The 54,378-nt window shown below is 71.2% G+C and carries 61 protein-coding genes and 1 tRNA gene (1 of these 62 only partly in view); 23 read left to right on the top strand and 39 right to left on the bottom strand.

What is annotated here, in order from left to right; all coding sequences use genetic code 11:
• Positions 1-113: 113 nt before the first annotated feature.
• Positions 114-1,460: a hypothetical protein gene (locus JAN01S_RS05205; protein ID WP_068314726.1), complete on the top strand. Its 1,347-nt coding sequence runs from the start codon at positions 114-116 to the stop codon at positions 1,458-1,460.
• A gap of 225 nt (positions 1,461-1,685) precedes the next feature.
• Here the strand turns inward: JAN01S_RS05205 and JAN01S_RS17755 are convergent, their stop codons facing one another.
• On the bottom strand, positions 1,686-2,198 hold the full coding sequence (locus tag JAN01S_RS17755) for a GNAT family N-acetyltransferase (protein ID WP_084360045.1): 513 nt from the start codon (positions 2,196-2,198) through the stop codon (positions 1,686-1,688).
• A gap of 57 nt (positions 2,199-2,255) precedes the next feature.
• Between JAN01S_RS17755 and JAN01S_RS05215 the strand changes: the two genes are divergently transcribed.
• Positions 2,256-2,879: a site-specific integrase gene (locus JAN01S_RS05215; RefSeq protein WP_169797168.1), complete on the top strand. Its 624-nt coding sequence runs from the start codon at positions 2,256-2,258 to the stop codon at positions 2,877-2,879.
• Between the two features lie 20 nt (positions 2,880-2,899).
• On the opposite strand, the gene JAN01S_RS05220 is transcribed toward JAN01S_RS05215, so the two are convergent.
• The 6 genes from JAN01S_RS05220 to JAN01S_RS05245 form a co-directional block, all read right to left on the bottom strand.
• Positions 2,900-2,972 (bottom strand) — tRNA-Thr (locus JAN01S_RS05220).
• 73 nt (positions 2,973-3,045) lie between these two features.
• Positions 3,046-3,771 carry a transglycosylase family protein gene (locus JAN01S_RS17655; protein WP_068314730.1) on the bottom strand — a complete coding sequence of 242 codons (726 nt, stop codon included), beginning with the start codon at positions 3,769-3,771 and terminating at the stop codon, positions 3,046-3,048.
• A 250-nt stretch (positions 3,772-4,021) separates the two neighbouring features.
• Positions 4,022-4,825, bottom strand: a complete 804-nt coding sequence (locus JAN01S_RS05230; RefSeq protein ID WP_306305648.1) for a transglycosylase family protein — start codon at positions 4,823-4,825, stop codon at positions 4,022-4,024.
• Between the two features lie 125 nt (positions 4,826-4,950).
• Positions 4,951-6,534, bottom strand: coding sequence for a threonine/serine exporter family protein (locus JAN01S_RS05235; protein WP_169797169.1), 1,584 nt, complete (start codon positions 6,532-6,534; stop codon positions 4,951-4,953).
• Positions 6,531-8,255, bottom strand: coding sequence for a serine/threonine-protein kinase (locus JAN01S_RS05240; RefSeq protein WP_068314739.1), 1,725 nt, complete (start codon positions 8,253-8,255; stop codon positions 6,531-6,533). Before JAN01S_RS05240 ends, JAN01S_RS05235 begins: the two co-directional genes overlap by 4 nt.
• Before the next feature lie 86 nt (positions 8,256-8,341).
• A complete protein-coding gene (locus JAN01S_RS05245; protein ID WP_068314741.1) occupies positions 8,342-8,770 on the bottom strand; it encodes a CBS domain-containing protein in 429 nt (142 codons plus the stop codon).
• A gap of 85 nt (positions 8,771-8,855) precedes the next feature.
• Between JAN01S_RS05245 and JAN01S_RS05250 the strand changes: the two genes are divergently transcribed.
• Genes JAN01S_RS05250 through JAN01S_RS05265 form a run of 4 tightly spaced genes read left to right on the top strand, consistent with a single transcriptional unit; the run spans position 8,856 to position 12,912 of the window.
• Entirely contained in the window at positions 8,856-10,292 is a 1,437-nt protein-coding gene (locus tag JAN01S_RS05250; RefSeq protein ID WP_068314743.1) for an alpha,alpha-trehalose-phosphate synthase (UDP-forming), read from the top strand.
• The gene (otsB, locus tag JAN01S_RS05255; RefSeq protein ID WP_068314746.1) at positions 10,289-11,047 is read left to right on the top strand and encodes a trehalose-phosphatase; all 759 of its coding nucleotides are present in this window, start codon (positions 10,289-10,291) and stop codon (positions 11,045-11,047) included. The genes JAN01S_RS05250 and otsB overlap by 4 nt, the downstream gene beginning before the upstream one ends.
• Before the next feature lie 51 nt (positions 11,048-11,098).
• Positions 11,099-12,343 carry a DUF4032 domain-containing protein gene (locus tag JAN01S_RS05260; RefSeq protein ID WP_068314747.1) on the top strand — a complete coding sequence of 415 codons (1,245 nt, stop codon included), beginning with the start codon at positions 11,099-11,101 and terminating at the stop codon, positions 12,341-12,343.
• Positions 12,343-12,912, top strand: a complete 570-nt coding sequence (locus JAN01S_RS05265) for an RDD family protein (protein ID WP_068314749.1) — start codon at positions 12,343-12,345, stop codon at positions 12,910-12,912. Before JAN01S_RS05260 ends, JAN01S_RS05265 begins: the two co-directional genes overlap by 1 nt.
• A gap of 66 nt (positions 12,913-12,978) precedes the next feature.
• Here JAN01S_RS05265 and JAN01S_RS05270 read toward each other — a convergent pair whose 3' ends face one another.
• From JAN01S_RS05270 to cysS, 3 genes are read right to left on the bottom strand one after another with little or no spacing between them, the layout of a single operon-like run.
• Positions 12,979-13,593, bottom strand: a complete 615-nt coding sequence (locus JAN01S_RS05270) for a hypothetical protein (RefSeq protein WP_068314750.1) — start codon at positions 13,591-13,593, stop codon at positions 12,979-12,981.
• Positions 13,590-14,537, bottom strand: coding sequence for a 23S rRNA (guanosine(2251)-2'-O)-methyltransferase RlmB (gene rlmB, locus JAN01S_RS05275; RefSeq protein ID WP_068314751.1), 948 nt, complete (start codon positions 14,535-14,537; stop codon positions 13,590-13,592). Before rlmB ends, JAN01S_RS05270 begins: the two co-directional genes overlap by 4 nt.
• Positions 14,537-15,970: a cysteine--tRNA ligase gene (gene cysS, locus JAN01S_RS05280; RefSeq protein WP_068314754.1), complete on the bottom strand. Its 1,434-nt coding sequence runs from the start codon at positions 15,968-15,970 to the stop codon at positions 14,537-14,539. The genes rlmB and cysS overlap by 1 nt, the downstream gene beginning before the upstream one ends.
• Before the next feature lie 41 nt (positions 15,971-16,011).
• On the opposite strand from cysS, the gene JAN01S_RS05285 reads away from it, so the two are divergent.
• Positions 16,012-16,473, top strand: a complete 462-nt coding sequence (locus JAN01S_RS05285) for a hypothetical protein (RefSeq protein WP_068314758.1) — start codon at positions 16,012-16,014, stop codon at positions 16,471-16,473.
• Positions 16,474-16,475: 2 nt separating this feature from the next.
• Here the strand turns inward: JAN01S_RS05285 and JAN01S_RS05290 are convergent, their stop codons facing one another.
• Complete coding sequence (locus JAN01S_RS05290) at positions 16,476-17,105, bottom strand: MBL fold metallo-hydrolase (RefSeq protein ID WP_068314760.1); 630 nt, start codon at positions 17,103-17,105, stop codon at positions 16,476-16,478.
• Positions 17,102-18,190 carry an S-(hydroxymethyl)mycothiol dehydrogenase gene (locus JAN01S_RS05295; RefSeq protein ID WP_068314762.1) on the bottom strand — a complete coding sequence of 363 codons (1,089 nt, stop codon included), beginning with the start codon at positions 18,188-18,190 and terminating at the stop codon, positions 17,102-17,104. Before JAN01S_RS05295 ends, JAN01S_RS05290 begins: the two co-directional genes overlap by 4 nt.
• Before the next feature lie 166 nt (positions 18,191-18,356).
• Here JAN01S_RS05295 and JAN01S_RS05300 point away from each other — a divergent pair, with 166 nt between their 5' ends.
• Genes JAN01S_RS05300 through JAN01S_RS05310 form a run of 3 tightly spaced genes read left to right on the top strand, consistent with a single transcriptional unit; the run spans position 18,357 to position 19,729 of the window.
• Complete coding sequence (locus tag JAN01S_RS05300) at positions 18,357-18,674, top strand: transcriptional regulator (protein WP_218000003.1); 318 nt, start codon at positions 18,357-18,359, stop codon at positions 18,672-18,674.
• Positions 18,675-18,707: 33 nt separating this feature from the next.
• Positions 18,708-19,031: a hypothetical protein gene (locus tag JAN01S_RS05305; protein WP_068314769.1), complete on the top strand. Its 324-nt coding sequence runs from the start codon at positions 18,708-18,710 to the stop codon at positions 19,029-19,031.
• Complete coding sequence (locus JAN01S_RS05310) at positions 19,028-19,729, top strand: type 1 glutamine amidotransferase (RefSeq protein ID WP_068314771.1); 702 nt, start codon at positions 19,028-19,030, stop codon at positions 19,727-19,729. The genes JAN01S_RS05305 and JAN01S_RS05310 overlap by 4 nt, the downstream gene beginning before the upstream one ends.
• A 27-nt stretch (positions 19,730-19,756) precedes the next feature.
• Here JAN01S_RS05310 and JAN01S_RS05315 read toward each other — a convergent pair whose 3' ends face one another.
• The 3 genes from JAN01S_RS05315 to ispF form a co-directional block, all read right to left on the bottom strand.
• The gene (locus JAN01S_RS05315) at positions 19,757-20,434 is read right to left on the bottom strand and encodes a hypothetical protein (RefSeq protein ID WP_068314773.1); all 678 of its coding nucleotides are present in this window, start codon (positions 20,432-20,434) and stop codon (positions 19,757-19,759) included.
• Positions 20,435-20,452: 18 nt separating this feature from the next.
• Entirely contained in the window at positions 20,453-21,457 is a 1,005-nt protein-coding gene (locus JAN01S_RS05320) for a WXG100 family type VII secretion target (protein ID WP_157075610.1), read from the bottom strand.
• 72 nt (positions 21,458-21,529) lie between these two features.
• A complete protein-coding gene (gene ispF, locus JAN01S_RS05325; protein WP_068314777.1) occupies positions 21,530-22,033 on the bottom strand; it encodes a 2-C-methyl-D-erythritol 2,4-cyclodiphosphate synthase in 504 nt (167 codons plus the stop codon).
• A gap of 21 nt (positions 22,034-22,054) precedes the next feature.
• On the opposite strand from ispF, the gene JAN01S_RS05330 reads away from it, so the two are divergent.
• Positions 22,055-23,140: an FAD-dependent oxidoreductase gene (locus tag JAN01S_RS05330; RefSeq protein ID WP_068314779.1), complete on the top strand. Its 1,086-nt coding sequence runs from the start codon at positions 22,055-22,057 to the stop codon at positions 23,138-23,140.
• An 84-nt stretch (positions 23,141-23,224) separates the two neighbouring features.
• Here JAN01S_RS05330 and ispD read toward each other — a convergent pair whose 3' ends face one another.
• Complete coding sequence (gene ispD / locus JAN01S_RS05335; RefSeq protein ID WP_068314781.1) at positions 23,225-23,893, bottom strand: 2-C-methyl-D-erythritol 4-phosphate cytidylyltransferase; 669 nt, start codon at positions 23,891-23,893, stop codon at positions 23,225-23,227.
• A gap of 55 nt (positions 23,894-23,948) precedes the next feature.
• Positions 23,949-24,431 (bottom strand): CarD family transcriptional regulator, encoded by a 483-nt coding sequence (locus JAN01S_RS05340; RefSeq protein ID WP_068314790.1) that lies wholly within the window; start codon positions 24,429-24,431, stop codon positions 23,949-23,951.
• Between the two features lie 156 nt (positions 24,432-24,587).
• Here JAN01S_RS05340 and JAN01S_RS05345 point away from each other — a divergent pair, with 156 nt between their 5' ends.
• Entirely contained in the window at positions 24,588-25,103 is a 516-nt protein-coding gene (locus tag JAN01S_RS05345) for a hypothetical protein (RefSeq protein WP_068314793.1), read from the top strand.
• A gap of 71 nt (positions 25,104-25,174) precedes the next feature.
• Here JAN01S_RS05345 and JAN01S_RS05350 read toward each other — a convergent pair whose 3' ends face one another.
• Positions 25,175-25,855, bottom strand: coding sequence for a winged helix-turn-helix domain-containing protein (locus JAN01S_RS05350; protein ID WP_068314796.1), 681 nt, complete (start codon positions 25,853-25,855; stop codon positions 25,175-25,177).
• Positions 25,852-27,036 carry a sensor histidine kinase gene (locus JAN01S_RS05355; protein WP_084360046.1) on the bottom strand — a complete coding sequence of 395 codons (1,185 nt, stop codon included), beginning with the start codon at positions 27,034-27,036 and terminating at the stop codon, positions 25,852-25,854. Before JAN01S_RS05355 ends, JAN01S_RS05350 begins: the two co-directional genes overlap by 4 nt.
• A 155-nt stretch (positions 27,037-27,191) precedes the next feature.
• On the opposite strand from JAN01S_RS05355, the gene phoU reads away from it, so the two are divergent.
• Complete coding sequence (gene phoU, locus JAN01S_RS05360) at positions 27,192-27,866, top strand: phosphate signaling complex protein PhoU (RefSeq protein ID WP_068314806.1); 675 nt, start codon at positions 27,192-27,194, stop codon at positions 27,864-27,866.
• Between the two features lie 81 nt (positions 27,867-27,947).
• Here the strand turns inward: phoU and JAN01S_RS05365 are convergent, their stop codons facing one another.
• The 4 genes from JAN01S_RS05365 to JAN01S_RS05380 are packed head-to-tail and all read right to left on the bottom strand — an operon-like array spanning position 27,948 to position 31,315.
• Positions 27,948-28,679, bottom strand: coding sequence for a phosphoglyceromutase (locus JAN01S_RS05365; protein WP_068314808.1), 732 nt, complete (start codon positions 28,677-28,679; stop codon positions 27,948-27,950).
• A 22-nt stretch (positions 28,680-28,701) separates the two neighbouring features.
• Positions 28,702-29,256, bottom strand: coding sequence for a type III secretion system chaperone family protein (locus JAN01S_RS05370; protein ID WP_068314811.1), 555 nt, complete (start codon positions 29,254-29,256; stop codon positions 28,702-28,704).
• Positions 29,253-30,515 carry a D-inositol-3-phosphate glycosyltransferase gene (gene mshA, locus JAN01S_RS05375; RefSeq protein WP_068314894.1) on the bottom strand — a complete coding sequence of 421 codons (1,263 nt, stop codon included), beginning with the start codon at positions 30,513-30,515 and terminating at the stop codon, positions 29,253-29,255. The genes JAN01S_RS05370 and mshA overlap by 4 nt, the downstream gene beginning before the upstream one ends.
• A 26-nt stretch (positions 30,516-30,541) precedes the next feature.
• Complete coding sequence (locus JAN01S_RS05380) at positions 30,542-31,315, bottom strand: hypothetical protein (protein WP_157075611.1); 774 nt, start codon at positions 31,313-31,315, stop codon at positions 30,542-30,544.
• 40 nt (positions 31,316-31,355) lie between these two features.
• On the opposite strand from JAN01S_RS05380, the gene JAN01S_RS05385 reads away from it, so the two are divergent.
• Positions 31,356-32,177, top strand: coding sequence for a methylase (locus JAN01S_RS05385; protein WP_068314818.1), 822 nt, complete (start codon positions 31,356-31,358; stop codon positions 32,175-32,177).
• Here JAN01S_RS05385 and JAN01S_RS05390 read toward each other — a convergent pair.
• From JAN01S_RS05390 to ygfZ, 7 genes are all read right to left on the bottom strand, one after another.
• Positions 32,165-32,530, bottom strand: coding sequence for a phosphomannose isomerase type II C-terminal cupin domain (locus JAN01S_RS05390; RefSeq protein WP_068314821.1), 366 nt, complete (start codon positions 32,528-32,530; stop codon positions 32,165-32,167). The two genes, JAN01S_RS05385 and JAN01S_RS05390, sit on opposite strands and share 13 nt — an antisense overlap.
• Positions 32,531-32,578: 48 nt before the next feature.
• Complete coding sequence (locus JAN01S_RS05395) at positions 32,579-32,872, bottom strand: DUF2516 family protein (RefSeq protein ID WP_068314824.1); 294 nt, start codon at positions 32,870-32,872, stop codon at positions 32,579-32,581.
• A 9-nt stretch (positions 32,873-32,881) separates the two neighbouring features.
• Complete coding sequence (gene dtd / locus JAN01S_RS05400; RefSeq protein WP_068314826.1) at positions 32,882-33,310, bottom strand: D-aminoacyl-tRNA deacylase; 429 nt, start codon at positions 33,308-33,310, stop codon at positions 32,882-32,884.
• The gene (locus tag JAN01S_RS05405) at positions 33,307-34,290 is read right to left on the bottom strand and encodes an asparaginase (RefSeq protein WP_068314829.1); all 984 of its coding nucleotides are present in this window, start codon (positions 34,288-34,290) and stop codon (positions 33,307-33,309) included. Before JAN01S_RS05405 ends, dtd begins: the two co-directional genes overlap by 4 nt.
• Positions 34,291-34,338: 48 nt before the next feature.
• Positions 34,339-34,965: a hypothetical protein gene (locus JAN01S_RS05410; RefSeq protein WP_068314832.1), complete on the bottom strand. Its 627-nt coding sequence runs from the start codon at positions 34,963-34,965 to the stop codon at positions 34,339-34,341.
• Entirely contained in the window at positions 34,962-35,606 is a 645-nt protein-coding gene (locus JAN01S_RS05415; protein WP_084360047.1) for a helix-turn-helix domain-containing protein, read from the bottom strand. Before JAN01S_RS05415 ends, JAN01S_RS05410 begins: the two co-directional genes overlap by 4 nt.
• A gap of 182 nt (positions 35,607-35,788) precedes the next feature.
• The gene (gene ygfZ, locus JAN01S_RS05420) at positions 35,789-36,808 is read right to left on the bottom strand and encodes a CAF17-like 4Fe-4S cluster assembly/insertion protein YgfZ (RefSeq protein ID WP_068314897.1); all 1,020 of its coding nucleotides are present in this window, start codon (positions 36,806-36,808) and stop codon (positions 35,789-35,791) included.
• 56 nt (positions 36,809-36,864) lie between these two features.
• Between ygfZ and JAN01S_RS05425 the strand changes: the two genes are divergently transcribed.
• Complete coding sequence (locus tag JAN01S_RS05425; RefSeq protein WP_068314835.1) at positions 36,865-37,869, top strand: LCP family protein; 1,005 nt, start codon at positions 36,865-36,867, stop codon at positions 37,867-37,869.
• Positions 37,870-38,013: 144 nt separating this feature from the next.
• On the opposite strand, the gene JAN01S_RS05430 is transcribed toward JAN01S_RS05425, so the two are convergent.
• Together JAN01S_RS05430 and JAN01S_RS05435 are read right to left on the bottom strand one after the other, a co-directional pair.
• The gene (locus tag JAN01S_RS05430) at positions 38,014-38,517 is read right to left on the bottom strand and encodes a heme-binding beta-barrel domain-containing protein (RefSeq protein WP_068314838.1); all 504 of its coding nucleotides are present in this window, start codon (positions 38,515-38,517) and stop codon (positions 38,014-38,016) included.
• A 26-nt stretch (positions 38,518-38,543) separates the two neighbouring features.
• Complete coding sequence (locus JAN01S_RS05435; protein ID WP_068314841.1) at positions 38,544-39,383, bottom strand: hypothetical protein; 840 nt, start codon at positions 39,381-39,383, stop codon at positions 38,544-38,546.
• Between the two features lie 41 nt (positions 39,384-39,424).
• On the opposite strand from JAN01S_RS05435, the gene JAN01S_RS05440 reads away from it, so the two are divergent.
• From JAN01S_RS05440 to pstB, 8 genes are all read left to right on the top strand, one after another.
• The gene (locus JAN01S_RS05440) at positions 39,425-40,129 is read left to right on the top strand and encodes a winged helix-turn-helix domain-containing protein (protein WP_068314847.1); all 705 of its coding nucleotides are present in this window, start codon (positions 39,425-39,427) and stop codon (positions 40,127-40,129) included.
• On the top strand, positions 40,126-41,034 hold the full coding sequence (gene mshD / locus JAN01S_RS05445; RefSeq protein ID WP_068314850.1) for a mycothiol synthase: 909 nt from the start codon (positions 40,126-40,128) through the stop codon (positions 41,032-41,034). Before JAN01S_RS05440 ends, mshD begins: the two co-directional genes overlap by 4 nt.
• A 5-nt stretch (positions 41,035-41,039) precedes the next feature.
• Entirely contained in the window at positions 41,040-43,319 is a 2,280-nt protein-coding gene (locus JAN01S_RS05450; protein ID WP_068314853.1) for an RNA degradosome polyphosphate kinase, read from the top strand.
• Between the two features lie 2 nt (positions 43,320-43,321).
• A complete protein-coding gene (locus JAN01S_RS05455) occupies positions 43,322-44,278 on the top strand; it encodes an NUDIX hydrolase (protein WP_068314856.1) in 957 nt (318 codons plus the stop codon).
• A 208-nt stretch (positions 44,279-44,486) separates the two neighbouring features.
• Positions 44,487-45,599 (top strand): phosphate ABC transporter substrate-binding protein PstS, encoded by a 1,113-nt coding sequence (gene pstS, locus JAN01S_RS05460; protein WP_244884763.1) that lies wholly within the window; start codon positions 44,487-44,489, stop codon positions 45,597-45,599.
• A 96-nt stretch (positions 45,600-45,695) separates the two neighbouring features.
• Positions 45,696-46,634, top strand: coding sequence for a phosphate ABC transporter permease subunit PstC (gene pstC / locus JAN01S_RS05465; protein WP_068314861.1), 939 nt, complete (start codon positions 45,696-45,698; stop codon positions 46,632-46,634).
• 11 nt (positions 46,635-46,645) lie between these two features.
• Positions 46,646-47,716: a phosphate ABC transporter permease PstA gene (pstA, locus tag JAN01S_RS05470; RefSeq protein ID WP_068314903.1), complete on the top strand. Its 1,071-nt coding sequence runs from the start codon at positions 46,646-46,648 to the stop codon at positions 47,714-47,716.
• A 22-nt stretch (positions 47,717-47,738) separates the two neighbouring features.
• The gene (pstB, locus tag JAN01S_RS05475; protein ID WP_068314864.1) at positions 47,739-48,518 is read left to right on the top strand and encodes a phosphate ABC transporter ATP-binding protein PstB; all 780 of its coding nucleotides are present in this window, start codon (positions 47,739-47,741) and stop codon (positions 48,516-48,518) included.
• A gap of 100 nt (positions 48,519-48,618) precedes the next feature.
• Here the strand turns inward: pstB and JAN01S_RS05480 are convergent, their stop codons facing one another.
• The 7 genes from JAN01S_RS05480 to JAN01S_RS05510 all read right to left on the bottom strand — a co-directional run.
• Complete coding sequence (locus JAN01S_RS05480) at positions 48,619-49,620, bottom strand: inorganic phosphate transporter (protein WP_280513176.1); 1,002 nt, start codon at positions 49,618-49,620, stop codon at positions 48,619-48,621.
• A 5-nt stretch (positions 49,621-49,625) separates the two neighbouring features.
• Entirely contained in the window at positions 49,626-50,252 is a 627-nt protein-coding gene (locus JAN01S_RS05485; protein WP_068314867.1) for a DUF47 domain-containing protein, read from the bottom strand.
• A gap of 233 nt (positions 50,253-50,485) precedes the next feature.
• The gene (locus JAN01S_RS05490) at positions 50,486-51,088 is read right to left on the bottom strand and encodes a hypothetical protein (protein WP_068314870.1); all 603 of its coding nucleotides are present in this window, start codon (positions 51,086-51,088) and stop codon (positions 50,486-50,488) included.
• 2 nt (positions 51,089-51,090) lie between these two features.
• Positions 51,091-51,813, bottom strand: coding sequence for an enoyl-CoA hydratase/isomerase family protein (locus JAN01S_RS05495; RefSeq protein WP_068314874.1), 723 nt, complete (start codon positions 51,811-51,813; stop codon positions 51,091-51,093).
• A 70-nt stretch (positions 51,814-51,883) separates the two neighbouring features.
• A complete protein-coding gene (locus JAN01S_RS05500; protein ID WP_068314877.1) occupies positions 51,884-52,936 on the bottom strand; it encodes an ABC transporter substrate-binding protein in 1,053 nt (350 codons plus the stop codon).
• Positions 52,933-53,733: an ABC transporter ATP-binding protein gene (locus JAN01S_RS05505; RefSeq protein WP_068314880.1), complete on the bottom strand. Its 801-nt coding sequence runs from the start codon at positions 53,731-53,733 to the stop codon at positions 52,933-52,935. Before JAN01S_RS05505 ends, JAN01S_RS05500 begins: the two co-directional genes overlap by 4 nt.
• Positions 53,730-54,378 carry the 3' portion of a FecCD family ABC transporter permease gene (locus JAN01S_RS05510; RefSeq protein WP_244884764.1) on the bottom strand. Its footprint extends 410 nt past the window's final position, so the window shows 649 of its 1,059 coding nt (coding positions 411-1,059); the start codon falls outside the window, past its right edge; it ends in the stop codon at positions 53,730-53,732. Before JAN01S_RS05510 ends, JAN01S_RS05505 begins: the two co-directional genes overlap by 4 nt.

The raw sequence follows: 54,378 nt of genomic DNA on the forward strand, positions 1-54,378 counted from the left end.
GCCGAAGGCCCGCCGGCACGCGCCGAAGGCGCGCTTGAACCAGTAGGAAATTCCTCACGGTTCGCCCCCTTGCTCGGTCTTACACCATCGTCGCGACCGTTACCATCGGCGTCATGGTGGATGAGATGGGCGATAGCCCCGAAGCCTCGGACCCTGCGCCCGACCCTCAAATGGTTTTCATGGACAAGCTCGTTTCTGAACTCTCTCGCTTGGCTTCGAGTCAAGACGAGGTGCTCAGACTGGCTCGAATCATCGACGAACGTGCAGCCGAAGTAGATGACGCAGCACAGCGCGCGCGAGAGTTTCTGCGGGTTCAACTTGACGCGGATCTTGACGACGAGGGACTGCAGCGTTTGATGGGCGTCATCATGAATGCGGTCAAGGACCCCACTGGCGAAGACGTTCTAACCGAGGAGGACCGCCGCGAAGCCTTTGCGAAAGCCGTAGAGGACGCCGTTTCTGACCTGCCAGAGGGGCAGGCTTCGGCTTATCTTGCCGCCGTGGGCCGTGCGATCTCGGGCCCGCCCTCAGGGCATTACCTCCATCGGTCCCTGATGGTCACACTCGTGGGGGAACTAGAGATGCTCGTGAACTCCACGGCACGAGCATGCTTCGAACTTAAACCTGGCGCGCTCAGCGCATCAGAGCACATGATGTCCTGGAACGAGATGTCGAAATTCAATTCTCTCGACGACGTCCGAGAGTCTCTCGTAGATCGAGTCATTGAAGATGTGATGCGCGGCTCACTCGACGATTGGATGAGCTTCTTCGCCAAACGATTCTCTATTGGAAAGGTCGCTGCTTCCGATCAATTTCCAGCCCAAGAAGTCCTTCAACGACGTCATTGCATCGTCCACAATGCCGGGAACGCATCCCGGCTTTACATAAAGAAGCTTGAACGCTTCCCTGAATGCAAAGCCATTGAGGGTGAGCGCCTATTGGTTGATTCAGTCTACCTAAGGGAAGCTGCCGATATTCTCTACGGACTAGCGTACTCGCTTGTCTGGTCCGCAGGGTTCGACCTCCTGAAGGACGAGCATGCTAGATCACACCTCGGCAGATCGTTGGCCAATGAGTGTTACTTCTTGCTCCAGAACCGAAGGTTCCACCTTGTAATAGACATTTGCAACAACGCCCCCATAAAGCGGCTGCCGGAAGAGCACTACCTGATTTTGCTTGTTAACAGATGGCTAGCATACAAGCGGACCGGTCGCTTTCAGGAGGTCGAAAAGGAGGTGCGCGACTTCAAAACCGCAACGAAGAGCAAGGAGTTCCAGTTGGCCAGACTGGCGCTCTTGGACTCCACCGAAGAGGCATGGAGTCTCGCTCAATCGATGCTGAAGAACGATGAGTTGAGCGCAGCCCACTATGCAGCCTGGCCGTTGCTCTCGGAGGTTCGAGCATACGGCGAATCCCTCGAGGAAACTTTGGAGGTTGAGGCGTCGACGGGTCTGAGCTAGACTCTAGGGATTCATCGATGGAAGGACTTCCATGAGCACGTCTGACCTCTGAACAAGACTCTTCAACAGGCCCCCGAGGCAGCACCTCGGGGGCCTGTTGGCTGCCTGAGGACCTGCGCCGAGTGCGTCAGTGGTGGCAGTCGCCCACCAGCGCCCATGAGTGCCGAGCGATGGCACTTCGAGACGGGGTGTGACGGCCACGCGACACACGTCCGTTGCCCAGACTTAGTTGGGCGCGACGAACGCCCCTGCCTCGTGCACGTCCCCTGCGGGCGTCTGGTGATGGAAGACTCCGAGGCTCTGCCAGCCGTTTCGCTTATACAGGCGGATGGCAGCAGCGTCCTTACCCATGACCTCCAGGACCAACCGCTGACCGTTCGAGCTAGCTGCGCCGTGCACAACCTCCACTAGCCGTTGGGCTACGCCAGACCCCCGCACCTTCGGAGCGACGAAGAGGCGAGCTAGCACTGCGATCCCAGCCGGGGCGGTCCTATCGCGCTCAACGAGCAGTTCTGCCGCACGATCCTCACGGGCGGGACGCATGAGCGCAGCGTGACCAACAGGCCGGCCCTCTAAGAGCGCGGTCCATTGGCCCACAGCCTCTGGCAAATCGACCCACGATCGAGGGTCGTCGACACCTTCGACCGGATAGCCGTCAGTCGCGTGAACCCGCACTAGGACGTCCGCCAGCGCGTCGAGATCGGCCGGAATTGTCGGTCGGATCTTTACCTCGCCCATTCGTCCACCTTCATCGTGTAGTCGAGGCCCGAGTAGTCGGCCCGCATGGTGAACTGCGTGACCTCGAAGGGTCGTCGGGCGGTCGAGCACGACCTGCCGGACCTGTGCGCCTTCATGCTCGCGACAGGCCTGCGAATCGGTGAGGCCGTCGCGGTCTTGTGGTCGGAGGTCGACCTGGAGGAGGGCTCGGTGGAGGTGACCTCGACTCTCATCCGGGTCACCGGGCAGGGGTTGATCCGCAAGGCCACCAAGTCCGCGGCTGGTCAACGTCGCCTCCCCCTTCCACAGTGGTGCGTGGCGATGCTGCGGCGCCGGGCTGAGGTCGGGGTGGGGCCGAATGAGCCGGTCTTCGGCACGGTCGATGGTGGCTTCCGGGAGCCGCGCACGGTGAGCCGGTGGCTCTACGAGGTGCGTCTCGACAGCGATCTGGAGTGGGTCACCTCGCACGCCTGGCGCAAGACGACGGCGAGCATCCTCGACGGGTCCGGGGTGACGGCGCGGATCATCGCCGACCAGCTCGGCCACTCGCGGGTGTCGATGACGCAGGACGTCTATCTGGGGCGTGGTGAGCGCGACCCGCGGGTGCTCGCGGCCCTCGAAGCGGTCGACCCGCGCACCGCCTCCGAGATCGAAAGTGGAGGCATAAGTGGAGGCTTCGGGGGGTCGCAGGGTGGTGAGTGACGTGTTTTCCCTGATCAGAGAGCTGGCGAAGGGACTCGAACCCTCAACCACCTGTTTACAAGACAGGTGCGCTACCAATTGCGCCACGCCAGCGGGCCCGGCGAGCGAAGACCGGGACCGCGGCATCGTAGCCCGCGGCCCCGGTCGTCACCGAGTCACCGTCGTGTCAGAGCACGTTGCGGTTGAGGTACATCTGCAGGCGGGTGGTCGTCTGCGGGCCCCAGGCGCCATCGACGTCGGCGCCGACCTTGCGCTGCAGCGCCTTGGTCGTCATCGGGCCGATGATGCCGTCGGGCGAGGCGCCGACGCGGCGCTGCAGGGCCTGCTTGTCGGCGACGTCGAGGTAGCCGTTCATCGGGCGACCGCCCCACTTCTCGATGCCGGCGTTGGTCTTCGGGCCGCGGATGCCGTCGACGACGAGCTCGCCGCCGGTCGAGGTGGTCGGGGGGCGGGTGGTGTCGCGCGAGGGACGGTCACCGGTGCCGTAGGGGTCGACGGCCAGGCCGTTGGCGACGGTCAGTCCGGCGCGCTGCGAGCAGACGGGCCACGCGCCCGGGCCCTGCACCTTGAGGACCTCCTGGGCGATCTCGATCTGCTGGGCCTTGGTGGCCCGGTCGGCGGTGTAGGCGTACTTCTGCCCGCCGAAGCCCTTCCACGTCTGGAAGGAGAACTGCAGGCCGCCGTAGTAGCCGTTGCCGGTGTTGATGCTCCAGTTGTTCGTCGACTCGCAAGCGGCGACCCGGTCCCACACGGTGTCGGCGGCGCCGGCATTGGATGCGACGACGAGCCCGCCACCGACGAGGGACGCGGCGACGACACCGCCGCCCGCGATCCGCAGGCGACGGCCGCGTCGGGAGACGGGCTGGTCGGGGAAGTCATTGGTGCTGAACATGAAGTTTCCTCGCTTCGGCGAAGCACGGGCAGGGGTCCCCCGTGCAGGTCCGAGAGCGACGCTAAGGACTCAGCAGTCACACAGACAACACTTGTCACATAAATACAGACCTGTAACTTCCACCCCCTTGACACCGTCCGTCACCGTCGCGGCGACATCCGGACAGCGCGAAGGGGGCCTCGCACCAGTGGTGCGAGGCCCCCTTCTGCCGGGGTGTCGGGCTGTCGTCAGCCCGTCATCCGGGGATGGCTCAGCGAGCGTTGAGGTAGGTCTGGAGCTTGGAGGTGGTCTCCGGGCCCCAGATGCCGTCCTCGGCCGCACCGACGAGCTGCTGGACAGCGGTCGTCGTGATCGGGCCGATGATGCCGTCCTGCGCGGTGCCGACCTTGCCCTGCAGGGCCTGGACGTCGGAGGCGCTCAGGACGCCGTCCTGGCTGACGCCGACCCACTTCTCGATGGCGGCGTTGGTCTTCGGGCCGCGGATGCCGTCAACGACGAGGGCGCCGTCAGCGGTGGAGGTGCGAGCCTCGGAGCGCGAGGACTGCTGCGGGGCCTCCTGCTGCTGCGGAGCGGACTCGGCCTTGGGGGCCGGGGCCGGGGCCGGGGCCGGGGCCGGAGCGACAGCGCCGCTGCCGTTGGCCTTGGTCAGGCCGGCCTTCTGCGAGCAGACGGGCCACGCGCCGGGACCCTGCACCTGCAGGACCTTCTGCGCGATCTCGATCTGCTGCGACTTGGTGGCCTGGTGGGCGTTGGCCGCGTACTTGCCGCCGCCGAAGCCCTGCCAGGTCTGGGAGGTGAACTGCAGGCCGCCGTAGAAGCCGTTGCCCGTGTTGATGGACCAGTTGCCACCGCTCTCGCAGGCCGCGACGCGGTCCCAGACGGAGGAGGAGGCGGCGTCGGTGGAGGCGGACGCGCTCTGGGCGGTCGCCATGGAGCCCACGGCAACGGACGCGCCGGCCACAGCAACACCGGCGATGCGGCGGCGGGCAGGCGAGGCCTTGTCGATGCGGGCGTGCTTGGGGGAGTAGAACATTGCTGTGGTGATTCCTTCCACGAGGTTCAGGGTGCTTCGTGGGTGTGAAGCTGCCAGTAGTTCTGGCGTCGTTCGCGGACGGCGGGAACGTTACCTTCCCGTGACCTAACGAGTCAAACAACCGTCAACAACAACCCCCGCGAGGGTCAGACGATGTCCCAACCCTCGTCTTCGCGACGCTCCCCCTCCTGCTCGACCGTGGCCCGGCGCCGTTGTGCCACAGGGGCATCCAGTGGCGCAGCGAGTCGGTCACCCAGGGTGTTACCGGTGGCTATGGCCATGATCACACCGAGAGCACCGAGCACGCTGAACAGACCCGTCGTCGAGTTCGACCCGTCGGCGATCGTCGGCGGACTGCTCATGTGGTACAGCCCGATGAAGATCGCCAGACCGGGGTACAGACCGAAGGACGCCGGCACCGACAGGGTGAGCGCAGGGGCGTCCATCCGCAGGGCGATGTAGCGGGCGAGGAACCCGATCGTCGCGGCCGCGACGCCCGTCGCCGTCACCCGGCCGATGCCGGCCTGGACCAGACCCACGGCGGTCGCGACACCGATGACACACAGCAGGGCCGAGGGCAGCAGCATCCGCCGGCTGCCCTGCAGGGTGATCGACCCGGCGAGCCCGATCAGACCCGACCCCCCGATGACCAGGGGCAGCGTCGCCGAGGCCCATGCGAGCTTGTCGAGGGGCGGCGGCGTCAGGCCCAGCTCGAGCAGACCCCCGGCCTGCAGCGACAGGCCCAGGCCCGCCGCGACCCCGACGATGAGGCCGAAGGTGTGCAGCATGACCGCGAAGAGCCGAGCGGTACCGGTCACGGGGAACCCCGAGAGCACGTCCTCCATCGCGGAGATCAGCGTGCGGGAGGGCAACAACGCCACGATGCCGCCGGCGACGATGAAGGCGAAGTCCGACGGTGAGATCGGGAGCCAGTCGTAGGTACCCAGGACATAGGACCCGAAGGCGATGAGCGTCGCCGTCGCGCCGCCGATCGCCCCGAGGTAGAAGTCGGGCAGGTTCAGCCGGTCGATGAGGCTCGCGAGCATGATCGTCACGCACGCCGCGACCGCCGCCACGATGACGCCCGGCAGGCTCGCGCCGAGGATCAGGGCGACACCGCCGGCGACGCCCCCCTCGGCGAGGGTGACGAACCAGCGCGACCACATCCGTGGGGTGCGGCTGATCTCGCGCAGCTGGGAGTCGGCCTGCTCGACGTCGATCTCCCCGGAGACGAGGTCGTCGACGAGGGCGTGCACCATCGCCAGTCGGGCGAAGTCGAGGCGCGGCTGGCGCACGACCCGCAGCCGCGAGATCGTCTGGCCCGAGGGCGTGCGGCACTGCAGGTGCATCGACTGCATCGTCAGGTCGACGTCGAGGTCCTCGAGTCCCGCGGCCACGCCCACGGCGATCGTCGCCGACTCGACGCCCGCGGCACTGGACCCCGAGCGCAGCATGGCCTCGGCGACGCGCAGCGCCAGGTCCATCGCGTGGGCGGCCGCCCGTTCCTCGGCGACCGCGCGGGTGACACGGGGGTCGCGGTACGGCGTGCCACGCAGCGAACCACGCAGCGGGATCGTCTCGGTGGGCTGCTCACCCCGCAGGGTGGGCCGTCGGCGCGGCTTGGGCTGCGGGTGCTGCGGGATCGCCCCGGTCGGGCTCTCGTCGCGCGCGGCCGGGCGCCGTCGGGGCCGAGGTCGCTGGGGAGGAGGCGAGGGCGGCGGCGTGGTCATCGCGTCGGCAGCTGCTCCGGGGAGGGCAGCGGGGACCCCACGCCGGGCCACCAGGACACGTCCAGGGCCCCGGCCGCCAGCGCGCCGAGCACGGCGACCGCGAAGACGACGAGGGCGGCGATGACGAGCATCCGGACCGCAGGTGCACCGGTGACGGCACGCACCATGCTGCGGCTCCCCCGACGCAGCCCCGGGCCACCCGGGCCCCACCAACCGATGAGCAGTGCGACGAGCGCACCGGCAGCCAGCGGCACGGGCGAGGCGAGGCGCACCCCGAGTCCATCGGCGGTCGACTGCGCGAGTGCGGCGGCGAGCAGGGCGGCGGCGCCCACGGCCAGCGGGAGCAGCGCGGCGACCACGGTCGCGAGTGTGGCGCCGACGAGGTGGAGCGGGGAGGAGGCCACGGCGGCCACACCGTCGCTGCGGCGTCGGCCGTGCCGGTGGCGTCGGCGCACCGTGGCCGTCATCGAGCGGTCGATCGTCCGGGCGGTGAGCGACCAGCCGAGCACGACCGCGAGCGCCACCCACGGCAACGAGGCGGCCAGGGCCACGCCGGCCACGAGGAGCGCCGCGAGCACGTCGCTGCGCCGCGGCCGCCCGATGCGCGGGTCACCCGGGCGGTCGGGTACGCCGGGCTGGGCGCTCGGCTGGGTCCCGGGCCACGGAGCACGGTCCCCCTGCACCGGGGCGGGCGGCAGCAGCTGCGCGGGCGCGGGGGCGGGGGCCGCCCCCGGGTCGGGGTCGGTCCAGTCCCCCTGGCCCCACGGGGCCGGGGGCTCGACCCGCGGCGCCGGGGCCGCCGGCGGCAGCGTCCGGGTCGCGTCGGGGCGGAAGGCGCGGGTGCGCTGCGGGAGCACGTCGGTGACCGGACGGCCGTGCGCCCAGGCCTCGAGGGCAGCGAGGACCTCGTCGGCGTCGGGGCGCTGGCGCGCGTCGGGCGCGAGCGCGGCATGCAGCAGCGGGGCGAGCTGCGGGTCGACGTCACGCAGGTCGGCGTCGCCCCGGCACACCCGGGCGAGGACCGCCTCCATGCCGCCACGGCCGAAGGGAGAGCGCCCGGTGGCCGCGAAGACGAGCGTGGCCGCCCACCCCCACCAGTCCGTGGCCGGGGTGACGTCACCCCCCTCGACCAGCTCGGGCGAGAGGTAGCCCGGAGTGCCCATGACGAGGCCGGTCATCGTCATCCGCGAGCTCTCCGCGACGTGGGCGATGCCGAAGTCGATGACGACGGGGTCGTCATCGAGCATGAGGACGTTGCCGGGCTTGAGGTCGCGGTGGATCACGCCGACCGCGTGGATGGCGCGCAGCGCCTCGGCGAGGCCCCGGCCGAGGGCCAGCAGGGCCTGGGGGCCGAGGGGACCGTCCTCGCGGACCCGCTGCTCGAGGCTCGGGCCGGGCACGTAGCGGGTGACGATGTAGGGCTGGTCGGCCTCGAGGTCGGCGTCGAAGACGGGGGCGATGCGCTGGGAGCGCACCCGGGCGAGGGTGTCGACCTCGCGGGCCAGGCGGGCGCGGGCGTCGTCGTCGTGGGCGACGTGCGCGCGCAGCACCTTGATCGCCACGGCGCGCCCGCGCTCGTCGAGGGCAAGGTGGACGATGCCCATCCCGCCCTGCCCCAGCTGCTGGAGCACCCGGTAGGGGCCGATCGTGTCGAAGTCGGCCACGCCCACGCCAGCGCGCTCGTCAGGGGTGGGGTCGTCCCCGAGGAGCTGTGTCGTCATGGCATCCAGAGTAGAAGGCTCGCCATGGGAGGTGTCGGAGCGTGCCCTGTGTGCCGCCTGTGTGGCGTCGTCGTCGCGTGCGATGACTACTGGGTGATGTAGGCCTCGAGCTGGTCGCGCTCGGCCGCCAGGTCGCGGATGCGGTGCTTGACGACGTCGCCGATGCTCACGATGGCGACGAGCTGCCCCTCCCGCACGACGGGCACGTGCCGGATCCGACGCTCGGTCATCTCGCTCTCGAGGTCGCTGATGTCATCGTGCTCACCGCACGTGTGCACCTCGCTCGTCATGATCGCGCTCACCGGCCCGTCGAGGACCGCGATGCCGTCGCTGTGGATGCGCCGCACGACGTCCCGCTCGGAGACGATGCCGTCGACGCTCCCTTCGCCGGCGGAGACCACGACGGCACCGATGCGGTGCTCTGCGAGGAGGGCGAGGAGCTCGCCGACGGTGGCCTCCGGCGTCACGGTGACGACGTCGGTGCCCTTGGTGCGCAACACGTCCGAGATCTTCATGTACCGACGGTAGTGCTCCGGGCGCGTCGGCGGAAGGCTTCGGGGGTACATAGGGTGGGACACACCGACTCCCGGAGGGACACCCGTGCCACGCCAGCGCAAGTTCGACCTCGTCATCGCCGCCAACCGCCTACCGGTCGACCGCGTGGTCACGCCTGACGGCGGCAGCGAGTGGCACCGCTCCCCCGGCGGTCTCGTCACGGCGATGGACTCGGTGATGCGCGGCCGCGACGGCGCCTGGGTCGGGTGGGCCGGCGAGACCGGCGAGGCTCCCGCCCCCTTCGAGGAGGCGGGCATGTGGCTGCACCCCGTCCCGCTGTCGGAGGAGGAGCGCACCACCTACTACGAGGGTTTCAGCAACGACACGCTGTGGCCGATCTACCACGACGTCATCGTGCCGGCCCACTTCCACCGCGAGTGGTGGCAGGACTACCAGCGGGTCAACGAGCGCTTCGCCGAGGCCGTGTGCGCGGTCGCGGCGAAGGGGGCAAAGGTCTGGATCCACGACTACCAGCTGCAGCTCGTCCCCGCCCTCGTGCGGCAGCTGCGCCCGGACCTGCGCATCGGATGGTTCAACCACATCCCCTTCCCACCGGTCGAGCTCTTCGCCCAGCTGCCGTGGCGCTCGCGGATCCTCGACGGCCTCCTCGGCGCCGACTACCTCGGCTTCCAGCGCGCGGCCGACGCGCAGAACTTCGTGCGGGCCGCCCGGCAGCTCGACGGCCGGGCCACCCGCGGTGAGTGCGTGACGACCACCGACCCCAACGGCCAGGAGCGCGTCGTGCGCGCCTCCGCCGTGCCGATCAGCATCGACTTCCGCGGACTCGAGGAGCTGGCCAAGAGCGAGTCGGTCCAGCGGCGGGTCGAGCAGATCCGCGCCTCGCTCGGGGACCCCGACATCGTCCTGCTCGGCGTCGACCGCCTCGACTACACCAAGGGCATCCGCCACCGGCTCAAGGCCTACGAGGAGCTGCTTGCCGAGGGCGCCTTCCGCCCGCCGGAGGTGACCTTCGTCCAGGTCGCGACCCCGAGCCGCGAGCGCGTCGCGGCGTACAAGCACCTGCGCACCGAGGTCGAGACGACCGTGGGCCGGATCAACGGCACCTACTCCGCGCTCGGCTCGCCGGCCGTGCACTACCTGCACCAGAGCTACCCGCGCGAGGAGATGACCGCGCTCTTCCAGGTCGCCGACGTCATGCTCGTCACCCCGCTGCGCGACGGGATGAACCTCGTCGCCAAGGAGTACGTCACCTGCCGCCACGACCTCGGCGGCGCTCTCGTGCTCAGCGAGTTCACCGGCGCCTGGCACGAGCTGCAGCAGTCCTTCGTCTGCAACCCGCACGACATCGAGGGCCTCAAGCAGACGATGCTGCGGGCCATCGGCACCGACCCCAAGGACAAGCGTCGTCTCATGCGCGCCTCGCGCCGTCGCGTCTCCGACCACGACGTGCAGCGGTGGGCCGACCGATTCCTCACCAACCTCGAGATGGCACCCGAGCGTCCCCCGACGAAGGGGGCATGAGCGTGCCCCTCCCGCAGCCGGTCACCGCCGCGCTGGAGTCGGTCGCCGCCGCGCCGCGGCTGCTCGTGGCGACCGACTTCGACGGGGTGCTCGCTCCCTTCGTCCTCGACCCGCTCGACGCGAGGCCGCAGGCGGGCACGATCGCCTCCCTCACCGAGCTGGCCGCTGCCGAGGACACGTGGACCGCCGTCGTGTCCGGGCGCGACCTGGCCACCCTCGAGCAGCTCACCGGGCTCGCCGGCTCCGCCGTCACGCGCATCGGCAGCCACGGCGCCGAGTCCAGCAGCGGCACCGTCCTGCCCGAGGGCACCGCCGCTGCCGTCGCTGCGCTGCGGGAGCGCGTCGAGCACGCCGTCGCCGACCGCGAGCCGCGGATCCGCCTGGAGCACAAGCCGACCGCCGTCGTGCTGCACACCCGGGGCCTGCCGCCCGAGGTGCTCCCGACCGCCGAGGCGATCGCGCACGAGGCGGCCGACGGCGACGGCGTCACCCTGCTCACCGGCAAGGGCGTGCACGAGCTGAGCGTGCTGCGGGCCGACAAGGGCACCGCGCTGCGCGCGCTCGCGGGCACCCTCGAGGTCGACGCGACCCTCTACCTCGGCGACGACGTCACCGACGAGCACGTCTTCACCGTGCTCGGCCCGCGCGACCTGGGGATCAAGGTCGGGCCCGGCGAGACCGCCGCCCGGCTGCGCGTCGACGACTGCACGCTCGTCCCCGAGGTGCTGGCGGCCTTGTCCTCCCTTCGCTCCTGAGACTGCGCCACACTGGAGGGATCGATCGTCCCGGCCACGGAGGGAGGCGTCATGCCGCTGGACATCTCCGCTGCCCAGCCCGACCCGGCCCTGCTCGACCTGCCGTGGTCGGTCCCGCTGGAGGAGTGGCCGGCCGACCTGCTCGCGGCCCTGCCCCGCGGCATCTCCCGGCACGTCGTGCGCTTCGCCCGGCTCTCCGGCCGGATCGTCGCGGTCAAGGAGATCAAGGCCGAGCTCGCCCGCAACGAGTACCGACTGCTGCGCCAGCTCGGCCGCCTCGACCTGCCGTGCGTGGTCCCGCTCGCCGTCGTCACGGGGCGCACCGACGCGACCGGCGCCCCGCTCGACGCGTGCCTCGTGACCCGGCACCTGCAGTTCTCCCTCCCCTACCGCGCGGTCTTCAGCCAGCACCTGCGCGAGGACACCACGGCCCGGCTCGTCGACGCCCTCGCGGTGCTCCTCGCCCGGCTGCACCTCGCCGGCTTCTTCTGGGGGGACGTCTCGCTGTCCAACACGCTCTTCCGCCGCGATGCCGGCGCCTTCTCCGCCTACCTCGTCGACGCCGAGACCGGCGAGCTGCACGACCGGCTGAGCGACGGGCAGCGCGAGCACGACCTCGACCTGGCGCGCACCAACATCGCCGGCGAGCTCATGGACCTCGCCGCGGCCGGTCTCCTGCCCGAGGGGCTGGACCCGATCGAGGTCTCCGACGAGCTCATCGAGCGCTACCGCGAGCTGTGGGAGGAGCTGACCGGCGACGAGTGGTTCGACTCGGGCGAGCGCTGGCGGGTCGACGAACGCATCCGGCGGCTCAACGCGCTGGGCTTCGACGTCGACGAGCTGGCCATCTCGACCGACCTCGACGGCACCCACCTGCGCATCGAGCCCAAGGTCGTCGATGCCGGTCACCACAGCCGTCGGCTGCTGGGTCTCACCGGCCTCGACGTGGAGGAGAACCAGGCCCGCCGCCTGCTCAACGACCTCGACTCCTACCGCGCCGCCACCGACCGGCAGGGTGACGACGAGGCCCTGGTCGCCCACGACTGGCTGACCCGCATCTACGAGCCCGCCACCATCTCGATCCCCGCCGAGCTGCGCGCCAAGCTCGAGCCGGCGGAGATCTTCCACGAGATCCTCGAGCACCGTTGGTACATGGCCGAGCGCGTCGGGCACGATGTCCCCATCGAGGACGCGATCGCGGAGTACCTGCGAGAGGTCCTGCCGAGCAAACCCGACGAGCAGTCGGTCCTGGGGACGGACACCCAGATGCTGCCCGTCGTCGACAAGGAGAGCTGATGACCGCACCCGCACCGCTGCCGCCGACGAACGGCGATCCGAACAGGCCGGGGTCGCGGGCCTGGGTGGAGCAGCGCTACGGCCGGACCGCCGCCTTCCCCGACCGGATCGTGCCCGGCATCATCGATGGCGTCCTGTCCGCCATGGCCGCCCTGGTGCCCCTGGTGCTCGGCATCATCTGCATCGTCGCCGGCATGCCCGACACCTACGACTGCGGCATCTACTCCTACGACACCTGCGAGGTCCCCGGGTCCGGGTCGGGCGGGCTCGTGGCGCTCGGTGTCCTGCTGATCCTCCTCAGCGCCGTCGCCAGCCTCGCCACCACCGCGTACAACCGCGTCTACCGCGTCACCCGGTCCGGCCAGAGCCTCGGCAAGAAGCTCACCGGCCTCAAGGTCATCGACGCCGAGACCGGCGGCCACCCGAAGCTCGGCGCCGCGGCGCTGCGTGAGCTGGTCCACCAGTTCGCCGGGATCATCAGCTGGATCTGGATGCTCGTCGACGACGACGACCGCACGCTCGCCGACATCGTCGGCAAGACCCACGTCATCCACGCCGAGGGCACCTGAGCACTCCCGGGAGACGACGAAGGGAGCCGCACCCGTCGACCGGGTGCGGCTCCCTTCGTCTGTGGATCAGGAGGGGCGCGCGGAGGACTGCTGGCGGATCCAGCGGGTCGAGTCCGGCACCCACAGGCAGGCGACGGTCACGCCGCCGACGACGACCAACCCGAGGTCCAGCACGATCGAGGGCCCGATCGGCGGGATGAAGGCGCCGCAGAGCGAGCAGATCGCGACCACGCCGAAGATGACGGTGCCGACGATGCGGGCCCACTCCTTGCCCTGGGTCGCCGCGTGCGTCAGGCCGACCCACACCAGACCGATGAGGACGGACACGAGCGTCGCGCCGATGATGATCGCGATGAAGACACCATCGGCGGAGTCGCCCCACTGCGACTCGATGTCCTGCCAGTCCTGGTTGCCCATCATCCGCATCTCAAGACCGGTGAGGAGCGGGTAGACCAGACAGATCACGGCGCCGACCCAGCTGGCCCACCGGGCGCCGCGGATGGAGGTCGGCTCGCTGCCCAGCGGTGGCTGCGCCGGCGACTGGCCGTACGGGGGGCCGCCGTAGGGAGGGCCACCGTAGGCAGGCCCGCCGTACGCAGGTCCACCGGAGGGCTGCGACGGTTGGCCGTAGGGGTGGTGCGGGGGCTGCTGTCCGTGGGGTCCGGGCGGCGGCTGGGTCATGCTCCTCCTCGTATGCGGGCGATCTCGTAGAGCGTCACCCCGGCGGCGAGACCGGCGTTGAGCGATTCGACGGCGCTGCTCATCGGGATCGAGACGATCTGGTCGCAGGTCTCACGCACGAGGCGCGAGAGTCCCTTGCCCTCGGAGCCCACGACGACGACGAGCGGCGAGGTCGCCAGCTCCAGGCCGGGCAGCTCGACGTCGCCGTCCATGTCGAGGCCGACGACGAAGAACCCGGCCTTGCGGTAGTCCTCCAGCGCGCGCACGAGGTTGCTCGCCTGGGCGACCGGGACGCGGGCGGCGGCGCCGGCGGAGGTCTTCCACGCCGACGCGGTCATCCCCGCGCTGCGACGGGCGGGCACGACGACGCCGTGGCCACCGAAGGCCGCGACCGACCGGACGATCGCCCCGAGGTTGCGGGGGTCGGTGATGCTGTCGAGCGCCACGACGAGCGGCGTCCCCGGGATCTCGCTATCGACGAGGTCCTGCGGGTGGGCGTACTCGTACGGTGGCACCTGCGCGGCGAGGCCCTGGTGGACCGCGCCGTCGGTGAGCCGGTCGAGCTCGGTGCGCGGCGTCTCCATGATCGGGATACCGGCCTCGGCCGCGAGCGTCAGCGCCTCCTTGACCCGGTCGTCGCTGTCGATCCGGTTGGCGATGTACATCGTCGAGATCGGCACCTCGGTGCGCAGCGCCTCCACGACCGAGTTGCGCCCGGCGATCATCTCCGTGGAGCCCGACTTCTTACGGGTGCTCCCGGCGCGGCCCGCGGGCTTGCGCTCGGACGGCTTCTTGTACGCCTTGTGGTTGGGGCGCTCGGAGGCCTTGGGCGTGGGGCCCTTGCCCTCCAGGCCACGGCGGCGCTGGCCACCGGAGCCGACCTGCGCCCCCTTCTTGGAGCCGGTGCGCCGCACGGCGCCCCGTCGCGAGCTGTTGCCGGGCATCAGTGGTCCTTCCTGGCGAGGCTCCACCGCGCGCCGCGCGGGGTGTCCTCGATGGTGATCCCCGCGGCGACGAGCGCGTCACGGATCTGGTCAGCGGTCTCGAAGTCGCGCGCGGCGCGCGCCTTGGCGCGGGCCTCGACCTGCAGCTGCACGAGGGCGTCGAGGGCGTCGGTGAGCTCACCCTCCCGGCTCCCACCGGCGCCGCCCCACGTCGCGGACAACGGGTTGATGCCGAGGACGTCGGTCATCGCGACGACCGTGGTGGCGATCTCCGCGGCCTCGTCCCGACCCCCTTCGTCCAGTGCGGTGTTGCCCCGACGGACGCTCTCGTGGATGACGGCGAGCGCCCCGGCGACACCGAGGTCGTCGTCCATGGAGGCGACGAACTCGGCGGGCAGCTCGACCTGCGGGTCGGCCTCGACGACCGCCTGGCCGGGCAGCGCCCGCCGCAGGAAGCCCTCGATCCGCTCGACGGCCGCACCGGCCTCCTCGAGCGAGCCGGGGTGGTACTCGATCATCGAGCGGTAGTGGGCGGCGGTGAGGAAGTAGCGCACGGTGAGCGGGTCGTGCTCCTGTACGAGGTGCTGGACCTCGAGGGCGTTGCCGAGGGACTTGCCCATCTTTTCGCCTTTGACCGTCACCCAGCCGTTGTGCAGCCAGTAGCCGGCGAAGCCGAGCCCGGCGGCGCGGGACTGGGCCTGCTCGTTCTCGTGGTGGGGGAAGCGCAGGTCGATGCCGCCGCCGTGGATGTCGAAGGTGTCGCCGAGGTACTTGCGCGCCATCGCCGAGCACTCGAGGTGCCACCCCGGCCGCCCCGCGCCGTAGGGCGTGGGCCAGGTGGCGGTCGCCGGCTCGTCGTCCTTGCGTCCCTTCCACAGCGCGAAGTCGCGCGGGTCGCGCTTGCCGCGCGGGTCCGCGTCGTCGGCCGCGACCATGTCGTCGAGGCCCTGGTTGGACAGCTCGCCGTAGTCGGCCCAGCTCTTGACGTCGAAGTAGACGTCGCCGCTGCCGTCGGCCGCCGGGTAGGCGTGGCCGCGCTCGACGAGCTCGTCGACGAGGGTGACCATCTCGGTGATGTGGCCGGTCGCCCGGGGCTCGTAGGTCGGCGGCAGCACGCCGAGCAGCTCGAGCGCCTCGGTCGTGTAGCGCTCGTTGCGGTAGCTGAGCGCCCACCAGTCCTCGCCGCTCTCGGCGGCCTTGCGCAGGATCTTGTCGTCGATGTCGGTGACATTGCGCACGAGCGTCACGTCGTAGCCGTGGCCGCGCTCCAGCCAGCGCCGCAGCACGTCGAAGGCGACGGCGAACCGCAGGTGCCCGATGTGCGGCGCACCCTGCGTCGTGAGCCCACAGATGTACATCCCCACCCGGCCGGGGGTCACGGGGACGAAGTCGCGCTGCTCGCGCGTGGCGGTGTCGAAGAGCTGCAGGGTCACGGGCCCAAGGCTAACGTCCGCGTCCCGCTAGCCTGCACGCCATGACGAGCCAGATGCCGGCCTGGGCCGTGTGGACCCTGCTCGTGGTGCTGCTCGTGTGGAGCATCGCCGCCGGCATGTGGATCGAGCGGCGACTGCTCACGTGGTGGGTCGGGCAGACGGCGGGCGGCCTGCTGCGGACCGTCGTCATGACCGCGGTACTCCACCTCGCGATCGTGCTGGGGTGCCTGGTGGTCGCCGTCGCGGTGGTCTGGCTGCGTGACGCCCTCGGGGTGGGCACGTGGGTGCCGGGTCTGGCGGCCTTCGTCGGGGCCGCCGCGGTGACGCCGGCGATCGCCAACTTCCTCCCCAGCCACGCCGACCTCGGCCCGTACCGCGACGACCTGGTCCGGGCCGGCGCAGCCGGCCGCCAGGCCACCGCGATCAGGTGGACGTCCCTCCCCTTCGTCATGGTGGAGTTGGCCTGCCTGACCGGGGTGGGCTTTGCGGCGCTGGCGACCTGAGGTCAGTGCCCGCGGTCGAGCCACTCCTGCACGTGCGGGGCCTCCGCGCCGATGCTCGTGTCGTCCCCGTGCCCGGTGTGCACGACCGTCTCCGAAGGGAGGGTCAACAGCTTGTCGCGGATCGACTCCACGATCGTCGGGAAGTCCGAGTACGAGCGACCGGTCGCTCCCGGGCCGCCGTTGAAGAGGGTGTCCCCGGAGAAGACGACCCCGAGCTCCGGCGCGTGCAGGCAGCAGGCGCCGGGCGCGTGGCCGGGCGTGTGCAGCACGGTCAGCTCGGTCCCCGCGACGGTGATGACCTGGCCGTGGGCCAGGGCCCCGTCGGGGGCTCGGTCGGGGTAGGTCATCCCCCACAGCGGGGCCTCGTCGGGGTGCAGCCAGATCGGCGCCCCCTTCGCGTCGGCCACCTCGGCGGCCGCGTTGACGTGGTCGTTGTGGGCGTGGGTGCTGACGATCGCGAGCAGGCGGCGCTCACCGACCGCGTCGAGGATCGGGGCGGCCTCGTGGCCCGCGTCGATGACGATGCACTCGGCGTCGTCACCGACGATCCACACGTTGTTGTCGACCTCCCACGAGCCGCCGTCGAGTTCGAAGGTGCCGGAGGTGATGACCTTGTCGATGCGCGCGGTCACAGGACCACCACCGAGCGCAGCACGTCACCGGAGTGCATCTTGTCGAAGGCCGACTCGATGTCGCCCAGACCGATCCGCTCGGTGACGAAGGCGTCGAGGTCGAAGCGCCCCTGGCGGTAGAGGTCGACGAGCATCGGGAAGTCGCGGCTCGGCAGGCAGTCGCCGTACCAGCTCGACTTGAGGGCACCACCTCGGCCGAAGATCTCGATCATGGGGAGGGTGACCTCCTTGTCCGGGGTCGGGACCCCGACGAGGACGACTCGACCGGCCAGGTCGCGCGCGTAGAAGGCCTGCTCGTAGGTCTGCGGCAGGCCGACCGCGTCGACGACGACATCGGCACCGAAACCGCCCGTCAGCTCACGGACCCGCTCGACGGTGTCCTCGGTGCTCGCATCCACGGTGTGCGTGGCACCGAAGCCCTTGGCGATCTCCAGCTTCCGCGGATCCATGTCCACCGCGATGATCGTCGTCGCACCCGCAACCTTCGCGCCCGCGATCGCCGCATCACCGACACCACCGCACCCGATGACCGCAATCGACTCACCACGAGTGACCTCACCGGTGTTGACCGCGGCACCGAAGCCGGCCATCACACCGCAGCCCAGCAGGCCCACGGCCGCCGCGTCGGCGTCCCCGTCGACCTTGGTGCACTGCCCCGCAGCGACGAGGGTCTTCTCGGCGAAGGCGCCGATACCCAGCGCGGGGGTCAGCTCCTCGCCGGTCTCGGCGATGGTCATCTTCTGGGTCGCGTTGTGCGTGTCGAAGCAGTACTGCGGCTTGCCCTTCCGGCACGCGCGGCACTGACCGCACACCGCGCGCCAGTTGAGGATGACGAAGTCGCCGGGGGCGACGTCCGTGACGCCCTCGCCGACGGACTCGACGACGCCGGCCGCCTCGTGGCCCAGGAGGAAGGGGAACTCGTCGTTGATCCCCCCTTCGCGGTAGTGCAGGTCGGTGTGGCAGACCCCGCAGGACTGCACGGCGACCACGGCCTCCCCGGGCCCGGGGTCGGGCACGACGATGTCGACGACCTCCACATCGGCTCCCTTGGACCGGGCGATGACTCCCTTGACCGTCTGCGACACGCGCGAGCTCCCTTCGGTGACGGGCCGGCCGGCCCGGTGTGATGCGCACCATCGTGGCCCACGGACGAAGGGGAGGACACTCCCGTCCCCGGGGACGGGCCCGGAAGGGCCGCGGCAGCGCGCGACCGGCACCTTTCCGATGAGGCAAGTCGCCTACCCTGTGACCATGCCTCGCCCGATCTTCGACCCGGTGGTGCACGAACCGCACCGGCTGCAGATCTGCGCGCTGCTCGCACCGACGCACGGGCTGCCCTTCGCCCGGGTGCGCGACGAGGTCGGACTGTCCGACTCGGCCCTGAGCAAGCACCTGCGCAGCCTCGAGGCGGAGTCCTACGTGCGGATCACGCGGGTGGTCACCGCCGGCCGGCGCTCGACCCGGGTGACGCTGACGCCCGCCGGCCGCGAGGCCCTGTGCGGGCACGTCTCCGAGCTGCAGCGCCTCGCGCGGCTCGCGTCGCCGCGGCCACGCGCGAGCGCGGACTGAGCCGATCGCCTCCCGCGCCAGTACCCTGCGCGCATGGGCCTCGACCTCGACCACCGCCTCTCGGCCCTCATCAGCCAGCTCGGCTGGTCCCTCCCCACGACGATCGCCGTACTCGCCATCGCCGTGATCGCGATCATGCGTCGCGACGAGGGACTGTGGTGGAAGCTCGTCGTCGCCGGCGCCGCGTGCATCGTGATCTCCACCGTGGTCAGCCTCCTCGGGACCTTGGTCATCCACGGGATCAACTACCGACTGGCCTGGTTGGCCGCTGTTCCTGCCCTGGTGCTCGACGTCGTCGGCATCGCGCTGATCGGCGCGGGCGCGATCACCGGGCGCCGTCCGGAGCGCGCGCCATGAGCCTGCTCGTCGTCCAGCACCAGGAGACCTGCCCTCCGGGCCGGGTCGGCACGTGGCTGGCCGAGGCGGGCGTCGAGCTCGACGTACGCCGGCCCTACGCCGGCGAGGCGCTGCCCGCCGACCTGTCCGGGCACGACGGCCTGCTCGTGCTCGGTGGCCAGATGGGCTGCCGCGACGACGAGGTGGCCCCGTGGCTGCCGGCCGTGCGTGATCTCATCAGCGCCGCGGCGAAGGGGGGCACCCCCGCCCTGGGCATCTGCCTGGGCCACCAGCTCGCGGCCGTCGCGCTCGGGGGCGAGGTCGGGCGCAACCCCGGTGGCAGGACCATCGGCGTGCTCACCGTCGGCAGCACCGACCAGCTCGCCGACGACGTCGTGCTCGCCGCGGCGGCGGGCGCGCCCGTGCCGCAGTGGAACGACGACATCGTCACCCGGCTGCCCGATGGCGCGGTCGCCCTCGCGGACAACGAGCGCGGCGACCTGCTCGTCGCCCGGCTCGCCCCCACGGTCTGGGGCGTACAGGGTCACCCCGAGGCCGACCTCGACATCGTCACGGCCTGGGCGGCCTCCGACGCCGGGGCGCCCGAGGTCGAGGGCATCGACGTGCCCGCAGCCCTGGCCGCGGTCGAACAGGCGCAGCCGGCGATCGAGGCCGCGTGGCGCCCGGTGACCGAGGCCTTCGCCGCGCGCCTGGGCTGAGCGCGGGCGTCGCTCGCTCGGCTCGGATCAGAGCGCGATCGGACCGGGCAGGTCCGCACGCTCCACGGAGCGCTCGACGTCGACCGTCGCGTCCGCGTGGATCGTCAGCTCCAGCTTGACGAGGTCGTTGTCGTGGACCATCCACCGGGTGCTCGCCCAGTCCTCGCCGGTCGCGCGGGCCGACGTGTCGCCCACAGTGTCACCGACCTCGCGGCGCAGCTCCTCCCGGACCTCATCGGCCTGCGACCCGGTGAGATCGATGTCGTCGACGGACGTGATGATCTTCGCCGCCCCGGACACCGGCCGCATGGCCCGCACCCAGGCATCCGCAACGTCCTGGGCCGTCGTCGCGTCGGTGACGGACACCCCTTCGACGACCTCGTCCCACGCCTCCGGCGCGCCGGTGAGCTCGACCCCGCGCGGCTCACCTTCCTTGGTGACCGCGACGACCGTCGCGCGGTGCTGACCGGTCAGCTGGAAGACGTACCAGTCGTCGACGAAGGGGGTGTCGATGACGTCCGGCCGCGTCTCGTCGTCCCCGGCGAAGGAGGCCAGGTCGGGATCCGGTCCCTCGAATGCCTCCACCGTGCGCTCACGCATCATGTCGCTGCCCTCCTGAGCACTGTCCTCGTCTCGGCCACACCCGGCCACTGCCACCGCCGTCACGGCGAGCGCCGTCACGGCCTTCATGAGCGTCCGTCCCATGCCCCACATCCTCACCCGTCACCACAGCGGCCACCAGTCGTGCTTGTCGTCCCAGTCGTCGCCATGGCGCTCGGCGTAGTTCTGCCCGTCCGTGGACTGCGTGTAGTTGACGCTCGGGTGGTCTCCCTCGAACATCTTGCGGACCTCTTCCCGCCCGGCCTGCTCCGCCTCCGCCGGGGTGGCGCCGGCAGCGGTCGCTTCCTGCACGGCCTCGCGATAGGCAGCCTCGTCGCTCCCCATCGGGACGTCCATGCCCTGCTCGCGCGCCTGCTGGTTCCACGCCCACCTCTCGGACTGCCCCTCGATCTCCTCGTCGAGCTTGCCCTTGATGTACTCCTCGCGCGAGGAGCTGTTGATGTCGACGACCTTGTCGTCGGCGTCCCACTGCGCGTGGTTGGCCTCGTGGATGAGGGTGTCGGGCGAGTCCTTCGGGTTGCCGTCGCCGTCGACCCCGAAGGTGATGCTGTTGTCATACGCCGAGTACCAGGCGCCCTCCTTGTCGCTGTACTTGATCTCGATGTCGTTCTTGCGCAGCCACTCGAGCGTCTCGCGCCCCTGCGGCGTGGCCATGAGGTCCTTGGCCAGCTGGGAGTCCGGGTCCAGGCCCTCGGGCATCTCGATATCCGTGCCGGGGTCGCCGTCGGTCTCGTAGTCGGCGGGGTCCTTCTTCCGCAGGTTCCACCAGTGGTTGTCCCGGGCGTCGTTGTTGTCCGCGACGACCCCCGGCGGCGGGGAGCCTGCCGTGCGCACACTGCCCTCCGACGCGCCCTGCTGCTGGTCCGCCTGCTCGATGAGTCGGGCGGCGAAGGCGATGAGCACATCGGCAGCGGAGGTCAGCTGACCCTCCGCGCCCTCCGCGCTCCTGAGCAGTGCCTCCGCATCGGCCCCCTCCCAGCTCTGGACGAGCACCTGGCGTGAGCCTCGCATCATCGCGGCGGAGTCGGTGATCCTCTCCCCCGACGCCTTGAGCTGCCCGGCGACCTGTCGCATCTGGGTCGGATCGCCACCATGGGTGACGGCCATCATTTCCCCCTTCGTCGTCCTTCACGACCACCCTATGAGAGGCGTTGCGCGACGGCGATGGGGATGACTCCCCTAGGCGACCGCGACGACGAGGGCGGTCGCGATCGCAGCCGCACCCTCGCCCCGACCGGTGAGCCCGAGCCCGTCCGTCGTCGTGCCACTCAGGCTCACGGGGGCACCACAGGCGGCGGACATCGCCTGCTGGGCCTCGTCGCGGCGGGTGCCGATCTTCGGGCGATTGCCGATGACCTGCACCGAGACGTTGCCGATCTCGAAGCCGGCCTCGCGCACGAGCCGGGCCGCCTCGGCGAGCAGGGTCGCGCCCGACGCCCCCGCGAGCTCGGGCCGACCGGTGCCGAAGTGCTGCCCGAGGTCACCGATGCCGGCCGCGGCGAAGAGCGCGTCGCACGCCGCATGACAGGCGACGTCCGCGTCGGAGTGGCCCTCGAGGCCGGTCTCCCCCGGCCACAGCAGGCCACCGACCCACAACTCGCGTCCCGAGTCCGCCGCGGCGAAGGAATGGACGTCGACACCGATCCCGGTCCGCGGCAGGCTCTGGGCGTGGTTCGCAGTCATGGCGCCAGTCTCCCAGTCGGGATGGACCGCGTCGCCGCCGGTGTTGCACGGACCGTGGACCCCCTCGACTCGATCGTCATCGGCGCCGGGCAGGCGGGTCTGTCCGCGTCCTTCCACCTGCGGCGCCTGGGGATCGGGCACGTCGTGCTCGACGCCAACGAGCGGGCGGGTGGCGCCTGGCAGCACCGATGGGACTCGCTGACGATGGCCGACGTCCACGGCGTCGCGGACCTGCCGGACGCTCCCGCGCCGGGCGGCTCGCACGACCGGGCCAACGAGGTCATCGCGCGGTGGTTCGACGATTACGAGGACGAGCACGAGCTGCCCGTCATCCGGCCGGTGCGGGTCGACGCCGTGACCGACGAGGACGGGCTGCTCGTCGCCCGCGCGGGCGAGCGCTCGTGGACCGCCCGCACGCTGGTCAATGCGACGGGCACCTGGTCCCACCCCTTCGTGCCGAGTTACCCGGGCCAGCGCGACTTCGCCGGCGACCAGTGGCACACGGTCGCCTACCCGGGGCGCGAGCACTTCCGCGGTCGCCGCGTGGTCGTCGTGGGTGGTGGCGCGTCCGCCGTGCAGTTCATCGGCGAGATCGCGCCGATCGCGCACGTCGTCTGGGTGACCCGACGGCCACCGGTGTGGAGCGACGAGTTCTCAGGTCGCGACGCAATCGGCCTCGTCGAGCGTCGGGTGCGCGAAGGGAAACCACCCGCCAGCGTCGTCTCGGTCACCGGCCTGCGCCTGCGGCCCCAGGAGATGGCCGCGGCGCGCACCGGGGTCTACGAGCGGCGGCGGCCGATGTTCGAGCGGATCGAGCGCGACGGGGTGCGGTGGGCCGACGGCGGCTTCGAACCGGCCGACACGATCCTGTGGGCGACGGGGTTCCGCCCCGCGGTGCGTCACCTCGCTCCGCTGGGGCTGCGCAGCCCGGCGGGTGGGATCGCCCTGCTGCCCGGCACGAGTGACGTGCAGACGAGCGTCACCGCGGCCCTCGACCCGCGCGTGCAGCTCGTGGGGTACGGGCCGTCGGCGAGCACGATCGGCGGCAACCGGGCCGGCCGGGCCGCAGCCCTCGCCGTCCGTCGGCACCTGCGCGAGCGCCAATGACCGCGCATTCCCCCGGGGAAATGCGCGGAGGGGGGTGCGTTCGAGCGCGCATTTCCCCGGGGAGATGCGCGGGTTGGGGTGGCGTCAGGCCCCGGCGAGCAGGCGCTCGGCGCGGGCGAGGTCGTCGGGCGTGGTCACCTTGAGCGCCCGCTCGTCGCCCTCGACGACGAGGACGGCGTACCCGAGCGCTTCGACGAGGGCGGCGTCGTCGGTGGCCGCGGCGCCCGCGGCGTGCGCGGCGGCCAGCACGTCGCGGGCGAAGCCCTGCGGGGTCTGCACCGCCCGCAGGGACTTGCGAAGGGGGGTGGAGACGATGTGTCCGCTCGCGTCGACCACCTTGATCGTGTCGACGACGGGCACGCCCGGCACGACGCCCTCGGCCCCGGCCCGCAGCGCGGCGAGCACCCGTTCGAAGACGGCGACGGGCGTCAGGCAGCGCGCGGCGTCGTGCACGAGGACGTGTCGGCTCGCGTCGGTCAGGGCGCGCAGTCCGGCGTTGACCGAGTCGCTGCGCTCGGCCCCACCGGCCACGACGCTCGCGCGGGTCCCCGCGAGGTCGAGGCGGGCGAGGATCTGCTGCGCCTCGCCGACGAGTTCCTCGGGCACGACGACGGCCAGCTCACCGGGGGCGCTCTCCAGGACCCCCCGCAGCGCGTGCTCGAGGATCGTCGCGCCGCGCAGTTCGACGAAGGCCTTGGGTCGGCTCGCGCCCAAGCGCGTGCCGGACCCGGCGGCCACGACGACGACGCCCACACCGTCATCGGTGTGGGCGTCGTGCGGGATGTCTGCTGCAGTCAGGGCTGCGACCTCAGGAAGCCAGGACCTCGTCGAGCATGACCTCGGCCTTGTCCTCGTCCGTCTTCTCCGCGAGCGCGAGCTCGGAGACGAGGATCTGGCGGGCCTTGGCGAGCATGCGCTTCTCGCCGGCGGACAGGCCGCGGTCCTTTTCGCGGCGCCACAGGTCGCGCACGACCTCGGCCACCTTGATGACGTCACCGGAGGCCAGCTTCTCGAGGTTGGCCTTGTAGCGGCGCGACCAGTTGGTCGGCTCCTCGGCGTGCGGGGTGCGCAGCACCTCGAACACCCGGTCCAGCCCCTCCTTACCCACGACGTCGCGGACACCCACGAGGTCGCAGTTCTCGGCGGGCACCTCGATGGTCAGGTCACCCTGGGCCACCTTGAGCTTGAGGTACTGCTTGTCCTCGCCCTTGATCTTTCGCATCTTGATCTCTTCGATCAGAGCAGCCCCGTGGTGGGGGTACACGACCGTCTCGCCGACCTTGAAAACCATGTGGAGATTTCCCCTTTCGCGACCTCCAGATTATCACGGCGTGTCGTGGGTCGCACAGTCGTCCAAGGGGCCAGAATGCCCTCTCGCGCGCGCGGGAGAGGGCATGTGGCCACACCCACGACGAAGGGGGCGACCGCCCCCGCTAGGCTGTGCCCCGTGAAGCGCAACCTCCTCACCCGCACCCCTGTGATCGCCCTGGCCCTGGCCCTCGCGGCCGGGACGGCCGGCTGCTCGGTCAACTCCCCCTTCCAGACGTCCGAGACGATGTCGCTGGCGGACGGCGTGCCCGCCGACCTCGACAACGCCCAGGTGCGCAACCTCGCGCTCGTGAGCGGCGAGGAGGGCGGTGACGCCACCGTCACCGGCACCGTGGAGAACACGACCGGCGAGGAGCTGACCTTCACCGTCGCCGTGCCCGGTGGCAGCAAGGTCGAGGCCCAGGTCCCGGCCCACGCCGTCGTCGTGCTCAGCGAGGACGAGACGCTCACCCTCACCGAGGTCGACGCCGCTCCCGGCGACATGATCGAGCTCGACGTGAGCGACGGCGGCGCGACCACCCCGGTCAACACCCCCGTGCTCGACCCGGCCGGCTACTACGAGGACTACGCGCCCGAGGGCTGGACCCCGACCCCCACGCCCAGCGCGGAGCACGAGGAGGAGGAGGGCCACTGAGGCCACCCCCCTTCGCCCACGAGAGGCCGGCACCCCGCATCGGGTGCCGGCCTCTCGTGACGTGAGGGACCTCAGTCCTCGAACTTGTAGCCCAGCCCCCGCACGGTGACGATGTGCACCGGCTTGGCCGGGTCCGGCTCGATCTTGGCCCGCAACCGCTTGATGTGGACGTCGAGCGTCTTGGTGTCACCGACGTAGTCGCTGCCCCAGACGCGGTCGATGAGCTGGACCCGGGTGAGGACCCGCCCGACATTGCGCAGCAGCATCTCGAGCAGCTCGAACTCCTTGAGCGGCAGCGAGATCTGCGTCCCGCCGACGGCGACGACGTGGCGGTCGACGTCCATGCGGACCGGACCGCCCTCGATCGTGGAGGGGAGCAGCTCCTCCGGCTCGCTGTTGCGGCGCAGCACCGCCTTGATCCGGGCGAGCAGCTCGCGCGAGCTGTACGGCTTGGTGACGTAGTCGTCGGCACCGATCTCGAGCCCGACGACCTTGTCGATCTCGCCATCCTTGGCCGTGAGCATGATGACCGGCACGTTGGAGCGCTGGCGGATCGCGCGGCACACGTCGATCCCCGACAGGCCGGGCAGCATCAGGTCGAGCAGGACGAGGTCCGCGCCGTCCGCGTCGAAGGCCGTGATGGCGTCCGGGCCGGTCTCGGCCACGACGACGTCGTAGCCCTCCTTGTCGAGCAGGTAGGACAGCGGGTCGGAGAAGGACACCTCGTCCTCGACCACGAGGATGCGCGTCATGTGCGGGACTCCTTGGGGGTGGGGGCGGTGGGAGTGGGGGGCTGCGGGGTGGCGGCCTCGAGGGACTCGGCCGCGACCGGCAGGCGGATGGTGAAGGTGGATCCGTGGGCGCCGTCGCTCCAGACCTGGATGTCGCCGCCGTGGTTGGCGCAGATGTGCTTGACGATCGACAGGCCGAGACCGGTGCCGCCGGTGGCCCGGGAGCGGGCGGCGTCCATCCGGTAGAAGCGCTCGAAGATGCGGGTCTGCTCGTGCTCGGGGATGCCAGGCCCCTGGTCGGTGACGGCGATCTCGACCGTGTCGCCCTGCAGGCGCGCGCCCACGCCGACCGCGGTGTTGGCGTCGGAGTAGGAGATCGCGTTGCCGACGAGGTTGCGCACGGCGGTGATGAGCATGTCCTCGTCGCCGCGCACGTACAGGTCCTCGGCGACCTTGTCGGTCAGGGTGATGTTCTTGGCCTCGGCCTCGATGCGCAGGTGCTCGAGGGCGAGCGCGACGACGTCCTCGATCTCGACGAGCTGCGGGTCCTGCAGGACCGGCGTGCCCTGGAGCCGGGAGAGCTCGACGATCTCCTTGATCAGGCTCGACAGGCGCACCGCCTCACTCTGCATCCGACGGGCGAAGCGGTCGACGGCCTCGGGGTCGTCCTTGGCGTCCATGACCGCCTCGGCGAGCAGGGAGATGCCACCGACCGGCGTCTTGAGCTCGTGGCTGACGTTGGCGACGAAGTCGCGTCGGGTCTCCTCGACGCGGCGGCCCTGGGTCTGGTCGTCGACGAGCAGCAGCACGTGCTCGGCGCCGAGCGGAGCGACGCGCGCGGACACGTACGCGACATTGCTCAGCCCCGACCTGGACAGCTCGAGCTGGGCCTCGCGGATCACGCCGTCGCGGGCGACCTGGGCGACCATCGCGGAGATCTCGTCGTGGATGAGGCGGCCGTTGCGCACGATGCCGTAGGTGATCGCGGCGGGCGAGCTCTTGACGACGCCTCCGGAGTGGTCGAGCACGACACCCGACGAGCGGAGCACGGCCAGGACGTCCCCGACACCACGGGGCACCTCCGGCTCGGGCTCCCGCTCCACGGCGCGTTCGCGGTCGCTCAAGGTGATCGCCGCCCAGACCAAGAAGCTGATGAGCATGCCGGCGACGCCACCGAGAATTGCCGCGGTCGTTGGCTGCACGTCACCGAGAGTACTTCTCCCACCGGGCATGCTGGGAGCGGGCTGCCCACCACGAGATGGGCCCCCGTGCTGTTCACCTGCGCTCTGCGAGGTGTTCACTGGAACCACGTTCACTGGGCAGGAGACCTGTCCTGACCACGACCGAAGGGGGCGCGATGCGCCAGGTTTTCCACGACGAGCTCGAGCAGGTCGCCACCGACCTGGTCTCGCTCGCCGAGCTGGTCGCCGCAGCGATCCGCCAGTCCACCCGTGCCCTGCTCGAGGCCGACGTCCAGCTCGCGGACCAGGTCATCGCCCAGGACCAGGCGATCGACCTGCGCCGCAACGACCTCGACGCGCGGTCGGTCGACCTGCTCGCCCGCCAGTCCCCCGTCGCGAGCGACCTGCGCACGGTCGTCGCCTCGATGCGCATGTCCGGCGACCTCGAGCGCATGGGTGACCTCGCCCGCCACGTCGCCCAGGTCGTGCGCTTGCGCTACCCCGAGCACGCCGTTCCGGAGGAGCTGCGCGCGACCTTCGAGCGGATGGGCGCCATCGCCGAGCAGATCGTCGGCCAGGTCGGTGGGGTCATCACGAGCCAGAGCCTCGAGGAGGCCGCGGCCATCGAGCAGGTCGACGACGAGCTCGACACCCTCCACCGTGAGATGTTCACCGTCCTCGCCGAGGGCGCGTGGCAGCACGGCACGACGAGCGCCGTCGACGTCGCGCTGCTCAGCCGCTACTACGAGCGCTTCGGCGACCACGCCGTGACCGTGGCCCGCCGCGTCGGCTTCCTCGTCACCGGCGAGGCCGGCGCCATCGAGTTGCCCGAGGTGCACGAGCGCGACTGACCGCGCCGCACAGCCCGCACAGCGCAGGGGGCCCCGCCGACTCGATGTCGGCGGGGCCCCCTGCGTCGTACTCGGGGCGGGTCACTTCCCCTGGTTGGCGACCGCGGCGGCCTCGGCCGCAGCGGCCTCCGGGTCGAGGTACTCCGCCGGGCGGGTCGGCATGAAGTCCTCACCGAGGTCGTAGACGAGCGGCATGCCGGTCGGGATGTTCAGCCCCGCGATGTCCTCGTCGCTGATGCCGTCGAGGTGCTTGACGAGCGCGCGCAGCGAGTTGCCGTGGGCGGTGACGAGCACCGTGCGGCCGGCGGCGAGGTCCTCGCGGATCGGGCCCTCCCAGTACGGCATGAGGCGCTCGATGACGTCCTTGAGGCACTCGGTGCGCGGCACCTCCATGCCCGCGTAACGGGGGTCGTCGGTCTGCGCGAACTCGTTGGTGGGGTCGATCTCCGGCGGCGGGGTGTCGAAGCTGCGCCGCCAGAGCATGAACTGCTCCTCGCCGTACGTGTCCCGGGTCGCGGCCTTGTCCAGACCCTGCAGGGCGCCGTAGTGGCGCTCGTTGAGCCGCCAGTCGCGACGCACCGGGATCCAGTGGCGGTCGGCGGCGTCGAGCGCGAGGTTGGCGGTGGTGATCGCCCGGCGCAGCACCGAGGTGTGGACGACGTCGGGCAGGAGCCCGGCCTCGGCCATGAGACGGCCGCCCCGGACGGCCTCCTCACGACCGCGGTCGATGAGGTCGACATCGACCCATCCGGTGAAGAGGTTCTTTTCGTTCCAGTCGGAACGACCGTGGCGCAGCAGGATCAGAGTCGACATGGGCACAGCGTATCGACGCGCGTCAGTCCCGCGGCGCCCCGTCCGGCGCGGGCGCCCGCTCACCCTCGCGCTCCAGCACGGAGCGGAATGCCTCGAGGTTGCGCAGCGACTCACCGCGCGAGACGCGCCAGTCCCACTCCTTCTGCATCGACGAGCGGAACCCGAGCAGGAGCAGCTCGTTGAACGGCGCATCGGCCGCCTCGAGCACGATGCCGAGCACCTGGTCGACGAGCTCGTCGGTCACGGCGCGAAGGGGGATCCGCCCGCCGACGTAGACGTCACCGGAGGAGTCCACGGAGTACGCGAGCAGCGGCATCCGCAGGTTGCGCCGCAGGAGGTGGCGGTAGAACTCCTCGTGGTTCTCATCCGCATTGCGGATGACGAAGGCCGAGACCGACAGCGCCTGCTCGCCGACGACGAGGGAGGTCACCGTCTTGAGCTTGCGCTCCCCCGGCAGGGTGACGACGAGCTCCCCGTCACGGGCCCCCGGCTCGTGCTCGAGACCGGCCTCCGCGACCACCCGGGTCACGACGTCGAGCGCGCGCTGCCGCTCGTCCTGGTCCATCGGCTCGGTCATCGGGCCACCTCCAGCGGTTGGTCGGTCGTGCGGTCGGTCAGCGAGGCCCGCTCGGCGACCGCGTCGCCGTAGACCTCGAGCAGGTGGTCGACGGTGGCCGCCCAGCCGAACCCCTCGGCGTGCCGGCGCGCGCGGACGCGCAGGTCCTCCGCGCGCTCGGGGTCGTCGAGGACGGCCAGCAGCTCGCCGGCCCACACCTGCGGGTCGTGCCCGTCGACGAGCACCCCGGCGTCACCGACGGCCGTGGGCAGCCCGCCCACCCGGGCCGCGAGCACGACAGCCCCGGAGGCCTGCGCCTCGACCGCCACGAGGCCGAAGGACTCGGTGTACGAGGGGACGGTGACGACGTCGGCCGCCCGGTACCACTGGGCCAGCTCGGCCCGGCTCACCGGCGGCGCCAGGTGGAGCACATCGGAGACGCCGAGCTCCTCACCCAGTCGCCGGAGGGAGTCGGGCGCGGCCAGTCCGCGGCCCGAGGCCCCGCCGAGCACCGCGACGACGAGCCGCTCACGCAGCTCGGGTCGACGCTCGAGGAGGTGCGCCGCCGCGCGGACGAGCACATCGGGTGCCTTGAGCGGCTGGATCCGCCCGACGAAGAGGAGCACGACCGCGTCCTCGCGCAGCCCGACCTGCGAGCGGGCCGCGGCCCGGTCGCCCGGGGTGAACAGCTCGAGGTCCACCCCCGGCGGCACGACGACGACCTTGCCCGGGTCGGCGTCGTAGTACTCGACGAGCTCGCCGGCCTCCTGCCCGGTGTTGGCGATCAGCCGGTCGGCGATGTCGACGACCTGCGCCTCGCCGATCTCGCGGCCGGGCGGCTCGGGGACGTCGTCGGCGGCCAGCTGGCGGTTCTTGACCCGGGCCATCGTGTGCATCGTGTGCACGAGCGGCACCTGCCAGCGCTCGGCGACGAGCCAGCCGACCTGCCCGGAGAGCCAGTAGTGGGAGTGGGCGACGTCGTAGTGGCCGGCGGGCACGCGAGCGATCTCGCGCATCATCCCGGCGGCGAAGGCGCACAGCTGACCCGGGAGGTCCTCCTTGACCAGGCCCTCGTACGGGCCCGCGTCGACGTGGCGGACGGTGACGCCGGGGAAGAGCTCGACGACGTCGGGCAGGTCCGCTGCGGTGCGCCGGGTGAAGATCTCCACCTCGACGCCCCGGGACGCCATCTCGCGCGCGGACTCGACGACATAGACGTTCAGCCCGCCCGCGTCGCCGGTGCCCGGCTGGGCCAACGGCGAGGTGTGCACGCTGATCATCGCCACCCTCCGGATGCGCTGCTCGCTCACTCCTCCACCACCCTCCGGTAGCTCGTCATCGTCAGCGTGGCGCTCGGTGCCCACGCGTGCAGGTCGGTGTGCCCCATCCGGCGCAGGTCGACACCCCGGTGGCGCCCACGCGGTCCCAGGCCCACGGTCACGCCCAGCTCCGTCGAGTAGGCGTCGACCACGGGGGCTGGGCCGTCACCCACCCACCATGCCCGCTTGCGCAGCAGCCGGTCGGGCAGACCGGGCTGGCGGCCCCGGGTCGCCAGCTCCTGGTGGGAGTGGACGACGACCGCGTCGGCCCCCTTCGCCGTGGCCGTGACGACGAGCCGGGCCCCCTCGAGACGCACGACGATCGACGCCGGCACGCTCTGCCCGTCGCCGGTGAGACGACCCGACCAGGTGACCTCACCGGGCTCGATGGCGAGGCGGTCGATCTCGAGGTTGCTCGCCGCCGCCGAGACCTCCTCGGAGCGCTCGCTGCCGCTGCCCTCGACCTCGCCGAAGAGCGCGGAGAGGGGCGAGCCGCCGCGCACTGTGCGGAAGAGCAGGCCCCCGCCGTTGGTGATCCGCAGCCCCGTGCCGTCCAGCTGCGCCGCGCGGCCGGACCCGAGGGTCACCACGCCGCTCGCCTCGGGGGCGACGACGAGCAGGCCGGGCTGGATCGGTCGGACGCCCGAGTCGCGGCCGAGCGCCGGCGGCACCCAGATGATCGCGGCGAGCAGCAGGGCACCGGACAGCGAGAGGAGCAGGGACACCATGCTCCAGCTCACCCGTCGGTCTGCGTGCCACACGCCTGCCAGCCTAGTTCGCACCACGCCCTAGGCTGCGGGCGTGCCCAGCCCGCGCCCCCTCGGCAACATCACCCGGGGGACGACCAACCCCAACCGCCTGCGTCGGTGCGACCGGTGGTTGCTCGCGACCCACCGCGACGTGCTGACGAAGGGGGGCACCCCGCACCTCGTCGACCTGGGCCACGGCGCTTCCGGCGTCACGACGGTGGAGTGGGCGGACCGGGTGCGTGCGGTGCGGCCGGACGTGCACGTCACCGGCCTCGAGATCGACCCCGAGCGGGTGGCGACCGCGCAGGCGTGGGCGCGGCCGGGCGTGGACTTCGCGCTCGGTGGGTTCGAGGTGCCGCTGCCGGCGGGGCGGCGGGCCCGGGTCGTGCGCGCCTTCAACGTGCTGCGCCAGTACGACGAGTCCGAGGTCGAGGGGCCGTGGCGCACGATGATCGACCGGCTCGACGAGCGCGGGATCCTCGTCGAGGGCACGTGCGACGAGCTCGGCCGGCTCGGCAGCTGGGTCACGCTCGACGCGGACGGTCCGCGCACGCTCACGCTCTCGTGGCGGCTGCGCGACCTCGACGCCTCGCGGCCACCCTCGGTCGTCGCCGAACGCCTGCCCAAGGCGCTGATCCACCGCAACGTCCCGGGCGAGCCGGTGCACGACCTGCTCGCGCTCGTGGACGACGCGTGGCGGCGGTCCTCCCCCTTCGCTCCGTACGGGGCCCGGCAGCAGGCGGTGGCGGCGCTGGGGGACGTGGCGACGCAGGTCCCGGTCGTCGGCGGTGCGGACCGGTGGCGCCTCGGCGAGCTCACCGTGCCGTGGTCGCTCGTCGCGCCGCGCGGAGGACCGCTGGCTCAGCGCTGGTAGTCGTCCTCGAGGCGGACGATGTCGCCCTCGTCGAAGTCGCCGTAGCCGATCTCGAGGACGCGACCCGGACGGTCGGACGAGTTGCCCATGCGGTGCACGGCGCCCTGCTCCACCCAGACCTGCTCGCCGGGCTGCGCGCTCCACGTCCGCTCCCCGACGGTCACGTCGATCGGGCCGTCGAGGACCTGCCAGAACTCGGCCCGCAGCTCGTGGGTCTGCAGGGACAGGCGCTGGCCGGGGTCGACGGTGATGATCTTGACCGTCGTCGGCTCGTTGAGGGTGAACTGCTGGAAGCTGCCCCACGGGCGCTCCGACACGAACATGTCCTCACGCGGGTCGGGCAGGCTGCTCACGAGATGTCCCCTTGGGTGGTGGTGCGGTGCCCGGTCATTGTGCCCGACTCAGCGGCGGCGACCGAGGACCTCGTCGATCGCCGGGCGCACGTCGGCGAGGTAGACGCCCGCGAGGACGATGGCGATGATCCCGAGGAGCCCGACGCCGCCGACGGCCGCGATGCCCATGAGCGTCGCGATGACGAGGGCCGCGACCCAGAAGGTCTTGGTCTGCTTGCCCGCCGCGGGGAAGGCGTCCTGGCGCTGCCGGACCGCGTGGGCGAGGGCGAAGACCTCCGCGCCGAGGGCGAGGAGGCTGAGGCCGAGGACGATGAGTCCCTGGACGTCGCTGAGGATCTGCACCCGACCAGACTAGGCCGGGACGTCGACGACGATCGTCACCGGACCGTCGGCGTGGATGTCGATCGCCATGTCGGCGCCGAAGCGTCCCGTGGCCACCTCGATCCCCCGCTCTCGCAGGCCGGCGGCCACCGCGTCGACGAGCGGCTCGGCGACGGGCCCGGGCGCGGCGGCATTCCACGACGGACGTCGCCCCTTGCGCACATCGGCGTGGAGGGTGAACTGGCTGATGACGAGCACCCCTGCGCCGCAGTCGGTCACGGAGCGCTCGTCGCGCATGATCCGCAGCTCCGCGACCTTGCGCACGGTCGTCGCGACCTCGTCGGGGCCGTCGGCGTGGGTCACGCCGACGAGCGCCACGAGTCCCTCGCCGATCTCGCCGACGACCTCGTCGTCGACGGTGACCCTGGCCGCGGTGACCCGCTGCAGGACGGTCCTCATGCGGTGAGGTCGACGACCTCGACCGCGCCCACGGGGCGCCCGTGGCCGAGGACGGGCTGGTCGGCGAGGGCCCGCAGGTCCGGCGTGTCGACGCCGAGCGCCAGCAGGGCGTGGGCGAGCAGCGCCTGGCGGGCCCGGGCGGTCGGTGCGCCGTCCGCGACCTTGAGCGCGACGCCGCGCCCGTCGTCCAGACCGGCCGCGTACACGGCCTCGGCGCCATCCTTGGCGATGAGTCCCGGCACGGCCTGCATGAACTGCGTGACGTCCCGCCCGGTCCCGCCGACCATGTGGGGCGCGGTGCGCATGGCGGCGGCGACCCGCCCTTCGTCCGTCGTGGGCTCTGCGGCGGCCAGGCGCCCGAAGGCGCGGGCCAGACCCGACAGCGGCACGGCGAAGAGCGGCGCGCCGCACCCGTCGACGGTCGTGTGGGTGACCGGCCCCACGACCTCGGCGGTCGTGTCGCGGATGGCCTGCTGCAGCGGGTGCTCGGGCTCGAGGTAGGTCTCGGTCGGCCAGTCGTTGACGCGGCAGGTGGCGAGCATGCCGGCGTGCTTGCCGGAGCAGTCCTGCGCGACCGGAGCCGGTGCGGTGCCGGCGGCGAGCCACCGGGCGTGCTCGAGCTCCCCCAGCGGCAGGGCCGGGGTGTTGCGCAGCGCGCTCAGGTCGAGCCCGACGGTCGCGAGGACCTCGGCCACACCGTCGTGGTGGACCTGCTCACCCGAGTGGCTCGAGCACACGAGGGCGAGCAGGTGCGGCGGCAGGTCGAGCCCGTGGCGGACCATCGCCAGGGCCTGCACGGGCTTGAGCGAGGAGCGCGGCAGCACCGGGTCGTCCACCCGACCATGACGAAGGGGGCTGCCCCCGGCGGCGTCCGTCGCGACGAGCGTCGCGCGGTGGGCGGACTCGACGAAGCCCCCGCGGGTCACGTGGACCAGCACGGGGGCTGCGTCGAGGGAGGCGGTCTCGGCGTGAGTGGTCACTCGCCGGAGGTTAGTGCCTCACCAGAGCATCATCTGCTCGGGACCTCTTCAGTCGCCGACCTTCTCGGCGGCCTTCTCGGCGGCCTGGGTGGTCTTGGCGGCCGTCTTCTTCGCGGCGGTCGCGGTCGACTTGGTCGCCGTGCGGGTGCGCGCGGCGGCCTTCTTGGTCGTCGTGGTGGTGCGCTTGGCAGCCGTGGTGGTGCGCTTGGCAGAGCCGGCGACGGCCTTCTTCGCCTTGGCGGTGTCGACCTTGACGTCGACGTCCACGGAGTCGGCGACGGCCTCGGCAGCCTTGACGGCCTCCTTGCGACCGATGGTCAGCGTGGCCTTGGCCGAGCGCTCGACGTCGGCGACGGCCTTCTTGACGGTCGTGACGACACCCTTGCCCAGCGCGACGGTGGACTCGGCCTGCCCGACGAGGTCCTTGGTGGCCTTCTGGTTCTTGATGCGGGTGACCAGGGCCTCGCCACGCTTGGTCAGGCCCTCGTAGTACGCCTGCGCGTCGGCCGGGGCGGCCTTGACGCGGGCCTGGACCTTCTTCGGCTCCAGCTCGGCGCGCAGGGCGGCGATCTGGGCGGTGTAGCCGCGGACGGTCTCGACCGTGAGGTCGGTGGCGCCGAGGGTCGCGTAGGTCTGGTCGGTGACGACCTTCTTGACGGTGGTGGTGACGCTCATGCGTTTCTCCTTGGGGTGCTCGTCGATGACGAGGTCGTGTCCTCACGACCGGCCCGGGAGGCCGACGTGTTCTTGGAGCCCGACGACGCTGCCGAGCCCTTCGTGCTGACCGCGGTCTTCTTCGCGGTGGTCTTCTTGGCGGCGGACTTCTTGGCAGTGGTCCGCTTCGCCGGGGTCCGCTTGGTCGCGGTCCGCTTCGTCCCCGTGGCCTTGCCGGCCGAGCGCTGGGCGGAGGTCTTCGCGGCCGGTGCGCGGCCCCCTTCGCCCGTGGTCGCGCCGACGAAGGAGTCGTAGATCTCCAGCAGCGTCTGGCGCTGGCGGGCGGTGAGGGCGGGGTCGCTCGAGATCGCCGCGCGGGTCGTGGCACCGACCTCTGACACGCTGTCGCTGGGGTCGAGCAGACCGGCCTGGACGTAGAGGGTCTCGGCGGAGATCGACAGGCCCTTGGCGATCTGCTGGAGGATCTCGGCGCTCGGCCGCTTGACCCCCCGCTCGATCTGGCTCAGGTAGGGGTTGGAGATCCCGGCGATCGCCGACAGCTGCCGCAGGGACAACTTCTTGGTGAGTCGCTGCTCGCGCAGGTACTCGCCGAGGTTGTTGCCCAGGTTGCCCGGCAGGGCGTCCAACGGGTTCTTCGACATGCCTCCAGTGTGCTTGCTCCAGTTAGCACGTGCAAGCCACGGACAGCAGAGGTGAGGGAACTCACGGCGGGCCGGGATGTCCCGCGTCGGCCGGGTTGGTCACCGCGGGCCGGGTCGTGTCCCGGCCCGGTCGGGGTTTCCCGGCCCGGTCGGGGTTTCCCGGTCCGGTCGGGGTTTCCCGGTCAGCGCGGGACGATCGGGGTCTGCGCGGCGGCGATGTCGGGCGCGACGAGCAAGTCGGCGGCGTCGTCGGTGTTGCGCTTGAGGACGGCCAGCGCGATGGGTCCGTCGTCGTGGTGGCGGGCGACGGACGTCAGGCGCCCGACGACCTTGTCACCGAGCAGCACCTCGGCACCGACGTCGGGGAGGGTGTGCCCGGAGCCGTCGAGGTGGAGGAAGACCAGCCGGCGCGGCGGGCGGCCGAGGTTGTGCACGCGGGCGATCGTCTCCTGCCCGCGGTAGCACCCTTTGTGCAGGTGCACGGCGGTGCGCAGCCAGTCCAGCTCGTGAGCGATCGTGCGGTGGTCGGTCTCCGCCCCGTGGCGCGGGCGCCAGGCCGCGATGCGCAGTGCCTCCGCTGCCCAGGTGCCGACGAGCTCACGGTCACCGACGGCCGCGGCGACGTCGCCGACGGGGACGATCACCTCACGCCACCGGCGCTCCCGCCCCGGGTGCTCTTCGGCGACGGGGCCGTAGAGAGCGGAGTCGCCGACGAGACGGGGCCACGGGTCCACCCATGTCGGGGGCTCACCCTCTCCCCCTTCGCGGTCGACGGTCTCACCGAGCACGGCGTACGCGTCGGAGACGTCCGCGACCTCCACCCGGAGCATGAACCGCATCGAGTCCAGCCACGCCGCGAGCGCCGGCGCGGTGCCGGGCTCGACCGTGACCCACGTCGTCCCGCCGTCGTCGACGACGTGCAGGGCGTGCTCGACGTGCCCCTTGGGGGTGAGGACGAGCGACTCCGCCGACGTGCGCGGGGGCAGGTCGGCCAGCTGCTGGGAGGTGAGCGAGTGCAGCCACGACAGCCGGTCGGGGCCGGTGATGGTGACGACCCCGCGGTGGGAGAGGTCGACGACACCCAGGCCCTCGGCGAGCAGTCGTTGCTCCCGCATGGGATCGCCGTAGTGGGCGGCCACCCCGGCGTCGATCCCCTCGCCGGGGACGGCGCCGGGGGCCTGCAGCAGGGGTGAAGCGGTCATGCCCACCAATCTACGACGTACAGGCCCGTCCCAGCACGGCCGCCTACGATGGGCGCATGCTCGAAGAGTTCGAGGACACCGACAACACCGTCGACGAGTCCCGCAGCACCGGCCGCCGTCGTCGCATGGGCCGGGGACGGCGGGTTGCCGTCTCGCTCGTGGCCTTCCTCCTCCTGCTCGTCGTGGGCATCGTGGGGTACGGCTGGTTCCTCAGCTCCAAGGTCGACCGCAATCTCGCCCGCGAGGACCTCCTCGGCTCCTCGGCCGACCAGACGGCGACGACCCAGGGCAAGAAGCTCGTCACGGACAAGGGCACCAACTACCTGCTCATCGGCTCCGACGCCCGGCCCGGCGAGACCGCGAGCCGGTCCGACGTCATCCAGCTCGTGCACGTCACCGAGGCGCGTGACGAGATCTGGATCATCCACTTCCCCCGTGACCTGTACGTCCCCGTGCCCGGCCACGGCGAGGACAAGATCAACGCCGCCTACGCGTACGGCCAGTCGCCGCTGCTCGTGAGCACGATCCAGGACCTCGTGGGCGTGAAGATCGACCACATCGCCAAGACCGACTTCGAGGGCTTCAAGAACCTCACCGACGCCCTGGGCGGCGTCCGCATCAACAACCAGCAGGCCAGCCCGAAGTACCCCGCCGGCCCCGTCGACCTCGACGGAGAGCAGGCGCTCGAGTACGTCCGCGAGCGCAAGACCCTCGCCGAGGGCGACATCTCCCGCGGGCAGCGCCAGCAGGCCTGGCTCAAGGCGATGATGTCCGAGACCCTCAGCCCCGGCGTGCTGCTCAACCCGAGCAAGCTCAACGGCGTCATCGACGCCGGCACCAAGCACACGACGGTCGACAACTCCCTGTCCACCGGCACGATCCGCCGCGAGGCGATCCGCATGCGCGGCATCCGCGGCGACGACATCCACTTCGTCACCGCACCGTTCAGCGGCTACGGGACCGCGCCCAACGGTGGCGCGATCGACATCCTCGACGAACAGGGCATGTCCCGCCTGAGCGACGCCCTGCGCACCGACGACATGGCCTCGTACGAGGGGTAGGCCCCAGCTCGAGCCCCCATTGCCCTGTGGCAATGCAGCCTCTTGACGTCAAGGCTTTGCATCTCCCCGGGGAGATGCGCGGTCCTGGCGTCGAGAGCGGGCATTCGCCCGGGGAGATGCTTGGGCGAAGGGGGCGGGGCCGCGTCAGTCGACGCGCTTGAGCTCTGCGGACAGGTGGCTCGTCAGGGGCTGACCCATCGCGGCCATGTCCATGACCCACATGAGGTTGGACTGCACGAGCCCGTACATCCGCTTGGCCGCCGTGTAGTCCTTGGCGTGGGGGCTGCGCAGGACGCCGTCCGTCTGCAACTCGATGCGTCCCGGCTCGACGGTGCCGTAGTACAGCTCGACGATGCCCGTCGGGTGGGTGAGCAGCAGCTCGGCCTCGCCCTCGCCGGCCGGGCGCCAGAAGCCGAGCTCGGTGCCGGACGGGCGCACCTTGTTGCCGGCGTCGTCGAGGATCCACGACTGGCTCTCCCACCGCAGGAAGGGGCGGCTGTCATGGCTGACGACGATCTCTTGGCCGAAGTTGGCCGACTCGATCGTCGGGTAGCCGAGGACGCCGGCGCCCTCCCAGCGGCCGACGAGCCAGGCCAGGGGTGCGATGTCGGGGTGGATCGTGGGGTCGAGGGTGAACACCCGCCCCATCGTAGGGCCGTCCGGTGGGAGCGTGCCTACGCGAGCGGGAGGCGGGCGACGAGGTGCACCAGCGGCGCGACGAGCAGCACCGAGGCCGCACCCGCCGCGACGGCGGCCGGCACCCCGGCGACCGTGGGCTGCTGGGACATGGCACGGCGCAGGGCGACCGCGGCCCCGGCCCCCGTCACTCCGAGCAGCGCCGGCCAGGCGTCGAGGGTGCCGCTCACGACGAGGTGGACGACGACGGCGGCGATCCCACCGGCGAGCATCGCGGCCGGGATCATCCAGCGGGTGCGCCCCGGGCGCTCCAGGACGAGGTCGACGAGCGCCGCGACGGCCAGCGCGACACACACGACGACCACGGGGCCGCCCCCACCGAGGAAGACCGTGCTGACGAAGAGCGCCCCGCCACCGATGGTCAGCACCCCCAGGGCCGTGGCGGTCAACGTCTGCGCCAGCTGCTCCCGCGCCGACGCCTGGACGAGCGGGTGCAGGCACATCGCCACGACACCGAGCGCCATCGCCGCGGGGACGTGCTCGAGGTACGGCTCCTCCCCCTGCACGAGCAGGGCCGCGCCGACCGCCAACGAGGTCACGGCGAGGACGACAGAGGTCCCCACGGGCGTGCGGGACCCGAAGAGGCGCGGCCACCCCGCCGACACGGCGAGCCCGGCGACGACGATGGCGACGATCTCCACGACACGGCGGCCCGACCCGGCCGCCGCGGCCAGGGTCAGCGCCACGACGACGGTGGCGGCGGTCATCACCGGCCTCGGCCGCGCACCGGCGGCCGAGGGGTCGACCGGGACGGCCGCGTCGCGCAGCGCGCGCCGCGAGGCCCGGGTCTCGTGCTCAGCGGGAACGTCGGTGGTCACGGGGCAGAGGGTAGCCGGGCCCGAGGATATTCTGTCCGGTGATGGCCAGACTCCTGCTCCTGACGGACGACCTGGCGCCGAGCGCCGAGGTGCTCCCGGCCCTCGGGTTGCTGGGTCATCAGGTGCGCTCGCTGCCGGCCGAGGTCTCCGCCGTCGTGGACGCCCCCGCGGTCGACGTCGTGCTCGTCGACGCGCGCACCGAGCTGGCCCGCGCCCGCTCGCTGTGCCGGGTCCTGCGCACCACGGGCACGAGCGCTCCGGTCATCGCCGTCCTCACCGAGGGCGGCCTCACGGCCGTCAACGCCGAATGGGCCGTCGACGACATCCTGCTCGAGTCAGCCGGCCCCGCCGAGGTCGAGGCCAGGCTGCGCCTGGCGATCACCCGGGTCGAGGCGCCCGCCGAGGACGACCACCGCATCGTCGCGGGCGACCTGACCATCGACGAGGACAGCTACTCCGCCCGCATCGACGACCGCCTACTCGACCTGACGTACAAGGAGTTCGAGCTCCTCAAGCACTTGGCGCAGCACCCCGGCCGCGTCTTCACCCGAGCCCAGCTCCTCCAGGAGGTCTGGGGGTACGACTACTACGGAGGGACCCGCACCGTGGACGTCCACGTCCGGCGCCTGCGCGCCAAGCTCGGCAGCGAGCACGAGCAGCTCATCGGCACGATCCGCAATGTCGGCTACCGCCTCGTCGTCACCCGTGAGGACGACCCGACCCCCGACCCGGCGGTGGTCGAATGACAGCGGGTGCCACCCCCTTCGCCCGTCTGTCCGACGACCACGTGCAGCAGGTGCGCGCCGGCGCCGACCTGGCCGCCGTGCACGACGGGGTCGCACCCCTGAGCGAGGCCTTCGTCCTCGCCCTCCCCCGCGAGGGCGACCACCTCGTGGTCACCGACGGCGACGCCGTCGTCGGGTACGCGGCCACCGCCGCGGACGGGTCGCTCGAGGCCTTCGTCGTCCCGGAGCAACGCGGCCGCGGGATCGGCCGCACCCTGCTCACCGCGGCGCTCGAGCGGCGCCCCGACGTGCGCCCGTGGGCGCACGGGGACCTGCCCGCGTCCCGCGCGCTCGGCGAGCGCCTCGGGCTGCAGGTCGTGCGCGAGCTGCTCGTCCTCTCCCGCAACGTGCAGCCGGGCGACGAGCAAAACCCGGCCTTCCCCGACGGGGTGCGTCACCGCACCTTCCGCCCCGGCGAGGACGAAGGGAGCTTGCTCGCCGTCAACGCGGCCGCCTTCGTCGACCACCCCGAGCAGGGCGCGCTCGATGCCCCGGGGCTGGCCGAGCGCATGGCCCAGCCGTGGTTCGACCCGGAGGGCGTGCTCCTGCTCGAGGACCCGGCACACGGTGAGCGGGTCGTCGGCTTCCACTGGACCAAGATCGACCCCCCGGGCGGTGAGATCGGCGAGGTCTACGTCGTCGGCCTCCATCCCGACGTGCACGGGCGCGGTCTGGCGGGGCCGCTCACCCGGCTCGGCCTGGCCCACCTGGCCCGACGAGGCGTCACCGAGGTCGAGCTCTACGTCGAGGCCGACAACCACCCGGCCCTGGCGACCTACCGGCGAGCGGGCTTCACGCGCAAGGCCGTCCATGTCATGTACGCGCGACGCAGTTCACCGCCGGTTCACGACGCGGTGCAAGGATGAGGGCCATGTCGGACGCCTCGAACCCCGCCCCCCGACCCTCGGTGGTGGCGCCCCGCGTCGCAGCCGCGACGCCGGGGGACGTCACGATCTCCTCCTCCTCGCCCGCGGCCACCAACGAGCTGCGGCCCCGGTCCGCCGACGGGCGCTTCGTGCGCGTGGCCCCGCACGAGGAGTCCCTGTCCGACCTGCCGAGCGACCGCTTCCTCGACCGCGAGCTCAGCTGGCTGCAGTTCAACGAGCGGGTCCTGCAGCTCGCCGCCGACGAGACCGTGCCGCTGCTCGAGCGAGCCCGCTTCCTCGCGATCTTCACGAGCAACCTCGACGAGTTCTTCATGGTCCGCGTCGCCGGGCTCAAGCGCCGCATCGCCACCGGCATCGCCGTGCGCAGCCCCTCCGGCCTCGAGCCGCGCGAGGTCCTCGAGCACATCTCCCGGGTCGCCCACGACCTCTCGGCGATGCAGACCCGGATCTTCGAGGACAGCGTCCGGCCCGCGCTCGTCGACGAGGGCATCAGCATCGTGCGCTGGAGCGAGGTCGAGCCGGCCGAGCAGGAGCGGCTCGGCAAGCTCTTCAGCGACGAGATCTACCCCGTGCTCACCCCGCTGGCCGTGGACCCGGCCCACCCCTTCCCGTACATCTCCGGTCTCTCGCTCAACCTCGCGGTCATCCTCATCAACCCCAAGACGGGCAAGGAGCACTTCGCGCGGATCAAGATGCCGCCCTCGCTCCCCCGATTCCTCAAGGTGCGCCGCGCCAGGGCCTCGGTGACCTCCGACCTCTTCGAGGCCCGCTTCGTCCCGCTCGAGGACGTCATCGCCGCCCACCTGGACCAGCTGTTCCCCGGCATGGAGGTGCACGAGCACTACTCCTTCCGCGTCACCCGCAACGAGGACCTCGAGGTCGAGGAGGACGACGCCGAGAACCTCCTGGCCGCGTTGGAGAAGGAGCTGACCCGGCGGCGCTTCGGACCGCCCGTGCGGCTCGAGGTCGAGGAGGACCTCGACGACCACGTCATGGAGCTGCTCACCCGCGAGCTCGGGGTCACCCAGGACGAGGTCTACCGACTGCCGGCACCGCTGGACCTGCGCGGTCTGAACGAGATCGCCGACATCGACCGCACCGACCTGCACTTCCCGCCCTTCGTCGCCCGGACCAATGCCGACCTCGCGCCGGCCGAGTCGTCCAAGGCAGCCAACCTCTTCGAGCGGATCTCTCGGCAGGACGTGCTGCTGCAGCACCCCTATGACTCGTTCTCCACGTCGGTGCAGGCCTTCCTCGAGCAGGCCGCGGCCGACCCCCACGTGCTCGCGATCAAGCAGACGCTCTACCGCACGAGCGGTGACAGCCCGATCGTCGACGCCCTCATCGACGCGGCCGAGGCCGGCAAGCAGGTGCTCGCCGTCGTCGAGATCAAGGCCCGCTTCGACGAGCAGAACAACATCGAGTGGGCCCGCAAGCTCGAGCACGCCGGCGTGCACGTCGTCTACGGCATCGTCGGCCTGAAGACCCACTGCAAGCTGGCCCTCGTCGTGCGCCAGGAGGCCGACGGCCTCAAGCGCTACTGCCACGTCGGCACCGGCAACTACAACCCGAAGACGGCCCGTCTCTACGAGGACATGGGGCTGCTCACCGCCGACCCGGAGGTCGGTCAGGACCTCACCCGCTTGTTCAACCAGCTCTCCGGCCTGGCGCCCCGCAGCAAGTTCAAGCGGCTGCTCGTCGCCCCGCGCAACATCCGCGACGGGCTGGTAGAGCGCATCGAGCGGCAGATCGAGCGGCAGGCCCGCAGCGGTGACGGGTACGTCGCGTTCAAGGTCAACTCGCTCGTCGACGAGGCGACGATCGACGCGTTGTACCGAGCGAGCATCGCCGGGGTGCGCGTCGACATCTGGGTGCGCGGCATCTGCACCCTGCGCCCGGGCATCGAGGGACTGAGCGACAACATCCGCGTGCACTCGGTGCTCGGACGCTTCCTCGAGCACTCGCGCGTCTTCCTCTTCGGCTCCGGCGAGGAGCGGGAGGCGTGGTTCGGCTCGGCGGACCTCATGCACCGCAACCTCGACCGGCGAGTCGAGGCCCTCGTGCGCATCACCCAGCCGCGACACGTCGACCAGCTCTTCGACCTCATGGCCCGCGGCATGTCGGGCGACTACGCCCACTGGTCCCTCGACGGCGACGGCCGGTGGACCCGGGTCCACCTCGACACCGACGGCGCCCCGCTGCCCGATGTCCAGGCCGCCCTCATCGCGATGCACGCCAAGCGGCGACGCAAGGCGCGGCGCTGACGATGGCGACGGTCCTGGCGGCAGGCACGCTGCCGTGGCGGCGTCGGCGCGGGCGGCTCCAGGTCGCCCTCGTCCACCGTCCCCGGTATGACGACTGGTCCTGGGCCAAGGGCAAGCTCGACCGCGGGGAGACCTTCCCCGTCGCGGGTGTGCGCGAGACCCTCGAGGAGACCGGCCTGCGCGTGCGCCTGGGCCATCCCCTCCCGACGACGACGTACACGGTGGCGAGCGGGTCCGGTCGGGCGGTCAAGGAGGTGCGCTACTGGGCGGCCGAGGTCACCGGCGGGGACGGGGGCCTGGTCCACGAGATCGACGAGGTGGCCTGGCTCGAGGCCGACGAGGCGCTGGAGCGGCTGACCTACGCGCACGACCGCGCCCAGATGGACGCCCTGGTCGCCGCCGACGCGACCGGCACCCTCACGACCTGGCCGTTGGCGATCCTGCGCCACGCCAAGGCACGTCCGCGCTCGAGCTGGGACGACGACGACTGGCTGCGGCCGCTCGACGACCAAGGACGGGCGCAGGCAGCCGACCTCGTGCCGCTCCTGGCCGGTTACGGGATCGAGCGTCTCGTGAGCAGCCCCTCCACGCGCGCCAGCGACACACTGGCCCCCTACGCGACCGCGACCGGCGGGCGGCTGCGGCTCAAGCCCGGCCTGTCCGAGGAGGGCTACGCACAGGACCCGAGCCGGGCGGGACACCACCTCGACCGGCTCCTCGAGCGGGGGGTGCCCGCCTGCCTCTGCAGCCACGGCCCGGTGCTCCCCGACCTCGTCAACCGGTTGCTCGCGCGGGTCGACCCGCGGCTCGCACCCGGCCTGGTCGCCCGCTCGGTCATCGAGGACGTCGCGTCCTCGGGCCTGGCGAAGGGGGAGGTCCTCGTGGCCCACATCGTGGGCACCGGCGACGGGGCCAGGGTCGTGGCAGCCGAGCGCCACCATCCGCTCGACCGCGGGTGAAGGGCTACCCGCCGGTCACCCGCATACATCGACTGTGATGAACTCGCGACCCGAACCACGCACTGTGCAGGTCCGATTCACCCACTGTTCACCGATTGCGGCCCGTCCGGTCACCGACCGTCCCTACCTTCGACCTGTACGACCACGGCGGTCGCGGCGGGCTGCCGTCGCACGTCGTGTCCCACCCCTGTAGAGAGGTCTGACAGACGTGATCCGTTCCACCCGTAGCCGCAAGGCCCTGACCGCCACCGCTGCTCTTGCCCTGACGTTCACCATGGCCGCCTGCGGCGCGGGCAACGAGGGCAACAGCTCCTCGTCCGGTGGCGACGGCGACTCCGCCGCCGTCGCCGGTGCGATCAAGGGCGCCGGAGCCTCCACCCAGGAGAAGGCGCAGGCCGAGTGGGCCGCCAAGTTCTCCGAGACCAACCCCGACGCCACCGTCGAGTACTCGCCCGACGGCTCCGGCACCGGCCGTGAGAAGTTCATCAACGGCGCCGTCCAGTTCGCCGGCTCCGACGCCGCGATGGACGAGGAGGAGCTCGCCTCCGCCAAGGAGGGTGGCTGCACCGCCGAGACCATCCAGTTCCCGATCTACGTCGCGCCGATCGCCGTCGCCTACAACCTCGAGGGCGTCGACGACCTGAACCTCTCCGCCGACACGATCGCCAAGATCTTCGACCAGAAGATCAAGAAGTGGGACGACCCGGCCATCAAGAAGGAGAACCCGGACGCCGACCTGCCGTCGACGGCCATCACCCCGGTCAACCGCTCGGACGAGTCCGGCACGACCGAGAACTTCACCGCCTACCTCACCGAGGCCGCTGGCGACTCCTGGAGCCACGGCGAGGTCGAGACCTGGCCGGTCAAGGGTGGCGAGGCCGCCAAGGGCACCTCGGGTGTCGTCAGCACGATCGAGTCCGGTGACGGCACCATCGGTTACGCCGACGCCGCCCAGATCGGTGAGCTGAGCGCCGCCAAGATCAAGGTCGGCGAGGAGTTCGTCGAGTACACCCCCGCGGCCGCCGCCGACGCCCTCTCGGGTGCCGAGCGCGCCGTCCCGGACAGCAAGACCGACTACTCGGTCAAGCTGGACCGCGGCAAGGTCAAGGACGGCGCCTACCCGATCGTCCTCGTCTCCTACGCGATCGCGTGCAGCAAGTACGACGACGCCGAGGTCGCCAACACGGTCAAGGCCTACCTCGAGTACGCGGCCTCCACCGAGGGCCAGGAGGACGCCTCCGCGGCCGCTGGCAACGCCCCGCTCACCGGCGAGGCCCTGGAGAACGCCAAGGCTGCCATCGGGAACATCGCGACCGACTGACCACGCGTTTCCGTGGACTCGGCACGGCCCCGTGACCGACACTGAGTCGGTCACGGGGCCTTTGCCCTGCACAACCCCTCACCCCTGGGAGACCTCGTGAGCACCACCACCGCCCCTGCCCGGCCGCAGGCCGTCCGCCGACCGGGTGACCGGATCTTTGGCGGCGCCGCCGTCGGGTCCGGCGTCCTGATCCTCATCACCCTCGCCGCCGTCGCCGCCTTCCTCCTCTACCAGGCCTGGCCGGCCATCGTCGCCGACCCGACCGAGGTGCGCGGCGAGCAGGGCCTGCTCTGGTACGTCGGCCCGCTGATCTTCGGCACCCTCCTCAGCTCGATCATCGCCCTGGTGATCGCCTTCCCGCTGTCGATCGGGATCGCGCTCTTCATCAGCCACTACGCACCGCGCCGCCTGGCGCAGGGGCTGGGTTACGTCATCGACCTGCTCGCCGCCGTGCCGTCGATCATCTTCGGCCTGTGGGGCCTGTCGATCGCCACCGAGGCCGTCCCGTCCTTCAACGTCATCAGCGAGTACCTCGGCTGGATCCCGCTCTTCGGCGGTCAGGTCACGGTCACCGGCCGCACGATGCTGATGATCGGCATCGTCCTGGCGATCATGATCCTGCCGATCATGACGGCGGTGAACCGCGAGGTCTTCCTGCAGACCCCGCGCCTGCACGAGGAGGCCTCCCTCGCCCTCGGCGCCACCCGGTGGGAGATGATCCGCCAGACGGTCATCCCCTTCGGCCGATCCGGTGTCATCTCGGGCGCCATGCTCGGCCTCGGCCGCGCACTCGGTGAGACGATGGCCGTCGCCATCATCCTGTCCCCGAGCGCCCGCTACTCGTGGGAGCTGCTCACCTCCGCCTCGGCGGGCACCATCGCCGGTGACATCGCGCTGAACTTCCCGGAGTCCTTCGGCGTCGAGCGCAACACCCTCTTCGTCTCGGGCCTGGCCCTCTTCGTCGTCACCCTGCTCGTCAACATGTTCGCCCGGTGGATCATCTCCCGCCGCGCCGAGTTCTCGGGAGCCAACTGATGAACGACCTCATGACCGATCCCGCACAGGCCGTCCCCGAGGCGAGCCCCAACCAGAGCGGCCGGCTCGGCCGCAACGCACGACTGGGCATCCTCGTCGGTTCCGTCGTCGTGGCGCTGGCCATCCAGCTCCTCCTCTTCGGCTGGAGCATCCTCGGGCTGCTCTTCATCGCCGCCCTCATCTACTGCGTGGCGATCTACGTGGTCTCCCGCGCCGTGGAGGGCCACCGGCACGCGATGGACCGGCTCGTGACCGGCGTCGTGACGACCGCCTTCCTCATCGCCATGGTGCCGCTGGTGTCGGTGACCGTGACGATCGTCGACCGGGGTCTCGCACGCTTCGACGCCGAGTTCTTCACCTACTCGATGCAGGGTGTGGGTGCCGGCGAGGTCGGTGGCGCCTACCACGCGATCATCGGCACGCTCATCGTCACCGGCCTGGCCTCGCTCATCTCGATCCCGATCGGCCTGTTCGCCGGCATCTACCTCGTCGAGTACGGCGGCAAGAGCCGGGTCGCCCGCTGGCTGACCTTCTTCGTCGACGTCATGACGGGTATCCCCTCGATCGTCGCCGGTCTGTTCGCGATCTCGCTCTTCACGCTGATCTTCGGCCCGGCCTACCAGTCGGGCATCGTCGGCGCGGTCGCGCTGTCGGTGCTGATGATCCCGACGGTGGTGCGCTCCAGCGAGGAGATGCTGCGCCTGGTGCCCAACGAGCTGCGTGAGGCCAGCTACGCCCTCGGCGTCCCGAAGTGGCTGACGATCGTCAAGGTCGTCATCCCGACGGCCATCGCCGGCCTGGCGACGGGCGTCACCCTCGCGATCGCCCGTGTCATGGGTGAGACCGCCCCGCTGCTCATCACGATGGGCGCGGCCCGCGGGACCAACTTCAACCCCTTCGAGGGGTCGATGGCGGCGCTGCCGCTCTTCGCCTACCAGCAGTACGCGAGCCCCGGCCTGGACCGTCAGGCCTCCCTCGACACTGCCTTCACCGCGGCCCTGGTCCTGATGATCATCGTCATGATCCTCAACGTCCTCGCCCGCCTCATCTCCAAGTTCTTCGCCCCCAAGACCGGTCGCTGACGCGACAGACAAGGAACGCGACGTGTCCAAGCGCATCGACGTCAAGAACCTCGACATCTACTACAGCGACTTCCTCGCCGTGAAGGACGTCTCCGTCACCATCGAGCCCCGCTCGGTCACGGCCCTCATCGGTCCGTCCGGCTGCGGCAAGTCGACCTTCCTCCGCTCGCTCAACCGCATGCACGAGGTCATCCCGGGCGCCCACGTCCAGGGTGAGGTCATCATCGACGGGGAGAACCTCTACGGCAAGGGCGTGGACCCGGTCAACGTCCGCCGCAAGGTCGGGATGGTCTTCCAGAAGCCCAACCCCTTCCCCACCATGTCGATCCGCGAGAACGTCCTCGCGGGCGTGAAGCTGAACAACAAGCGGATCAACAAGAAGGACGCGGACGAGCTGGTCGAGACCAGCCTGCGTGGCGCCAACCTGTGGAACGAGGTCAAGGACCGGCTGGAGAAGCCCGGCTCCGGCCTCTCCGGTGGTCAGCAGCAGCGGCTGTGCATCGCCCGCACGATCGCGGTCAAGCCCGAGGTCGTCCTCATGGACGAGCCGTGCTCGGCGCTCGACCCGATCTCCACGCTCGCGGTCGAGGACCTCATCGCGGAGCTGAAGGAGAACTACACGATCGTCATCGTGACGCACAACATGCAGCAGGCGGCGCGGTGCTCCGACCGCACCGGCTTCTTCAACATCGAGGGCACCGGCAAGCCGGGTCAGCTCGTGGAGTTCGACGACACGCAGAAGATCTTCAACAACCCGACGCAGAAGGCCACCGAGGACTACATCTCGGGTCGCTTCGGGTGACCTCTCGCCCCCTTCGTCGGGGGCCCACGAACGGCGACGGCCGACGGATCCGCAGGGGGGATCCGTCGGCCGTTCGTCGTGCCGGGTCGGGCGAAGGGGGTCAGACGCCCAGCAGCGGCATCGCGACCCACATGACGAGCGCCGCGGACAGACCCGCGCCGGGGAAGGTGAGGACCCAGGCGCCGACGATGTTCTTCGCCACGCCCCACCGCACGGCCTTGAGCGAGCGGGTGGCCCCGACGCCCATGATCGCCGAGGTGATGGCGTGGGTCGTCGAGATCGGGGCCCGCAGCATCGTCGCCACGTAGAGGATCGAGGCGGCCGTGACCTCCGCCGCGAAGCCCTGCGGCGGATCGAGGTGGATGATCCCCCGGCCGAGGGTGCGCATGATGCGCCACCCTCCCGCGTAGGTGCCCAGGGAGATGACGACAGCGGACATGACGAGCACCCAGAGCGGGATGCTGTGGTCGTCGGACCCCTGGTGGCCCGAGACCGTGAGCGCGAGGACGACGACGCCGGCGGTCTTGGCGGCGTCCTGCATGCCGTGCCCGAAGGCCATCGCGGCGGCGGAGGCCGTCTGGGCCATCCGGAAGCCGCGCTTGGTCCGACCGGGGTGGGCCTCGCGGAAGATGCGCAGGATCAGGCGCATGACGAGGAACCCGACGACGACGCCGACGACCGGCGACAGGACCATCGGGATGATGACCAGCTCGAGGACGCCCTCCCACTTCACGGCCGCCCCCGCGGCCAGGGCCGCTCCCCCGAGTCCGCCGATGAGGGCGTGCGAGGACGAGGACGGCAGGCCGCGCCACCACGTGAGCATGTTCCAGGCGATGGCGCCGATCAGCGCGGCCCCGCAGAGCACCAGGCCCAGGCGCCCGTCGGGGGCGTCGATGATGCCCTGGCCGACCGTCTCGGCGACCTTGGCGCCGAAGAAGGCTCCGAAGAGGTTGGCCACGGCCGCCATGGCCAGCGCGGCGCGGGGCGTCAGGGCCCGGGTCGACACCGAGGTGGCGATCGCGTTGGCCGCGTCATGGAAGCCGTTGGTGTAGTTGAAGCCCATCGCCAGGAGCGTGACGATGGCCACGGGGATCCACTCCACGGGGGTCAGGACTCCTTGATGGCGATGGTCTCGACCCGGTGGGCGACCCTTTCGAAGGCGTCGGCTGCCTGCTCGAGGCGCTCGATGATGTCCTTGTGCTTGATGACCTCGATGGGGTCGGTCACCGCACCGCCGAAGAGGTCGCGCAGCAGGGTGCGGTAGATGACGTCACCCTGGTTCTCCAGGCGGTTGATCTCCACCCAGTAGTCGCGCAGCTCCTTCATCGTCGACAGGCGTGGCATCGCCTCAGCGGTAAGTTCGGCCATGCGCGAGATGACCTCCATCTGCTGCGTGACCTCCGGCATGAGGCCGTCCATGCGGTAGAGCACGACCATCTGGCCGACGGACTCGAGGGCGTCGGTGCAGTCGTCGAGCGCGGCGGCCAGCTCGACGATGTCACCGTGGTCGAAGGGGGTGACGAAGCTCGAGTTCACCTTGTGGATGATGGCGTGCGTCGCCTCGTCCGCCTCGTGCTCGATGGACTTCAGCTGGGGCAGCAGCTCCTCCCGCTCGGTGGCGCCGGACGCCAGCATCTGGGTGAGGGTCGACGCCGCGTCGACGCCCAAGCGAGCGCTGTCGGCGAGGAGCTTGTAGAACGCATCGTCCTGGGCGGACGGTCGGAAGAGGCCCACGGGCAGTCAGACTCCGGGTCAGGGAAGGAAGGTCGACCCAAGACTAGGACCGTTGTGCCACGAACGCGTCATCGGGCGTTCACCCGCTCGACACGAGTGGTGCACCGGGTCGGGAGCGCCTCACGGCGCACGGCCGCTCGTGGCGGCGTATTTTGGGACCCGGGGCTACCGCGACCCGGTGCACCGAACCAGCGTAACGGCGACGAAGGTCACGCGTATTCCCGCGACGGGACTCAGTCCAGTGCGCCGCGGCGCCACAGCCGGGCGCATGCCTCGAGGTCCTCGGCCGTGGTCACCATCGCAGCCGCCGACTCGACGTCGCCCTCCTCGAGGTGGGCCCGTCCGGTGGCCACGACCCGACAAAAGGCAGCGGCCCGCTCCAGGGCGACGGCGAGGTCGCCGTCGAAGAGCCCTCCGAGGATGCGGTCGGACAGCTCGCGCACCTCGTCGGCACCGGGCGGGTCGACCACCCCGGCGATGACGTGGCTGACCTGGGCCACCGCGAGGCCGGAGGCGTACTCGTACGCGGCGACCTCGGGGTTGCGGTGGATCCATGCCCGCAGGACGTAGACCCGCCAGAGGGCACCCGGGAGGCTGCGGGCAGGACGGCCCGCCCAGAGCTGGGCCAGGGTGTCGATGCCGACGTCCTCGACGAGGCGCACCAGGCGCTCGGTGGTCGCGGGCGCCGCGTCGCCCCGCCCGGCGTCGACGACCGTGCGGGCCGCCGCGTGGGCGGCCGCGGCGGTCTCCGCGGGGTCGGGCAGGGTGCCGCCGTGGGCCTCCATGGCGTCCGGCCCGAAGTGGAGCGGACGACGTGGCTTGCCCGGCTCGGCCATCGTCAGCGCTTGTTGCGGGTGAGCAGCGCCCGCACGAGCGTGACGGCCTCGGACTGCGACAGCTCGGTGCGCGAGGTCTCCCACGAGGCGTGCAGCAGCCGGCGCATCTCGGTGTTGGCCCACAGGTGCTTGCCGCCGAGGTTGTCGGCGGCGTCCTTGAGCGCGGTGGCGACGTCGCCGTCCGGCGCGAGCTCGGCGATGCCCCAGTCGTCCGCGGTCGACGCGTCGAGGGTGCGTCCGCCGAGGCCGAAGGCCAGGGCCCGCTGCTGCCCGATCGCGCGGGGCAGGAGCCAGGCCAGCCCGGGGTCCGGAGCCCCGGTGCCACCCTTGGGCGCGACGCAGAAGGTCGCGTCGTCGGCGCAGAAGGCGAGGTCTCCGGCGAGGACGAGTCCCAGCCCCGAGCCCATCGCGCGCCCGTGCACGCCGACGAGGACGAGCTTGGTCGAGGAGTTGAGCAGGGCGAAGAGCTCCTCGAGCGCGGCCGCCAGCTCGAAGACCGCGGTGGTCGGGTCATCGGCCTGCTCGGCGTCGCTCGTGTCGGACCCGAGGCAGAAGTCCTCGCCGTTCGCGGTCAGCGTGATGATGTCGACGTAGGGGTCCCCGAGAGCGCGCTCGACGTGGTCGCGCAGCGCACGGGCCATGTCGAGGTCGAGGGCATTGCCCGCCTCGGGCCGGTCGAGGACGAGTCGGGCCAGTCGGTCGGATGCTTCGTACGTAACTCCCACAACCGCAACCATAGTCACCGCAGGCGCGCACGCCCATGGCTCCCGCGACCGGTCCCCTCCGCCGGGTCCGTCATGGCTCGAGGTCGAACTCGGGCTCGATGTCGCTCGCGGGCACGAGCTCGTGTTCCTCCAGGGCCTGACGCAGCTGCTCCGCGGAGTTGATGTTCAGCGGTCCGCTCGTCCAGGCGGGGATGGGCAGGTTGAGGTATCGCTTCTCCTTGACGGCCGGCAGGTCCTTGGTCGCCGGGTTGGACTCGAGGACCTTGACCTTGTCCTCGAAGGTCTGGCCGTCGTAGTCGACGAAGGCGAAGAAGTCCGGCTCGGAGGAGACGAGCTGCTCCCACGACACCTCGGTCCAGGTGTCCTTGACGTCCTCGGTCGCGTTCTTGGCGCCGGCGGCCTCGATGATCGCCTGCGGACCGCCGAAGGACCCGGAGGTGAAGATCTGCTTGGTGCCGGAGTCGAAGAGGAAGACCGTGGGGGCCTGCTTCGCCTGCGGCGCGTCCTCGAGCGCCTGCAGCCGCGTGGCGATGTCCTCGTTGACCTGCGTGGCCTCGTCCTCGCGTCCGGTGATCTTGCCGAGGTTGTCGATGTCGGCCTCCAGGGCCTCCCACGGGGGCATCGTGCCGCGCTTGCCGTCGGCCTGGCGGCAGCTCTCGGACAGGACGTACCCGGCGATGCCACGGTCCGCGAGCAGGTCCGGGGTGAGCTTCTTTTCCTCGGTGTACCCGTAGTTCCAGCCAGCGAGCATGACGTCGGGCTTCTGCGCCACGACGTTCTCCATCGTCGGGTAGTCCTTGGTCGCGACGTGGAGCCCGTCGACGACGTCGGCACCGTAGGCCGTCGCGAGGGCCTCCTTGGTGTCGCTGAGTTCGCTGACGCCCGCGACCTGGTCCTGGGCGCCGAGAGCGAGCACCATCGACAGCAGGTTGCCGTCGCCGCCGACGTACATGGCCTGCGCCGGCGACGGGAAGGTCACCTCCTCGTCGCAGTTGGTGATCGTCACCTCGCCCGCCGAGGCCGACGAGGTGGAGTCGGCATCCGCGCCACCTCCACAGGCAGCGAGGAGGGAGCCGGCCAGGGCGAGCGCGCCGACAGCGCGGGCAGTGCGAAGGGGGGTCATGCCAGGGCCTTTCGGGTGGTGGCCACGGGTGCCCCCGGGCCGAGGGTGAGGTGGACCCGGCCGGTGGACGGGTCGGTGAGCTGGAGCGCGTCGACGGCGAAGACCTCACGCACGAGAGCCGGGGTCAGCACGTCGGTCGGTGCGCCGACCGCGTGCAGCCGGCCCTCGTGGAGCACCGCGACGCGGTCGAAGTGCGAGGCCGCCAGGGACAGGTCGTGCACCGCCGCGAGCACGGTGCGCCCGAGCCCGCGCACGGTGTCGAGCAGCTGGATCTGGTGGTGGACGTCGAGGTGGTTGGTCGGCTCGTCGAGGACGAGCAGGTCGGTGCCCTGCGCGAGCCCGCGGGCGAGCATCGCCCGTCGTCGTTCGCCGCCCGACATGTGCTGGCAAGGGTGGTCGACCTTGTGGGCCAGGCCGACCGAGGCGAGCGCGTCGAGGACGATGCGGCGTTCCCCCTTCGCCCCGACGGACCACGGGGGCCGGTGCGGGATGCGACCCATGGCGACCATCTCGCCGACGAGCAGGTCCTCCGGCGGGCCCTCCTCCTGACCGACGTACGCCAGACGGCCGGCGCGCTGCCTGGGCGTGAGGGTCCGCAGGTCGGCGCCATCGACGTGCACCGAGCCGGTCACGGCGGGCAGGAGGCCGACGAGGGTGCGGAGGAGCGTGGACTTGCCGCTGCCGTTGCGGCCGACGAGGGCGACCATCTCCCCCTTCGCGATGTCGATGTCGACGCCGGAGACGATCGGGTGACCGCCGATCGCGCAGGTGAGACCGTGGCTGGTGAGGTGGGTCATTCGCCGCCTCCTGAGTAGCTGTAGTGGCGTCGGCCGAGCAGGAAGAGGAAGATCGGCGCCCCGACGAGGCCGGTGACGACGCTGAGCGGGATCTCCTGCGGGCGCACGATGACCCGGGCCGCGACGTCGACCCAGAGCATGAAGAGGGCGCCACCGACGGCCGCCACCGGCAGGACGTTGCGGTGCAGGGCACCGACGAGGATCCGGGCGAGGTGCGGCACGACGAGCCCGACGAACCCGATCCCCCCGGACACGGCGACGAGCACCCCGACGAGCACCGAGGTGAGGACGAAGAGACCGACCCGCAGCGCCTTGACCGGCACCCCGAGCGCCGACGCGACGTCAGCGCCGGCCGCGAGCGCGTCGAGCCACGAGTGCAGCGCGAGGAGGATCGCCATGGCGACCGCGACGACGATCACCGACGGCAGGATCTGGTCCCACACCGAGCCGGAGAGGCTCCCGAGCAGCCAGAAGAGCACCGACTGCGTGGCCCGCGGGTCGGCGCTGAAGAAGACGAGGAAGCTCGAGACGGAGGAGAAGGCGGCGGACATCACGACACCGGTCAGCACGAGGCGAAGGGGGGTGATGCCGCCCTGCCACATCGAGATCCCGAAGACGAGCGCCGTCGCCGCGAGCGCGCCGCCC

The sequence above is a fragment of the Janibacter anophelis NBRC 107843 genome (assembly GCF_001570945.1).
GTDB classification, from domain to species: Bacteria; Actinomycetota; Actinomycetes; order Actinomycetales; family Dermatophilaceae; genus Janibacter; species Janibacter anophelis.

Excerpts from the sequence above, each read along its gene's own strand:
- JAN01S_RS05205 (WP_068314726.1), top strand. The coding sequence starts at position 114 with ATGGTGGATGAGATGGGCGATAGCCCCGAAGCCTCGGACCCTGCGCCC.
- JAN01S_RS17755 (WP_084360045.1), bottom strand. The coding sequence starts at position 2,198 with ATGGGCGAGGTAAAGATCCGACCGACAATTCCGGCCGATCTCGACGCG.
- JAN01S_RS17655 (WP_068314730.1), bottom strand. The coding sequence starts at position 3,771 with ATGTTCAGCACCAATGACTTCCCCGACCAGCCCGTCTCCCGACGCGGC.
- JAN01S_RS05235 (WP_169797169.1), bottom strand. The coding sequence starts at position 6,534 with ATGACCACGCCGCCGCCCTCGCCTCCTCCCCAGCGACCTCGGCCCCGA.
- JAN01S_RS05240 (WP_068314739.1), bottom strand. The coding sequence starts at position 8,255 with ATGACGACACAGCTCCTCGGGGACGACCCCACCCCTGACGAGCGCGCT.
- JAN01S_RS05245 (WP_068314741.1), bottom strand. The coding sequence starts at position 8,770 with ATGAAGATCTCGGACGTGTTGCGCACCAAGGGCACCGACGTCGTCACC.
- otsB (WP_068314746.1), top strand. The coding sequence starts at position 10,289 with ATGAGCGTGCCCCTCCCGCAGCCGGTCACCGCCGCGCTGGAGTCGGTC.
- JAN01S_RS05260 (WP_068314747.1), top strand. The coding sequence starts at position 11,099 with ATGCCGCTGGACATCTCCGCTGCCCAGCCCGACCCGGCCCTGCTCGAC.
- JAN01S_RS05265 (WP_068314749.1), top strand. The coding sequence starts at position 12,343 with ATGACCGCACCCGCACCGCTGCCGCCGACGAACGGCGATCCGAACAGG.
- JAN01S_RS05270 (WP_068314750.1), bottom strand. The coding sequence starts at position 13,593 with ATGACCCAGCCGCCGCCCGGACCCCACGGACAGCAGCCCCCGCACCAC.
- rlmB (WP_068314751.1), bottom strand. The coding sequence starts at position 14,537 with ATGCCCGGCAACAGCTCGCGACGGGGCGCCGTGCGGCGCACCGGCTCC.
- JAN01S_RS05285 (WP_068314758.1), top strand. The coding sequence starts at position 16,012 with ATGACGAGCCAGATGCCGGCCTGGGCCGTGTGGACCCTGCTCGTGGTG.
- JAN01S_RS05300 (WP_218000003.1), top strand. The coding sequence starts at position 18,357 with ATGCCTCGCCCGATCTTCGACCCGGTGGTGCACGAACCGCACCGGCTG.
- JAN01S_RS05305 (WP_068314769.1), top strand. The coding sequence starts at position 18,708 with ATGGGCCTCGACCTCGACCACCGCCTCTCGGCCCTCATCAGCCAGCTC.
- JAN01S_RS05310 (WP_068314771.1), top strand. The coding sequence starts at position 19,028 with ATGAGCCTGCTCGTCGTCCAGCACCAGGAGACCTGCCCTCCGGGCCGG.
- JAN01S_RS05315 (WP_068314773.1), bottom strand. The coding sequence starts at position 20,434 with ATGGGACGGACGCTCATGAAGGCCGTGACGGCGCTCGCCGTGACGGCG.
- JAN01S_RS05320 (WP_157075610.1), bottom strand. The coding sequence starts at position 21,457 with ATGGCCGTCACCCATGGTGGCGATCCGACCCAGATGCGACAGGTCGCC.
- ispF (WP_068314777.1), bottom strand. The coding sequence starts at position 22,033 with ATGACTGCGAACCACGCCCAGAGCCTGCCGCGGACCGGGATCGGTGTC.
- JAN01S_RS05330 (WP_068314779.1), top strand. The coding sequence starts at position 22,055 with ATGGACCGCGTCGCCGCCGGTGTTGCACGGACCGTGGACCCCCTCGAC.
- JAN01S_RS05340 (WP_068314790.1), bottom strand. The coding sequence starts at position 24,431 with ATGGTTTTCAAGGTCGGCGAGACGGTCGTGTACCCCCACCACGGGGCT.
- JAN01S_RS05350 (WP_068314796.1), bottom strand. The coding sequence starts at position 25,855 with ATGACGCGCATCCTCGTGGTCGAGGACGAGGTGTCCTTCTCCGACCCG.
- phoU (WP_068314806.1), top strand. The coding sequence starts at position 27,192 with ATGCGCCAGGTTTTCCACGACGAGCTCGAGCAGGTCGCCACCGACCTG.
- JAN01S_RS05365 (WP_068314808.1), bottom strand. The coding sequence starts at position 28,679 with ATGTCGACTCTGATCCTGCTGCGCCACGGTCGTTCCGACTGGAACGAA.
- JAN01S_RS05370 (WP_068314811.1), bottom strand. The coding sequence starts at position 29,256 with ATGACCGAGCCGATGGACCAGGACGAGCGGCAGCGCGCGCTCGACGTC.
- mshA (WP_068314894.1), bottom strand. The coding sequence starts at position 30,515 with ATGATCAGCGTGCACACCTCGCCGTTGGCCCAGCCGGGCACCGGCGAC.
- dtd (WP_068314826.1), bottom strand. The coding sequence starts at position 33,310 with ATGAGGACCGTCCTGCAGCGGGTCACCGCGGCCAGGGTCACCGTCGAC.
- JAN01S_RS05410 (WP_068314832.1), bottom strand. The coding sequence starts at position 34,965 with ATGAGCGTCACCACCACCGTCAAGAAGGTCGTCACCGACCAGACCTAC.
- JAN01S_RS05415 (WP_084360047.1), bottom strand. The coding sequence starts at position 35,606 with ATGTCGAAGAACCCGTTGGACGCCCTGCCGGGCAACCTGGGCAACAAC.
- ygfZ (WP_068314897.1), bottom strand. The coding sequence starts at position 36,808 with ATGACCGCTTCACCCCTGCTGCAGGCCCCCGGCGCCGTCCCCGGCGAG.
- JAN01S_RS05425 (WP_068314835.1), top strand. The coding sequence starts at position 36,865 with ATGCTCGAAGAGTTCGAGGACACCGACAACACCGTCGACGAGTCCCGC.
- JAN01S_RS05430 (WP_068314838.1), bottom strand. The coding sequence starts at position 38,517 with ATGGGGCGGGTGTTCACCCTCGACCCCACGATCCACCCCGACATCGCA.
- JAN01S_RS05440 (WP_068314847.1), top strand. The coding sequence starts at position 39,425 with ATGGCCAGACTCCTGCTCCTGACGGACGACCTGGCGCCGAGCGCCGAG.
- mshD (WP_068314850.1), top strand. The coding sequence starts at position 40,126 with ATGACAGCGGGTGCCACCCCCTTCGCCCGTCTGTCCGACGACCACGTG.
- JAN01S_RS05450 (WP_068314853.1), top strand. The coding sequence starts at position 41,040 with ATGTCGGACGCCTCGAACCCCGCCCCCCGACCCTCGGTGGTGGCGCCC.
- JAN01S_RS05455 (WP_068314856.1), top strand. The coding sequence starts at position 43,322 with ATGGCGACGGTCCTGGCGGCAGGCACGCTGCCGTGGCGGCGTCGGCGC.
- pstA (WP_068314903.1), top strand. The coding sequence starts at position 46,646 with ATGACCGATCCCGCACAGGCCGTCCCCGAGGCGAGCCCCAACCAGAGC.
- JAN01S_RS05490 (WP_068314870.1), bottom strand. The coding sequence starts at position 51,088 with ATGGCCGAGCCGGGCAAGCCACGTCGTCCGCTCCACTTCGGGCCGGAC.
- JAN01S_RS05500 (WP_068314877.1), bottom strand. The coding sequence starts at position 52,936 with ATGACCCCCCTTCGCACTGCCCGCGCTGTCGGCGCGCTCGCCCTGGCC.
- JAN01S_RS05505 (WP_068314880.1), bottom strand. The coding sequence starts at position 53,733 with ATGACCCACCTCACCAGCCACGGTCTCACCTGCGCGATCGGCGGTCAC.